We start from the raw sequence: 55,756 nt of genomic DNA, 5'->3' as shown, positions 1-55,756 counted from the left end.
CGCCTCACCCCACGGATTGCCGTCGCGCTTGCCGGTCGCGAAGTTGTGCAGGCTCGCGAGTCCGCAGAAGTTGCGCGAGGTGAGCTTCGCCTCGCGGGGCCGGTAGCGCCAGTTCCCGGGCAGCTGCGCGAACCATGCAGCGTCCGCTACCAGATCGACCAGCGCCGTCTGGAAACCCACGTCCGCGAGCTGCGTGCGCGCCTTCGCCACATGCCGCGCGACCTCGTCCGGCCGGTCGCCGAGCACCGCAAGCGAATAGTGATATTCACCGAGGACGAAATCGCCGTTGATCAGGTCGTCGAGCGCCTGATCCATTGCCTGCACCTGCGACACCGCCACGTCCTCGCCCGCGATCAGCTGGTTGCGCTGACGCTCGAGCGCTTCTTTCGCCGTGGGACGGTCGAGGATCGTGAAGCTCTGGGTCTCGATGTATTCGAAATCGCCATAGAGCAGACCGTCGAGCATCCCCGGCTCGGTTTCCTCGGGGTAGTCTTTCAGGTCGAGCAACGCCGCGTAGCGCGTCGAGCCGGGCATGCGGATCTCGACCTTCTCGGTCCGGAAGAACAGCCGCGAAGTGGGCAGCGCTTCCGCGATCCGGCCTGCCGGTACCGGTACCGGCTCCCATGCGGCATTGACGAGATAGGCCAGGAATTCCAGCGCCGCCGAGAAACGTACGGGTCGCTGCGTGTAACGGATCGGCTTCCTGTAGACGCCGAGCGGCACCGGATCCCAGGGCTTCAGGCCGGATTCGACCTGGGCAGCGAGCTCCGCCATCACCTTCAGGGCTTCGTGCTGGTCGCGCCGGATATCATCGGGCGTGCGCCGGGCCGCCTGACTGAAGATACGCCCCAGGCGCGTGCGGTGCGGCCGGTACACGAGCGTCAGGTACAGCTCATTGGCCATCATCCGGTAGCCGGCAAAGCTCGCGTAATAGCGCGTGGCGAGCTGCTGGCAGAACGGGTTGCCGTATGGCGTAGCGAAGTGGTCGGTCACGCGCCGGCGGATCCGGTGTGCCCACAGGCCGACGTGACCACCCGGCAGGCTGCGCACGAGCTGGTTGAACCCTTCGTGACGCACGAGGATGTCACCGGGGTCGGCCGCCTCGAAGGCGATGCCGGCGATTTTCCAGACCCGCAGGTAGTCACCTTCGCGCGTGCGGATGACGTGGTCAGTCACATGCGACGAGAACGGCACGAAGTCTGAGAGCCTGATCTCGCGTTCGGCCATGTCGATGAATTGCGGCGGCGCACCCATGTCAGCCCCTCCTCTTGAGACAGAGCGGCATATAGGCGTGCGCACCCCAGAAGCGACGGTTGCGCTGGCGAAACACCATGCGAGTGCGCAATGCGAACTGCGCGAGGCGCTGGTCGTCGTGGCGCGTGACCGAGCGCATCGTGACGAAGACGGGGATGAGGAGCAGCACGATGCCGACGCCTACCGGCGGGCTCGCAAGCAGCGCCCAGATAGCGGGAATCAGGATGCTGCTGCCCACCATGAGGAACGGCACGAGCGGCACACCCCAGAGCATCGCGGGTCGCGTGCAGCCCTTGAAGACGGGATCCCTGAGCGGATTCATGTGCGCCTCCGCATCAGCTCGTCGGGATCAGCATCGCCGCGATCACCGTGGCGCAGCCCACGAACAACCCGCCGATGAACACATTGGCGATATCGCCGAAGCGTGCGTGCTGGAACATCATCTTGAAACCCGCCCAGATGATCGAGATCGAGCACACCACCGCGCCCACGCTGAGCAGCGTGGTCTGGATCGTCGTGAGCAGCGTGTTGACCTGCGAGAGCTGGGCGTATGCCGGTGTCACCGTCAGTATCACCATGGGCACAACCGCGAGACTGCACCATGCATGTCGCGCCGATCCGGGCGTCCGCAACTGTCGAGGAATGCGACTCCATTTGATATGTACTCCTGATTTCATGGATTACTCCTGTTACGCACGTTGTCTCTGTTTTCTCAGAACACCACAGCACTTTCCTGCGTCATATCGTCTGCCTGACCGGCCTGGTGTCCCGCCCTGCCGCCCACGGGGTTCGGGAGACCGGGCGGACTACGGGATGGGGCGGATCGCGCGCCTGCCAACGAGGAGGGAATGAGGGGTACGGGTGAAACATCGCCTGCAATGGCCGGAACCACCGGATCCGGGTGAGTAGCCTGGGCGACCACTCGCTGCACATAGCCCGTACGAAAGCCGGTGGAAAAGTCGCCGCTTGCGTAGCACGACAGCCCCGCGCGCAAAGTGTCCTGGGTCTGCGCATGTGCTGGCTCATGTGCCCGGTCGTGTACCCGCGCGCGTGCTTCTTTTGCGCGCTCGAAACACTCCTGAAGAATGGCCGCGCCCGTGGCAAGATTCCGGCACGGATCGAAGACCGTCTCTGGTGTCAGGCCGAACCGTATCCAGTTCGAACGGTTCACCTGGGCGAGACCGGCGCTGTAATTCCACCCTGCGGCATCCAGCGCACGTGTGGTCGCGACGGCTTCATCGAGGGTCACCGGCTGTCGCTGAAGGCGGCCATGCACCACCCCGATCGCGTACGGGTTGAAACCGGATTCGACCTGTACGACCGCGGCCATCGTGGCAGGCGCCACGACAGGCGCGCACTGCTGTGCCAGGATCATGAATGCGGCGGGCAGCATCATTCGCCACCTCCCTGACCGCCTTCGTTTTCGTACTCCCGCTCGAGAAAGAGACGTGCCGACTGCGCTGGCTGATACGGGATCGCCGTACTGCCTGCCCCGCAGGACTCCGTGATCGTGCGGTCTGCGCCTCTCGCGTCCCACCACACCCGCGTGTACAGCGCACCGTCGATCTCGACGTTGATCGCACCGCGCGCATTGCACAGCAGCTCGCTCTGTTCGGGGCCGCCCCAGTACAGCAGATCCTCACGGCAGTACCCTGCACTCGCAAAGACGTTCACGACCGAGGTCCCCTGCGAGCCGCCCGCTCCGAAATCGCACGTCGGGAAAGAATCGCCGTGCCGCAGGGCTGCCCACAGTCTCTCGATTGGCGGAACACACTCACCGTACTGTTCAGGGCCGCCGGGATTGGACAGGCACAGGATCACCTGGCAGCCCCAGTCGTCAGCGCGGGCAGTGCCGGGCACCATGATCGATGTGCCGAGGACTGCGGAGGCCACGATCAACCAACGGCTCAGCGCCCGTAGCAGAGCACGGCCCACCAGGGCGACGTTGACGGTGGTAGTAGATACAGTGGTAGCGTCATGCATCGCACACCTCCGCATCGCGAAGGGCCGGCACGATACCGTCCTGGATCGCTTCCAGGCGATGTGCGAGCACATCGAGACAGGCGGCCCCCGCACGGATGTCTTCAGGCACGTCTGCATCCCGTGGAGCAGCGTCGCTATCCGCTGGCGTGAAAGGTTCGGTGCGGCCGACGGACCTCAGGTGGGGCAGCCAGGCGTATCCACGGGGAGACGCCGGGTCCGCGATCAACCACTCACGCAGCGTCGTCTCCATCACCTTCACCCACGCCTCTTTCATTGCCACAGGGATAGCCACAACCGGCAGAATTCCGGTGAAACGGAGTGCCGGATTCAGTCGAGCCCGGATGCTGCGGACGCCGTACGTGCCGTTGATGACCTCCGAGGCGCAGTTGATGCATTCAGGTGACACCGCGATGGGGCTCAGCACCGCGTCCACGAGAGCCTCTGCACAGACGGCCCTCAGATCGGGCAACGCGGGAGCGTCGACGAGGCAGACATCGAACCACGGTGCCACCGCAGACAGCAGGTGACGAAGATTCGCGTAATAGCGCGTGCAGGCGGGATCATCGTGCGAGAGCAGACCGTCGATCGCGTTCGCGTTGAGCACATGCACGCAGCCACCCGATGCGGATCGTGCGCTATCCACCGGCTCCACCACCCGGTTGCAGGACACGATCACGTCATACCGGTAGCGGGCAAGCAGGTGTGCGCAGCGCGGTGGCTCGGCCAGGTCCAGTACCAGCACCCGCCAGTGGCAGGTGCACTGCAGGTGGCGGGCCAGCAGACAGGTCAGCGTCGTCCTGCCCGAACTGCCCTTCGTTGAAACGATCAGAAGCGATTTCATGGTTCATCGTCCTCAGCTGCGCCCGCTGTCGATGAACCTGCGAAGAAAAAAGAACCCGCGGTGCCAGGGAGGCTGATCGCGGGCTCAACGGGGAATCATTGCATCAGCACCAGAATGCAAAAAGCCTGCAGATGCAGGCTTTTTGCGAATGCGTCACGGCACACCACGTCGTCGCACAGACATCGAAACTGCGGGGCCGCTAACGCGTACTCGGTCGTGCGTGGCACGTTGACCGGATCAGATTGTTGACTTCAATCTAGGCGAGTGAGCGGTGCAATGCAAGTGCCCTCAGGCGCCCCGCTATCTCTCCCATTACCCACGTGTTCCCAGGTGTTCCCACGACGTCCGAAAAAATTTTCACGTCCAGACGTTCATCCCAACGTTCCCTGCTACAGCGGCGTCGCTCACCGACACAAGGTGCCGGCGTGCAGCTGCACGAACCGGATCGGCGATGCGCCACTATCTGTCCCCCTCCGGGCGATCAACCGCCTTCACGATTCTGGTTCCCGCCATCCAGGGCCTGTGCGAGAGCCGCCCGTGCGGCGGCAAGTTCGAGTTCAAAGCATTGGGCCGGGAGCCGCGGAATACGCAGCCGACGGCAGACAACCTCCCGACGCGCATGCCAGAGATAGACCATGCGCAACATGTCACGATGCCGGACGTGGAGCGTCTGCCAGGCTCTCGTGATTCGTGCCGCATCGACCGGATCGTAGGCACCGCGCGATGCGTTACCCCAGTTCTCCAGCCGCCGGCGCAGGGGTGCAGAAGCGAGATCGCGACTCATGGAGCGCCTCCCACGTCATCTTCGCGCGCAGGCGCACGGTAACGCGCGGGATTCTCCAGAAACTGTTCTATGTCAGCCGCGCGCCATCCCACCAGACGGCCGCCCAGCGCGATCGCAGGCGGGAATGTTCCCGCCTGCATGCGACGGTAAATCGTTGAACGTGACAGCCCCGTTCTCTCTTCGACCTGACGGCGGCGCAGGATTCTCAGCGCCTCGCTATTCGCAATTGACATGATCTTCCCCCGGAACAGACACCGGCCTTGGGTTGCCGGTACATGGGGCATTCAAGCAGCGGTCGGGTCCTGCCTCCAAACCCGTCTTATCGACGGGAAACTCCCGTCGAAACGGGACGTATGGTGGTAGTCCGGCAGGAGTAGTACCCGTCGCGTCAACCAGAAGAGAAGGTCGTGCTGTCTTCCGATGAATGGCGAAAGCGTACCGTTGAGGCTGGCGTCGTGCGCTGCCCGGCATGCGACTCGCTGACCGTGACGATGGGAGCTTGTGCTGTAGGCACGTACACCATCTACCAGGAATATGTGTGCGAAGACTGCGGGTACGAATTTCAGGCCATGTTCGGCCTGATCGGGTGCGTGCCCGGAAGCAACAATGAGGGAAGCGCTACCCGAGACATTGTTCCGCCGGCAGGCGACTGAGCACATCGACCCCGAACCCGGGATAACGCTACCGGCATGTCGGCGTGGCGGCCCCGCAAGCCGTTGGAGCGCGCTCGCACGAGGCGATTCAACCGCGCCTCAGCGCAAATCGCCGGCGAAGCGGTGCGACGCGCGTCGCCGGCAACCGCAGCGCCATCTGCCGCCCCCCCGGAAGGACTCCGATGCGCCAACCCGACGAATGTCGTCGCCGACATATGACCTTGCAGCAAGCTGGCTCCTCCGATCATGCAAACTGATGGATCCGACCAGCTAGAACTTCATCCTGATACCCGCCCCCACGCTGTTGCGTGACGACACACTGGTCATCGTGTCGTACCGCCACGCGGCGTAGACGTCCGTGCGTTTCGAGAGCGGGTAATCATAACCGAGCACCACAGTCGACCAGCGGATATCCGTGCCCTGGGCAGGCCGCCGGAGCGTTCCCGCCCAGGACACCAGTATGCTGCCCGTGCCGACCTGGGCGCTCGCCCCCACCTGAACGGTATCGTCGGTAAGGTCATTGTTGTTGGTGACACGTTCGTACTGGAGATAGAGCTTCACTGCCTGCAGGCGATACGCGGCTCCGGCCAGCCACGCGGTCTGTTCCGTGGCGCCGTTCAGGAAAAGCGACGCAGTGTGAAGGCTCTGGACTGCGGCCGTCGCAGAGAACGGCCCTGCGAAGTAGAGCACGTTCGCACTATAGTTCGCCTGCCCGGCGTGGCCCGCGATGCCCGCATTGCTGTACAGCACACTTCCTGTCAGACCGCCAGCCTCGGGCGTCTGGTAGACGATCGAGTCGTCAATCGCCGTATCGCTTTGCACCGACGCAGCGCCCATCGCGGAACCCAGAAACGTGTGGACCACCATGGGCGAGAAGACGAACGAGTTACCGAACGGGTTGAAAAGCAGCGTGGAGACGAACAGCAGCGAGTCATTACGCCCCAGCGTCAGCTGACCAAATTGCCCACTCAGGCCGACGAACGCCCTGCGCCCGAAGAATGACTGCCCGTCGTATGCGCCTGACTGGCCACTGTTGATCCGGTAAAAGCTTTCGAGCGTGAAGATCGCCTTCATGCCATCGCCCAGATCCTCGGCGCCCGACATGCCCCAATACGATGTCGAGAGCCCGCCCGAGCCCACCTGCCAGGCGTTGCCCGCGGAGCCGGGCGTACGCACCACCCCGGCAAATGCATCGGCCAGCCCGTAGAGGGACACTGACGACTGCGCGTGCGCCGCGCCCACTGTGACGCACAACGACAGCGCCGCCAGCCCCTTGCTCCATCTTCCCCGCACATCCCTGCACATGTTTTTCTCCTTCATCGCTTGTGAGTGTTCGTTTGTTCGCCTGACGCGCGCCTGCCTGACGGCACGGATTGCCGCCGCACGTCACCCCGGCCTGACGCGTGCGAGCGGCCTTCCGCGCTCGGCCAGTGCAATGGCGATCAGCAATTCGTCCGGTGCCGGCGAGTCGGGTATGCAGAGCGACACCGTGTCGAAGTGATCGAAGCTCCACATGTCCGTGACGCTATGCAGGGGAATGTCGACGCAGGCACCAGCGGGCCCGCGCTTCGTAACAGACGGCATGATCGAAGACGCGCCAGGCAGGCAGTCGCGTACCGCCTTGCCGAGTCGTGGATGAAGCAGCGCCGCTCCCCATTCGAGCGGTACGCCCGTGCCTGCGAGCGCTGCCTTCCCGTAACCCTGGATGTCTTCCCCCGCACAACCGAGCGCAAGCAGCGCCCGTGCGGTGAGCATCTGGCCGAGATCGGCTCCCATCGCAAAGAGCGCCTCAAGCTCGCCGGCAACATCCTGGTCGGTCGGCTTCAGCACCGCAGCGGCCACTACCTGACGGTGCGGTGGGGTCACCGGCGTGCCGAGTTCCGCGCACCGTTCAACGAGATGGACCACGATCCGCGCAATCTGGACGTTCATGGCGCGATCTCCGTGTCGCCCGGGAGCTGCAATTCCGGTCCCGGTGCCGGGAAATATCCTCTCGCCAGTTCGTACGCACGCGCTGCCCGCAGCACCAGGGCATCGCTGCCCCGGCGCCCGATAATCTGCAGGCCGGTCGGCACGTCCCCCACGAATCCGCACGGCACGGATATCGCAGGCACGCCAGCCTGGTTACACCACGCTGTCAGAAGCGGTGCATTGCGCAGATGGCCGGGCAAGCCGGGAACCGGAGGCGGTCCGCAATGAAACGTCGGCGTGAGCAGCAGGTCATAACGCTCGAAGAACGTTTCCATCGATGCGCCGAGTGCGTGACGGGCAAGCAGTGCATCGACGAATGTCGCGGTGTCTATCCGTGCCCCTGCATCCGAAAGTGCTTTCAGGTCAGGGTCAAGCGCCGTCCTGTCGGCTAACTCCATATGCCGCACGCGCTGGGCAAAGAACACGGACCACTGGACCGAATGTATGCGGCCATTGCCGTAGTAGTCGACGATCGGCGCGACGTCGACCTGGATGACCGTCGCGCCGAGTGCCCCGAATGTGTCCACTGCCCTCTCGACACACTCCGCGATGCCCGGCGCCACCGACACACCGTCCGGGGCCAGGCACCAGGCAACCCGCAGACCCGCGACACCGTCGCCCAGCGCGGCGGAATAGCCGGACGGACTCCCTGCCCCCGGAGGCCTGTCGTTGTCCCCGCAGGTCATCGCATCCAGCATCAACGCTGCGTCGCGCACGGTTCGCGCGATCGGGCCGAGCGTGGACAGTGCAGTCCACGACGCCGCACTGCCCGCCGGCACCAGCGCGAACGTAGGCTTGAATCCAACCACACCGCTCCAGCAGGCCGGAATCCGGATGGACCCGCCCCCATCGGTCGCAAGCGACAGCGGACCCATGCCCAGCGCAACCGCGACCGCCGATCCGCCGCTGCTGCCTCCCGGCGAGAGCCGCGTATCCCACGGATTGCGCGTCGCGCCTGTCAACGGACAGTCGGTCACGATCTTGTTGCCGAACTCGGAAGTCGTGGTCTTGCCAAACGGTATGGCGCCCGCGTACCGCAACCTTGCGACGGCCGGTGCATCGGCGTTTTCGCGGTCCGGCGAAGTGGTCCATGACCCGTGCCGTGTCGGAAGACCGGCCACGACAACGAGATCCTTGACCGATACCGGTACGCCATCAAGCGGACCGCACGGCTTGCCCCGCATCCACCGGCGCTCAGCCTCGCCGGCAGCCGACATCGCCCCTTCCTCGTCGAGGGCGCAGAAGGCGTTGACAACCGGATCGAGCTTCGTGACCCGATCCAGTACCGCGCACATGACCTCCACAGGCGAGAGGCTGCGCTGCTGGAAACCGGCGACCAACTGAGCCGCACTCAGCATGAAAATTTCTTTCATTATGTAGTCCTTATCTCTTGATACGAGCTCTTCTGCAAAATGAAGGGATCGTGCCTATCCTTCACAGACCGGCGTCACCGGGCCCGTGGATTCCAAAATCGAAAAGCTGTTATCGGCGAGTGCCTGGCCGATCCGTGTCTGGCAAAGCACATGGCCTCCGTCGTGGCTCACGCCCGTCTTTCCACGTGGAAGTGCTAATGACACGCCCGGCAACGCGGCCTTGACACGAGCTGCGTCAACACTTTCCGCCGCCCGGACGGCTTCGGCGAAAAGACGAATACCCGCATAGGTGTTCTCGCCATGCGGGAGCACCACGGCATAGCGGCCGAGGCGAGGATCGCGTGTATCGGCGTAACGTCCCGTATAGCGCGTGAGGAACGCCTGGTTTTCCGGGTTATCGATGCTCATGAAGTACGACGACACGCCGATCGTTCCGGTCGATGCACCTGTGGTTGCGATCGACAGGGATTCGTGTGCGATGTCCGTCACCAGTTGCGGTTTCATCGCGAACGACCGGTACTGCTTAACGAACGTCACCGGGTCGTCCCCGATGCTGTGCCACACGATCTGTGGCCTGGCACTGGCGACCTGTTGCAGGACGGCCCCGTAGTCGCGCGTGCCGAAGGGCAGCCAGAAAACGTCGAGGAACTTCCCGCCATGGCGGGCTACCGCAGCCTGCAGCTGCGGGACCAGCACCTTCCGGTTGCTGCCGATGTCCGAGACGACTGCGCAGACGGACTGCCCACCGCCGCGCATGAGCCACGCAATGAGCGGCTCGATCCGCTGGCTCGCGGCGAGGCCTGTTGTGAGCAGTTGCGGGTCGCACCGCCCCTCGTCGAAGTTCGGATAGACGATGAGCTTTCGCGCTGCCCTCGCCGCCTGAAGGGCCGCCTCACGCTCGGATGGCAGCACCATGCCCGTGATCATCGCCACGTCGTCACGCATGAAAAGCTGCCGCGCCTTCTCCAGCGTAACGGCCGTCGACATCTGCGTGTCCTCGACGCTCAGTTGCAGTGGCCGTCCCAGCAGCCCACCCGCCGCATTGAGTTCCTCCACCGCCAGCGCGGCGCAGTTACGGTTGGTCTGTCCCACGCGCGTCAGGGGTCCGCTGAGCGGCGCGAGCAGGCCTATCTTCAACGGCCCAGCTGCGCGCGCAAACGGGGAGACGGCCGATGCGGCGAGGGATGCAGCTGCGCCAAGCAGCACGGTTCGGGAAAATTCACGTCGGTTCATGCTTTTTCTCACTGGAGATCACTGGATGTTTTCAGGGCAGAAGTCCGGCACGGCATCGGCGGCAGGAGAGAGATAGCGTGCGAGCGGGTGTTCACCCGTCCCGCCGCTTCGCGGCTCAACGGCGCCGGCATGCACGAGGCGCCCGTTGCTGAGCACGACGCAGCGGCACGCGCTCTGAAGGACGAGGTCGAGATTCTGTTCAACCAGGAGCACGGCCAGCTTCGAGCGGCGGCAGAGGTCGGGTATCACCTCGCCAATACGCTCGACGAGATTCGGCTGGACGCCGTCAGATGGCTCATCCAGCAGGAGCAGTTTTGGACGGCCGCACAAGGCGCGTGAGATGGCGAGGACCTGCTGCTCGCCACCCGAGAGCGTGCCGCCCTGCTGCGAGAGGCGCATTTTGAGCACCGGGAAATAATCGAATACCTCGTCAAGGATGTCGGCGCCACCGGCGGCCTGCGTACCCATCAGCAGGTTCTCGCGCACGGTCAGTTTCGGAAAGATCCACCGCCCCTGCGGCACCAGCCCGATACCCCGGCGCGCGATCTCGTGCGTGCGCAGGCCCGTCACCGGCTGATCCAGGAAAGCGACCTCTCCACTCACACGCGGCAGCAGCCCCATGACTGCCTTCACCAGCGTGGTCTTGCCGGCACCATTGCAGCCGAGCACACCGACCACCTCGTTCGGCAGTACGTCCAGCGTGACGTTGTGAACCACATCCGCGTCGCCGTATCCGGCGCACAGGTTTTCAATGTGCAGCATGTGTCGCCCCCCGGCCCAGATAAATGCGGCGGATCTCCTCGTCGTCCGCGATCTCCGCATACGATCCCCGTCGAACCACCTCTCCCCGGTGCATCACCCACGTCTCACACTCAAGGGCCCGCACGAAACCCAGGTCGTGTTCGATGGCCAGTACCGCGCACCGCTCCCGTAGCCGGTGGATGAGGCGCACCAGCCGCTGCGCGTCCTTCGCGGATAGACCGGCTGCGGGTTCATCGAGCAGCAGCAGTGCAGGCTGGCACATGATGGCCATGCCAATTTCCAGCCACTGCCGCTCACCATGCGGCAGATGCGAGGCGAGCTCGCGCGCTTGCCCGGACAGACCCACCTCCTCCAGCACCGCATCGGGATCTGGCATTGGCGTGGCCCGGTATGCCGCGACGCCAAGGCCTGCCACCACCAAGTTGTCGCGCACGGTCATCGTGAGGAAGGTGTTGGTCCCCTGGAACTTGCGCACCACGCCGCTCCGGCAGAATGCGTGCATCGGGCGGCCGGTCATCCGCTCACCGTCGAGATACAGTTCGCCGGAACCGGGGGCAATCGCGCCTGAGAGCAGGCCAACGAGCGTGCTCTTGCCCGCGCCGTTCGGGCCAATCACGCACAGCAGGTCGCGTGGTCTGATGTTGATGTCGACGCCCGCGACGGCGTTGATTCCACCGAACGCGCGCGACAGGTTGGTGCCCTGCAGAAACTGGCCGTCCATTACCGTTCCTCCCGTGCGTGTCCCGCGCGGTGAACCGGCGGCCTGCCCCATACCACTCGACCAGCCCGACGCGCAGCCTCCACGAATCCATCAAGGAGCAGGCCGTTCGGCATGAACAGCACGCAGGCGAGAAACAGGCCACCGAGAATCAGGGGCCATCCGTCCGTGCTGTAGCTGGAAACGGTCTGCCTGAGCAGCGTGAGAACGACCGCGGCGACGACGGGTCCACCAATTCTTCCCCTGCCGCCGATGGCCACCCAGAGGATGACTTCGGTCGCAAGGAGCGGCGAGAACACGTCCGGTGCCACCACCCCCGAGCAGGCCGCCATCAGCGCGCCGGCGATTGCGGCAAGCGCCGCCGAGGCGACGAAGACGAGCAGCAGGTGAACCGACGTGTGATAGCCGCAGGCCTTTGCGCGCCACTCGTTGGTCGCAATTGCACCGAGCACCTTGCCGTAGCGGCTGCGGCACACGAGCCATATCAGGCCGGTCGCGGCAAGTAATACAACGGCTACCGTGTACCAGGAGGCGCGAGGACCGCTCATGTCGAACGTGTGGCCGCCCACGCTGAATGACAGTCCCGGGATGCCCAGGATGCCAGTGTCGCCTCCGGTAATCGACTGCCAGCTGACAGCGAGCTGCTGGGCGACGATCAGCACGGCCAGGCTGATGATGGCGAAGAAGTGGAGCCTTACCCCCGCAAAGAGCAGAAAATAGCCAATCACGGCTGCGACAGCCGCAGCGCAGAACACACCGAACGCCAGTCCCGTCAGGGATGCCTGTCCGAACTGCACGGTCGTAATGGCAAATCCGTAAGCGCCGAGACCCAGGAACGTAGTGTGCCCGAGCGTGAGCACCCCGGCCCGTCCCCAGAGCAGGTCATAGCTCAATGCGAGGATCCCCATGACCAATGCATCGCGCACCGCCGACAGCAGCCAGGGACCGGCGAAGAAAGGCACGATCGCCACGGCGGCCGCGGCCACCGCCGACATCAGCAGCGGCAAGAGATCCCTGGCGCCGAGAGCGGGCTGTGAGAACCAGAGCCGCAGACAGCCTGCATGTTTTCCAGACATACGCTTTATCCTTTACCAAGAAGCTGATGGGCAGCGCTGAATCCCGGAATCAGCCCTTGCGGTCTGAACCGGATCACCACAATGGAGAGGACCAGCACCACCGCCGATGCGAGAGAGGGATCGACGCGATAGCTCAGTAACGTCTCGGCAGTACCGATGACTGCGCTGCCCAGGATGCTGCCCGCGATTGATCCGATACCGCCCAGCACGATCACGAAGAACGCCTTGGCGAGATAGGAGACGCCCAGATGCGACTCCACCGACACCATGGGCGCGACGAGCACGCCGGCGAGCGAGGCGAGCGCCGCACCGCCACAGAAGGCAATGCGATTCAGGCGCCGGGTGTCAATGCCAGTGGCCTCGGCCATCGCCGGATGCTGGATCACGGCACGCAACTGGGTACCAAAGCGCGTACGGGCGAAAAGTAGCCAGCACCCTGCCGTCACGGTCAGCGCGACGCCAATCACAAAGATCCGGTAGGCCGGATAGCTTCCGCCCGGGACCGGAACCGCCCCGCTGAACGGGGCGTACACGAGCATCGGCTGCGTGCCGAAGATGAGCTCCAGCACCTTCTGCAGGATCAGGCTGACCGCATAGGTCGCGAGGAGCGTGTCCAGTGGACGGTCATAGAGCAGCCGGATGATGAAACGTTCGAGGCACCATCCGAGGACGGCCCCGACAGCGGGCGCCACGAACAAGGCAAGCCAGAAAGCCTCCTTCCCGCCAACCGCCTGTGCGACGGCTAACGCGTATGCGCCGATCGTGACCCACTCGGCATGTGCAAGGCTCACGATGTCCATCATGCCGAAGACGATCGCGAGCCCAAGCGCCACCAGCATCAGAATGCTCACGTAACCCAGAATGTTAAGAATCGTCGTCATATAAGTAAGTCCCTCTCTCCATGTCTCCGGAGCTGTCGCCCCTTGCGTGCAATCGGCAAACGAGCAGCTTTTCGGCACCGCCGCTCCTCAAAGCCAAGAATTCCTTAGGAAATGCACTAAGAAACTCTTAGTAAAAACGCCAAGCAATTGCCTGAGACTCCAAGGATGCCGAGTAAGCACACGACATCCTCCGTTTTTGCCAAACGCCTGAAAGAGGCACGGGTACGCTCGGGCCTGACCCAGGAACAGCTCGGCATTAACGCGGGAATCGACGAATTCTCGGCCAGTGCCCGCATCAACCAGTACGAAAGAGGCAAGCACCTACCCCATCTCGTGATGGGGCAACGTCTGGCGCGAGCGCTGCACGTGCCGACGTCTTTCCTCTACGAGGAGGACGATCTGCTCGCAGCTCTTCTCGTAACTGCAGCCCGGCTTACACGGGCAAAGAAGAAGATCCTCCTCGCGAATGCCGAGACGCTGAGACAATCAGCGCCTTCCCGGGCTGCAAAACCAAGCAATGTTTAGTCTTTCGACTAAGAATTACTTAGTAAAATCTCTGAGCGAATCCGAGACACTCACCGGATGCCGCACGATACACCCACTTCTGATGCTGTCTTCCCTCGACGCCTGAAACAGGCGCGACTGCGCTCGGGATTGACCCAGGAGCAGCTTGGCATCCACGCGGGTATCGACGAATTCTCAGCCAGCACCCGCGTCAACCAGTACGAAAAGGGCAAGCACACCCCTGCCATACAGACCAGCCAGCGTCTGGCGCGGGCACTCCTTGTCCCCACGGGCTTCCTCTATGAGGACGACGATCTGCTGGCGAACCTGCTGGCAATCGCCGGCAGGTTCAGCAAGGAAAAGAAGAGAGCCCTCCTCGCCGGCGCAGAGAAACTGGCCCAGGAATAAACTAAGATTTCCTGAGTCTCCGGACCAGCCGCGAACGATGCCGTACCTGACGCCTTGGCCGGATCGCAGCATTAGCCTCAATTAACCAACAACCCGTGCGAACTGCTTCATGCCGCCGCACCACGACACCCGTCAAACGTGCGTCATGTCTTGAGCCGACACTACCCGTTCATTGGCGCAGCTCGTTTACCTATTTGTGATCATAAACTTACGTCCACAGAATTTGAATGTCAATGTCGCAGAATCACTCGTTTACCCCGATTTTCTTCGTTTCTTGATCACTTGACATAGGTGCACGTCGCACCTATTGTGTATTTATGATGATTAATTAGGAGACGGCATGAATGGTGACATCTGTGATCTGACGGCACAGGAGCTTCATACGCTTTATAAGATGGGCAGTGCCTCCCCCGTCGAGGTGATGCAGGCCGTGCTGGCGCGCATAGAACAACTCGACCCCACCGTGAATGCCTTCTGTCAGATTGCAGCGGATGCACTCGACATGGCGCGCGCATCGGAAACACGGTGGCAACGCAAGCGCCCTCTTGGCCCTCTCGACGGGGTGCCGATCAGCATCAAGGACAACGTCGCTGTCGCTGGCCTCTCTACACGATATGGCTCGCGCGTCACGGACGAAACGCCAGCGCCCCACGACAGCCCTTGTGTAGCCCGGCTTCGCGAGTCCGGCGCGATCTGCTTCGCCAAGACCACCCTGCCTGATTTCGCTCACAAGATCGTCACCGACAGCCCGTTGACCGGCGTCACACGCAACCCATGGGACACGGAACGTACGCCCGGCGGCAGCAGCGGCGGCGCAGCAGCGGCCGTCTGCCTCGGTATGGCACCGGCCGCGATTGGAACTGACGGCGGAGGGTCGATCCGGATTCCAGCCGCCTTCACCGGCACGTTCGGCTTCAAGCCAAGCTTCGGGCGTGTGCCGCATGCACCGCGCGGCCCGTTCGGGCTGTTAAGTCATATTGGCCCGATGACCCGCTGCGTCGCCGATGCTGCCAGAATCCTGACCGTCATCAGCCGCCCCGACAGCCGCGACTGGTACGCGTTGCCATTCGATGGCAGCGACTATGAGCTGGGTCTGGAGTGCAAGCCAACACCGGGCGGCGTACGCATAGCGTACAGTCCGTCCCTGGGCCTCGCTGTTACGCCCGAAACCGCCGTCCTCGAAGCCGTCATGCGTGCGGCCGACACCTTCCGTGATCTTGGCTCCAGGGTCAAGCCGGAAGATCCGCCGAGTATCGCTCACTGTAACTCGATCCACGCCACCCTCTGGCCGGCCTGCTGTCGCCAGCTCACCGAAGGCATGGCTGACGGCGGCGCGGCACTCGATCCGTCATTGCAGGCCTACTCTGACGCTGGCGCCGGGGTATCGCGCCAGGCACTGCTTGGTGCACTGATCGAGAGGGGCGAACTGGGCGCCACCGTCAACGCATTCTTCGAGCGGTACGATCTCGTCATCTGCCCTGTGTATCCCCGCGTGGCCATGCCGCTTACCGAACTCCCAAGCAGTAAGGAACTGTTTCCCCACTTCACCGCATGGTGCAACCAGCTGGGGCTCCCGGCAGCAAGTATCTATGCGGGCACCACGTCGGAAGGTCTCCCTGTCGGTGTGCAGATAGTTGGGGGGCGTCATGCAGATGCGCTTGTGCTCTGGGCGAGCCACATCCTAGAACTGACGTTCGGACGCGCTCCATTGGCTGAGTTGGCGCGCACGCTTTCCTCGTCCATTGCTGGACGCAAAACGCATTGACGTTACCTGTCAGGATAGACGTCTGGACCTGCAGAACGCGGGACCGGACGCCATATCACGAATCGCCCCTCCTTCCTGTGCGCAGGCCAAGGTCCGAATCCAGTACCAGCTTCTGCCGCAAGGCCGCATGCACCTTGCGAAGCTGCGCCTCCGCTTCTGCCATGTGAGCCGCCATGAGCTTCTCGACCGCCCCTGCGTCGCGGCGTCTTGCCGCATCCAGGATCGCGCGATGAGCAGCGACGGTCTGCCGACCAAACGCCTGGTAGTCCTCTTGCGTCACATTGCCCGCCACGATCACCAGGCTATGCAGCATCTGGTTGATGATCTGACACGCGAATCGAAGGAACGCGTTCGGATTGGCGCCAGCCAGCACGTCATGAAAACGGATGTCCTCCTGGCGCTGATCGAGGGCACGTTCGTGACTCGCGGCAAATGGCTCGCACACCTCCACGCTGCGCTCGAGCGCCTCCAGATCCGCGTCCGTCAGATGGTCCACCGCTCCCGCTGCAAGTAGCGGCTCCAGCACGCGCCGCACGGCGTAAATGTCCTCGAGACTGATGCTCTCAAAAAACAGGTAGTTCTGCAGCGACTGGAATGCGCGAGCGAGCGGCACGCGTGTAATCGTCGCTCCTCCATCCGGGCCCGTACTCAGACGCACAAGCCCCTGTACCTCGAGGGCCTTGAGAGCCTCCCGCATGGAACCTCGACTGACGTTGAATATTTCCTGAAGCTCCGCTTCCTTGTTCAATCGCATGCCGGGGCGCAGCTTACCATCGGTAATCCAGCTCTTGATGAGCTCGGCCACCTGATCTCCCCGCTTGGTCGTGCGCGGTCCCTTGTTGCCTGGCTGAAGCAACGGTTGTTTCTCTGTCGTCTGTTTTCGCGCTGCCATACGTCACACCCGTAGTTAGCCATCGTCGTTTGGTCTGGACGTCATTATCGGTCATCCGCTGCCGCGTGACCGCCACGACGTCCCTACGAACGCCCCCGATACAACACCCTCCTAATGTTCGGAGGTGACGACCCCGCGCCCGGTTGCCTACGCTCATTGCCATACACGCAAACCTCCGTGGGTTCGCGTGAATATCGTTCCTGGGCGCAGATGCGCCCACCTGGGAGAACACGTCATGGCGCGACACGAACAGACGTCGCAACAGGTTCACATCATCGACGGCATCGCTGAAGCGCTCGCAGATCGCGGGCTCGATCTCGGCCTGCTTGCCAGGCGTATACGTACCCTTAGCCTCCAATCGGACGTAACCGGTGAGATCGCCGGCCCTCCCTGGCGTGCGGATGACGTGAGCGCCCTGAACATGAATCTTGTGCCCACCCGGTACGGTGGCTGCCCGGCGCTGCAGTGCCTCGTGGAACAGGCGACGTTGATGGCCTACCTCGGGGAGGCCGACGCAAGCCTCGCGCTGGCGTTGCCGGGCCCGGGGCTCGCCATGCCGCCTGTCGTTGCCCTCGCCTCGACGCAACAGCAGGTCCGATTCTTCCAGCGGTTCCAATCCGGCACGCCACGCTGGGGCGCTTTCGCCATCACCGAGCCGGACTGCGGTTCCGATGCGACCGCCATGCGCACCAGCGCACGAAAGACCGGTCGCGGCTGGGTCCTGAATGGCACCAAGTGCTTTATCACGAACGGCGCGCGCGCCGACTGCGTGATCACGTTTGCAACGATCAACCGGCGGATGGGCCGCTACGGGATTCGCGCATTCCTGGTGGATTGCAATACACCGGGATTCACGGTGTCGCGCATCGAACGGATGGCAGGCCTGCGCGCGACCCAACTCGCCGTGTTGTCCTACGCCGACTGCGAGGTCACCGATGATGCGCTGCTTGTCCGCGGCGACGAAAAACCGCTCGATGACGCCTTCTCGGGTGCGCAGCGGTCGTGGGACTATTTCAGGCCACTGCTTTCCGCCGTCATGGTCGGTACCTGCCGGCGGGTGCGCGCGGACCTTGTGGCCTGGCTCGATGCGGGCAGCACGCCCGCGGACAGGCATCAAGGCGTGGCGAGCGTTAAAGCGTCCCTGCTCGACATCGACCGCCAGATCGCGGCCGCATGGTTGCTCTGTCATTGCACGGCCTGGAAGACGGATCGCGGCGTCGCCACGTCAATGGATTCATCCGTGACCAAGGCGTTTGCCTCTCGCGTGGCCGCGCGGGTGACGCGCGCTGCGATGGACCTCGCCGGTATCGACGGCATCGCCGCCTGTCCGTCACTTGAGCAGGCTTACCGGGACGCCAGGGCATTCGACATCATGGAAGGTACCGGCGACCTGCAGCGCCTCATGATCGCGCGGGCAGCACAGCGATCGACGTCACGTCCGTGGGACATCACGGCACCGCCCGGCGACTGCCCCACCACACCTGCCTCATCACCTGACATCGCCAATGCCCACATCCGGGCAGGAGACATCCCATGACGCATGACACGCACGGTCCCGGACGCGAGGAAATCGCAGCCACCATCAGGTCATGCCTGGTGTCGGCCATTGGTAGCACCCTGGCTGCGGACCTGATCGCGGACGACACGAACCTGTTCGACGTCGGCGTCGACTCCATGAACATGACAGACCTGCTTCTTCAACTGGAGCAGCGTTTCGGCTTAACGCTCGCGCCGGAGGATCTCTCGGCCGATCTGTTCATGCGTTTCGGCAACCTCGTCGCCTTCGTAGAATCCCATGTCTGCCGCAACTGACGCCGTTCGCCACCGCCCATGCATCATGGCCACGGCCCGGTATGTTCCGCAGGCGCGCGTGCGGGCCGACGTTGCGTTACAGGACCCGGCGGCCACACCATCATCCGCACGGGAAGCCGTCATGCGATCAGTCTACGCCGATACGCTGCGCTGGCGCCGTGAGGTGAATCCTGGCCCCGTCAATCATTCGTCGAGCCCGGTGAGTGCCACGATACCGGAGTATGTCGCCTGCGAGCCACGCCTCCTTCTCTCGGAAATGGCATCAACGGTCGCCAGGGAAGCCATGCGGCGGTGCCCCGGGGAGGGCAACCTCACGCCGGATCAGGTGGTCGTCTGTGCGACAAGTTTCGAGGGCGACCTCGCGCTCTCGTGCGCGGGTCGGCTGCACAGTGAGCTGGGATCGACAGGTGTGCCGTTCGCGATTGGACAGTTGCAGGGCGCGTCTTTCTTTCTTGCGCTGCAGGTGGTGTCCGAGATGATGGCCAGCGACGACCGCATGCGCAGTGCACTGATCGTCGGCGCTGAGCGCTGGCTGCCGCCGTTCTCCCGGCAGGTCGGGACGCTCACCGCATTGGGCGACGGTGCAGCTGCCGCGCTGGTGAGGCGGCAGGCGGGACCCGGATGGCGTGTGGTCATTGTCAACGTCCGCACGCCTTGCCTCACATTCGCGTGCCCCGATGTGCGTGTCGACGAAACGATCGTAGTCGAAGTCATCGGGCAGACGTGTGTGCAGGCCGGATTCAAACCCGGGGCAATCGACTGGATCGTCCCTCCGCGCATCAACACCACCCTGGCGTGCGACGTCACCGCGCAGGCCCGACTGCTTGCATGGCGAATATGGTACCCGGAGCCGGGTGACATCGGCTATCTATGTGCCGCAGATGCGCTAGCGCAGCTCCACGTGTTGCTGCAGTCGGTTGCTCCGACGGACGGACAACGCATCCTGCTGTGGGCGACCGGCTTCCAGGGGCAGGCCGCCTGCGCCATCCTCCAATACTGCGGGAGCTAGCGATGCCTGCGCCCCCAAACAGTTCCATGCTGTCGCTGTCCGGTATCGCCCTCAGCCTACCGGTACGAACGGTCGATGCGAACACCTGGGCCCGTCGCTGCGGATTTCCGGAGGCTCGAAGCAGCGCACTGCTGCGCAACGGTGTACAGCGGTTCCACGATGCGGCAGCGGCGTCACCCGTCACGTTCGCATGCGAAGCGGTTTCCGCCCTGCTTGAGGATACCGGCACGGCACCGGCAAGCATCGATGCCCTCATCTACACGCACACTATCCAGAGCAGTGTCATGGCGCCGCCTGCCGGTACTGCAGCGTTCATCCAGTCCCGTATGGGCCTGGAGCGCGCACTCGCGTTCTCGGTGATGCAGCAGAACTGCGTCTCGCCGATGGCCGCCATCCGCTTGCTGCGCGTGCTCACCGCCGCAGGTCACCCCATCCAGCGGGCGATTGTCGTGTGTGCGGATGTGATGGGCTCGGGCTGCGACCATCTGCGCGCCATCCAGGACCTCGCGCTGCACAGCGACGGCGCATGCGCGCTCCTGCTGGAGCGCGGCGTGGGCCGCAACAGCATCGTGGGGCTGCACCTTTATACGGACGGTCGCTACTTCCGTGGCACCGACGACGACCTGCAGCCCGTGCCGGATGACCGTTACTACTGGTCGGCATTCACGACGATGCGTGCAGCACTTCGACAGGCAGGCATCACGGGTAATGAACTCGTCCATGTCCTGCCTCACCACGTCAACCTGGCCGGCTGGCAGCGCCTCATGGCCATGCTGTCCGTACCACGGGAGCGTCTTTTCACCGCGAATTTCGGCCGCCTCGGCCACGTGTTCGGCGCCGACCCCTTCATCAACTTCCACGCCGCACCACGCGGGCAACCGGGCTCCTGTTCCCTGCTGTTCTCCAGCGGACTTGCCGGCTGCTTTGGCGCGATGGTGATCCGCCACTGATCCCGAACCTGATCGCTATCCAGCCATGAGAAACCTCCTTGATCTTGTCCAGTCGGCAGCGCGCCGCACACCCGACGCGGAATCGCTCGTCTGCGGCGATGTCCGCATCACCTACTGCCAACTGCTGCAATGCAGCCGTGCGTTCGGACAGGCATTGTCTTCCCTCGGTGTGGCTACGGGCGAACGCGTTGCGATCTTTCTCGACAAACGTATCGAGACCGTCGTCTCGATGCTCGGCGCCTGCGCTGCGGGTTGTGTGTTCGTCCCCGTCAATCCGCTCCTCAAACCGGACCAGGTGGCTCACGTGCTTCGTGACAGCGGCGCCCGGTGCCTCGTGACCACCGCATTGCGCGCCCGCTCCCTGGCCGCAGACGGGGTTGCGCCGGTGACCGATGTGATCCTCGTAGATGAACCCGACCCGGCCCTTTCTGATCCGGCAACCACGGTCAGGGTTCACCGCTGGCCAGACTCCATCACCGGCCCCGACGACGCCCCGGTCCCGGCCTCGGCTGCAACATGCATCGACACAGACCTTGCCGCCCTTCTCTATACATCCGGCTCGACGGGATTGCCCAAGGGCGTGATGCTCAGCCACCGGAACCTGCTCGAAGGTGCCTGGAGCGTCGCCGAGTATCTGCGGCACGATCCGTCTGACCGCATCCTTGCCGTCCTGCCCCTGAGCTTCGATGCAGGCCTCAGCCAGCTGACTTCGGCGTGGTCGGCCGGCGCGACGGCCGTGCTGCTGAACTACCTCACGGCGCACGATGCAGTCCTCGCGTGCGAGCGCGAACACATCACTGCGATCACGGGTGTCCCGCCATTGTGGATGCAACTCACGGGCGCAACCTGGCCAGACGCGACGCGCAATAATCTGCGCTACTTCGCGAACACAGGAGGGCGTCTTCCGCTGCCTGTCCTGCAGAAGCTGAGGGCGCTGTTTCCGCGGGCCACGCCGTTCCTGATGTACGGGCTGACGGAGGCGTTCCGCTCCACATTCCTCGACCCCGCCGAGGTTGACAGGCGCCCCGACTCGATCGGCAAGGCCGTGCCCAATGCGCGGGTGCTCGTCGTCCGCGAAGATAGAACACCGTGCGCACCGGACGAAGCCGGCGAGCTCGTGCATGTCGGCGCATGCGTCACCCTCGGCTACTGGAACGACCCCGCGCGCACCGCACAACGCTACCGCCCTTCGCCTGAAGCAAAGCCGGGTGGCGTGGCGCGTGATATGGCGGTGTGGTCGGGTGATCTCGTACGTTGCGACAGCAAAGGTTTTCTCTATTTCATCGCCCGCAACGACACCCAGATCAAGAGTTCCGGCTACCGGATCAGTCCGGAGGAGATCGAGGAAACGGTCCACGCAAGTGGACTCGTCGTGGAAGCCGTTGCACTGGGCATCCCGGATGACGCGCTTGGTGAAGCAGTGGCGCTACTCGTCGTCCTGACCGGTGATTCAGATGTCGACGACCTGCGCGACTGGTGCATGCAGCGCCTGCCGCGTTACATGGTTCCCCGACATATCGTTAGTTATCCGGATATTCCACGCAACCCCAACGGAAAATTCGACCGGGCGGCACTGCGCAGCGAGGTTGCGTCATCCGGGCTTGCATCGCTCGCGCGCGATTCAGGGGAGAAAGCATCATGAGCCTCACCTTCATCAGGCGGCCCCCCGGACTGCAGTTCGGCGGCATCGACGTGCACCAGTTGGCTGACCGCGCCGGGCGTACGCCGTTCTTCGCCTACGACCGTGCAGCGATCGACACCCGCGTGCGGGAACTGCGCAGCCTGCTGCCCTCCGGCATGCACCTTCACTACTCGATCAAGGCCAATCCGATGCCCGCCGTGATCCACTACCTGGCCGAACGGGTCGACGGGTTCGACGTTGCCTCCGCGCAGGAGATGGCGCTGGCGCTCGATGCCGGCACCGCTCCGGGCGCGATCGGCTTCGCCGGGCCAGGCAAGTCTCACGACGACCTGCGCCGCGCAGTGGCCTGCGGCATCAATGTTCACGTCGAGTCGGAAACCCAGTTGCGGCTTGTCACCGCGCTTGGCTGGGAACTCGGCGTCCGACCCAACGTGGCGATCCGCGTCAATCCCGATTTTCAGGTCGGACACAGCGGCATGCGCATGGGCGGCGGCGCGGCGCCGTTCGGCGTGGATGTCGATCAGGTGCCGGCGTTGCTGCGCGAACTCGAGGTGCGGGAAGTCGCCCTCGCCGGCTTCCACGTCTTCTGGGGCTCGCAGAGCCTGCATGCGGCAACCATCATCGAGGCCCAACGCCAGAGTGCTGAACTCATCCTTCGACTCGCCAGCGGTCTGCCGCAACCGCTGCGGTTCGTGAATCTCGGCGGCGGCTTTGGGATCCCCTACTTTCTGGCCGAAACACCGCTCGATGTAAAAGCGGTCTGCGGGGCGATGCACGACTGGCTGCCACAGCTTTGCGAACGTCTGCCCGGAACGACGCCGATCCTGGAACTTGGGCGTTACCTCGTGGGCGAGGCCGGCATCTATGTGTGCCGTGTCATCGACCGGAAGGTGTCGCGCGGCAGGACATTCGTCATCACGGACGGCGGACTGCATCATCACCTGGCGGCCTCCGGCAACTTTGGGCAGGTCCTGCGCCGGAACTTTCCGGTCGTGATCGGCAACCGTCCAGATGGCGAGCCACGCGAGCGGTGTCACGTAGTCGGGTGCCTCTGCACGCCGCTCGACCGTCTCGCGGACGACGTTGAACTTCCCGAAGCGCATATCGGGGATTTCGTGGTGGTGAAGCAGTCGGGTGCCTATGGCCGTTCGGCGAGTCCGGTGCATTTTCTCAGCCACCCCGAGCCCGTCGAAATGCTCGTGTGACACCGCAACATCCGGAGAAACGTCATGCCATTCCGTGAATCCGTCATAGCAGGCCTCACGCCAGTATCCTGGGCACTCGAAGACGACCAGCACGGGCTGGTCGCAGCTGCAGGACAGTTTGCGCGTGAGCGCCTAGAGCCACTACTGGGTGGTGAGCCAGATCCCGCCCAGTGGGGCGAAACGGTCCGGCTCGCCGCAACGCTGGACCTCGCGACCATGATCCTGCCGGAACAGATGGGCGGCATGGGCATCAGCCGGCACGACCTTGCACTTGTCGTTGAACAGTTCGCAGCGGGCCCGCTCGAGCGGGCCGCCGAGCTGACACTCAGCAGCGCCGCGCTGATGACGCTGCGCGACTACGATGCACTCGGCCTGCTACCTGATCAGAATATCCAGCATTACCTCGATGGCACAACATCAATCGCACCGGGTATCCCCGACGTCGATGCTTCAGGTTTCTGGGTGTTGCGCCGGCACGCATGCTCGCAGGCAATGATGGTCCGGATGGACGGTGAACGTCCGCAGCTCGTGCTCGCCTCGCTGCCTGCAAGGCGGGACGCTCAGGGTTCCGCTGTCCTTGCCCTGCCGGGCGCACTCTCCATCGAGCGGTACACGGTCGAGCCAGCAGGCGATGCGCCGCTTCTGGTTGTCCCCGACGGCGCGAATCCGGACGGCAATCCCGTACAGCAGTGGCTTGTCGACGCAGCAACCTATCTCGCTGCGCTGCTCTCGGGCGCCGTCCAGCAGGGCGTCAACTTCGCCGTTGCCTACAGCGCCTCCCGGCAGACGTTTCGCAAACCAATTGCCGCGCATCAGCTCGTCGCCGTACGGCTCGCCGACATGCTCATATCGGCCCACACCATCCACCTTTTTCTCCGGTCCGTCGCAGCACAGGGTACGCAGGCGCAGATCGAACCCGTACGGTTGATGGCCCGTCACGTTACCACCGAGGCCTTGGACGTTGCGCGGGAGCTTGTGCTGCTTTGCGGCGGCCATGGCTACGTCCAGGGGCTGCCGCCAGCCGCACGCTTCCAGACGGTGCACTGGTTTGCGATGCTGTTGATGAAGCTCGAAGCCGGGCTATGCGCGCTCACTGCGCCCGGCGCTCACCGGCAGGAGAGCTGAAGTGAGCAGTCAGGGCCCGGTGGTAGAACCCGCACACCACACTGACGGATCCCACCAGACAGGCGAAGAATCCGGTTCATGCTGGCTTCGTGAGCCCGACTGTAACGATGTCAATGACATCGCTGCCTGGCTCGCCGAGCCGGACATCCATCGGTGGTTCGACTTCGGGCAGGGTCGCCAGACACTTCCCGTGCTCGCCGTGCAGCTCATGATGCAAAGCGGTCGACATCGCCTCCGCGTTTTCGGACCCGCTGGCCACAGGCTCGCCAGCGGACTTGTGGCCGTCAGTGATCTGACGCACGCTTTTGGCACCGGCTCGTTCTGGGTACTGCGCGACAGCCGGCGCCCCGCCTGCAGGGACATGACGCTTCTCGCTTCCACGGAAATCCTCCGCGAGGCGTTCGAAACCGGCCGACTGCACAGCATCACTGCGTGGGCGGTGGACAGCAACGTACGCTCCCGGCGTCTGCTCGAACGGATCGGCTTTCGCCTCATTGGGCTGCAGCGCGATTGCCACGTCATGCATGGATCGCGGTTTGGGCGCGTCCTCTACGATCTGCTGCCCCCCGATCTCTCCAACGGCTCCGGTTCAGCCGGGGATCGCGCATGAACCTGCCCGTCATCACCGCAGTGACGGCCTGGGTGCCAGACGCCATACCGCTGTCCCGATGGACGGCGATTAAGTCCACACTGCGCACGACCGGGCATTCCGGCTGGGATGCGTGGGTGAAGTCATGGCATCCCGACTACGGGCACTGGCTCGAGGCGTGGCCAGGTGGAGAAACCGGTGGTTCGCCGCCTGTGCATCCTGATCTTCCACCACCCGACCTGGCCTGCGCGGTACCAGTCGAAACCGGTACAGATCTATCAGGACTCGCCGCAAAAGTGGCAAACGCGATCTGCGCCACACGCCCGCCGGATGCGCGCCCGATCGATGTCATCGTCTTCTGTCACAGCAGCCTCGAAGAGCACGTTTCGACCACGATTGCCGGACGGCTTTGTGCAGAAGTCGGCACACCATGCTTTCCTTTTTCGCTCTCCCAGCAGCATGGTGCGTCGCTATTCACCGCATTGCGGCTTGCGTCCGATCTGTTCATCGCTGAACCGGACGTCCACACGATGCTGATTGTCGCAGCGGAGAAGTGGTGTCCACCGTTTTCCAGAATATGCGGACCTGACATCGTGCACGGCGATGCCGCCGGTGCGCTGCTCGTTGAAAGAACCGACAACGGAACAGGTGGCATGCAGCTGCTCGATGTGGCAGCCCGGCACGTTGCCGTTGACATCTGTCGCCATGCAACCGGAATCCCCAACGCCCGGACATTCACCTTGCTATCGATGATCGACTCTCTCCTCGCGCGACACGGCCTTCGTCCGGACGATATTGACGAGGTGGTGGGGCACCCTGGCATCCCGTCGCTCAGCGGTGCAGTATGCAGACTCCTCGGCAGGCCAGACGCCGTGGTACAGCATCAGGTTTGCGTTCATCTTGGCGCAGCCGAATCCATCGTACGACTTGCACAGGCGCTCAGCGCTGCCGCCTGTCGTCGGCGCCATCGCGTACTGCTGTGGGGCTACGGGTTCGGCGGTTTTATTGGCACTGCGCTGCTGGAGACGCGCGGCGCCCCCTTCCTCTATCGGCAGAACGATGTCCGGTCCGTCTCATGATCCCTGATCTCGGTATACCGCACATCGCCTTCCATCTTCCCCAACACATCGACGACGTCCGGAGCTGGGGAAAGCGAACCCAGCAGAACATCGCCACAGTACTAAATTTGGAGCGGGCCGGGATGCGTTACTACCGCAGTGCGAATGGGCAGACCGCAATCGGGCTCGCTGCCAGCGCGATCCGGCGTCTTCTCGTTGCGTCCGGTGTCGCACCTGGTGCAGTTGACTGCCTCGTCTACGTGCATACGCTCCAGGGCAGTGTCGCGCCGCCTCCGCAGTCGCTACCCGGCCTGCTCTGTGACCGGTTCGGCTTCACCAACGCGGAAGCTTTCTCGTTCGCGCAGCAGCATTGTGCATCCGCTCTTGGTGCGCTGCGCGTGATTCGCGCGATGTTCGCCGTGCGGCCCCATATGAAACGGGTACTGCTTGTCGGCGCCGACGTGATGCCGCTCGAATCAGAAAGGTTAATGCAAGCTGAAGGAATTCTAGGTGATGGTGCATTCGCCGCATTCATCGAACGTGGGGCAGCCGTGAACCGCCTGCTCGCGATCGCCACGCATGCCAGCGGCCTGGGCTGGCGCGGGGTACTGGCAAATGAGGAATCACGCCTGGCAGCACAGTACTTCTTCGCGGCACGCAGCCTGATCAGGCAGACGGTCCAGCAAGCGAACTTCACACTGGCTGATATCCAGCGCATCCTGCCCCACCATCTGGATCTGCCTGCGTGGCACCGCCTGCTCGACTCGCTCCAGGTTCCGCAGGACCGGCTGTTCACGGAGAATTTTGCCCGTATTGGCCACGTCACCGTCAGCGACGCGTTCATCAATCTTGCCCAATGTTATGGCCTCGTGCCGGGCAAGCCGCTCCTGCTCTTTGCACGGGGCGTCGGAGGGTTTTCAGCAGCAGCCTTGCTGGTCCGTTAGCCTGCCGACCCAGCCCCCGCCTCGCCCGCTTACCCAGCCGCGCAGTGGATATGTTTCAATCTCTTACATGAATGGTCGGGCGGCAATCGGCAGACTATAGTAAATGTCTAATGCACTCGGGCGGGTGCATTGTCCGCGTCCAGTTGGCCATTGCCGGTGCCGCCGCGTATGGCAATCGTATGCGGGCCTCTGACTGGCCCCTCACTCCCGGAAACGGGTGTCGCATGAACCCGTACCGTCGTTGCGCACGGGGCCTCGTTCTCATGTGGCACCTGGCGTTCCAGACTCTGTGAGGTAGCGCTGCGGTAGCGAACATGAAGCATGTCTCCCGACGCCGTTCAAACGAGGGCCAGCACAGGCCGTCACCGATATCCGATCGCTTGCAACCTGGCGCGCCGGTCATGCGTCTTGCATATGCCACGGATATTCCTTCCCTCGTCGAGTCTTTCGGCCATGCGGCAGGGAAACTCGGCTTCCCGCATTACGTGATCAGCCGCGTTACGCGGAGCCGTTCGACCTGCGCCCGGCGAACAGCGCTCGAGATGATCGGTTCACACTATCCGCAGGACTGGGTGCGGCACTACCAGCACCGGGACTACGCGTCCATCGACCCCGTTCATCGGGCTGCGTTCCTTCAGTCGGCTCCCTATCGGTGGCACGACATCATCGGCTTGAACAAAGCCGAGCGTCGTCTGCTCGACGAAGCAAGAGAGGCCGGACTACCCGCGGGACTCAGTATCCCGGTCCACCAGTCCGACGGCAGTATCCTGCTGTTCAACCTGTCTGGCCCTCTGCGGTCCGTCAACGACGCCATCAATTCCCGGATGGCATACCTGATCAGCGCACAGTTTCACTTCGAACTGCATCGCCTCGCGTTGATACATTCAAGAAGAGCGGCACACCTGCTCACACCGCGTCAGCTCGAATGCCTGACCTGGGTCGCCCGCGGGAAAACCTCGGGCGAGATTGGCGAGATCCTCGGACGCTCTCACTATACCGTCGACTACCACATCAAGGAAGCGATGGACGCGCTCAACATCCGCAGCCGGACGGCCGCTGCCGTCCACGCGACCGTACAGGGCATCATAAAACCCTGAATCCGTTTTTCCTGCAGTTCTATCGCACATCCTGGCCGTCGCCGTACAGGCGACCGGGTCAGTGCGCGCTCGCGCGTGCTGACTGACACCCTCCCAGAGCTCCGAGTTTCTGGGCCACCGCCACGCTGATAGCGTCGCTTCAACGGCTGATACCAGGAGGAGCCCATGTCATACATCGTTGCCGGCAGGCTTGACGACCTGCCATCGGATATTCATCACCATCTCGGAACCTTTCGTCACAAGGTCTTTGTCCAGCGCCTGCACTGGGAAATACCCGGCGTGTCTCACGATGCCGCAAGCGAGTGGGACGAGTTCGACGGAGGCAGTACCGTCCATCTGGTTGCTCTGTCCGAACACGACGAGGTGTGCGGATGTGCGCGGCTTATGCCCACTACAGGACCGTATCTGCTCCGTGACATCTTTCCGGAACTTGCAGGCCCCGGTTCTCTGCCGTCATCACCTTCGATATGGGAGATGTCGCGATTCGCAGGATCTGGGCTACCGGACCATCGAACGGGCTCAACGTCAGGCATGTCATTGTTCCCTTACACGATGGCTCTCGCCCTCTCATTCGGCGCGACTCGCGTGATTGGCGTGGTCTCGCGCTCCGTTGCACGTCTGTACCGACGCTTCGGACTCGATCTGCGCAATATGGGCGTTGGCACGGCGCCGGTCCCCATCGATATCGTTGCGTGCTCAATCGATTTGGGTCCTGCGACGTTCCACAAACTCCAGTGTGATCCCCTCATGCTGCTGGACTCGGTCACGCGCTTCGGGCAGCTCCCGCGCCCGGAAGCTGGCGTGCCGGATCACGCGCATCCCCCTGAAGCGGGCGCGCGTTCCGAACACGCGTACAGCGAAGCGCCTCTCGCAGTTAGCGACAACGGGACGACGCGCGCGCAAACGACAGTCTAGACGACCGGCCCCTTGCATCAGCGCGCGCCTGCAGATCGGCCATGGTGCCGGTTGTCAGCCGCCTTCACCCAATCCGGCCTGATCGCCGATGCATAGGCCTGACCGCTGCGCGAAGCCTCTCCATTCTGCTGCGAACTCAAACCCAGGCGCTCATCGATCGCGTGCGCGACGGTCGCAGACTTCGGAGGATGATCGGGATCGCAGTCCGCCCAGAAGGTACACATCGCATCGAACAGAACGGAGAGTATCGACGTCATGTAGGGCAGTTTCACCACGACGCCCTTACCAGGTCGGTCGCTAGCGGGCATGCCCCAATGCTCCTGGGACTCATTCACGAGCATCATAATCCGCAGGGAATCGAGTTCACGCTGCAGGCGATCTTCAAATGAATAGTGAACGGCCGCCGAATGCGCAAGCGCCTTGCGTAGCTCGCAGAACTGCCGGTCCTTCATCTCCACGCATCGGGTTAACCGACGGACTTCGGCTTCCGCCCGCTGCAAACGCTGATCGGGAGCACCCTTTGCCGATAGCATCAGCGGGGCACTCTCCATGCCAGTGACTGTCCATGCATTGAGTTCTTTCATGATGTTCCCTGCCTCAAATGCCCATGCTTGTACCGTGCCGGCTGCGCCCCTTCCCGCGATCCAGCGCGAATGGAATAACCCCTGGAGTCTTCGCCACCGGTCAATCGTGACGGTTAGCCACGGCGGAGTTATCGGGCTTCACCCACGTATCTTTTTTCGGTTTTCTCAGACGAAATATCAACTGCGAAAAACGGCAGGATGTGCCATATCTGAATCCGCATGGCGTTGAAGCAAGTACCGACAGGTTTGCTGAACACCGCTCATCAGACCGACGGAGCCATCGGCAGGCAGCGTACACGCCTGTCGTGCACGCCGCGAACACGCAGCACCCGCTGTCTGCCGCGGGGTTAGCGCCGCGGCTTAGATGGTCGAACCCGAGGGCAGGTGTCAAACAGAATATCGTCCAGCGAACCGTGACGCTGACGAGCGGCCAAAAACGGAAAGCTTTCAGACGCTCACCGAAGCGTGGTTTGACATGTCTTTCGCAAACGGCCGTACCGCAAATATTTGCGGTCGTATGTTTGCGGCGGCAACTCCGACGCCAGCCGCCCTTCGTCTCGTAGTCGCCAAACGACCGTCAGGCTCCGCGGCGCGCGGTAGCCCCAAGACTCATTCCAGCGAGCCAATGCCCGACCGCTGATAATTTCCTGTTCCAACTTTGCCGATGAGTCCGAGCTGGTTTTCGAGCCGGTCGATATGGTCTTCGATGTCGTCCAAAATGTTCACAAGCATCTCGCTCGACGCGAAATCCGTGCGGATTCACAATAGATGATCGCGTCCTTGCACGTCGCCTCGGATGTGTGTTCGAGCTTGAGATCGCACTCGATGACTTCTCTCGCGTGTTCGCCCACGAGGAGCCTGTTCAGGACCGCCAGGTTCGGCAATTCTTCCAGCATGAAGATCCGCTGGATCAGCTTGTCTGCATGCTTCATCTCCTCAATCGACTCCTCATATTCGTGCTTGCCAAGACCCTCCAGTCCCCGCGTCCATACAGCCGCGCATGCAGGAAATACAGGTTGATGGCCGTCAGTTCATTCCTCAGGAAAGAAACTGCGGGCCATCCACTTCGTCCAGAACGCCATCCTGCATACAGAAGAGAAGGACAAGCTCTCGAAGCTCGGCAACCCCGAGCATCTGCGGCGCAGCCAGTGGTTCAGCCTCGCGGCCATCGTCGTCATGCCGCTTCTTCTGGGTCATGTATCCGGCCAGCTTCTGGACGCAGCCATGCGCTTCGGCAAGATACGGATCGAGCATCCCACGATCTACGTCAAGTCGCCGTACGCACTGATGTTGCCGAAAAACCTGGTGCCCGCGGAGCACGCGAGTCTCGCCGACTACACGAGGTTTGACGGCACTGTCGTGCTGTTCAACGGATTCGGCAAAAACACGGTCATATCATTTCCCGATGCCGGGGCAGTCAGGACAGTACGGATTCCCAACGAATATATAATCGTCGAATAGCTCATGAGACCTTCGGGCCGCGCCTGCGTCACCACCTAGTCCCGGGGCCGCATGGACCATCAACGGCAGTGCCCTACTGCATGTCCAGACCGGATGTCGGCCCACGCTTCACCGCCCGACTCGACAGCGCGTGGAGCCAGCCATGACGCGTGACGTAGCGAGCGTGCGTCGGACGGATCATCTTGACATGCGCGTGCCCGCCACCTTGCGGCTTGTGATCCACGCGTCAATCTCGCTTTCGTACCACGCTACCCTTCCGCCGCCAATCTCGACCGGCCTTGGAAACTTGCCTGCTGCCAGATACCGGTAGACTGTGCTCGCCCCAAGGCTCACTCGCATGCGCACTTCAGGAAGGCGAATAAGGCGCGGCTTCGCACTTTCGTGGCCGCCAATATGCTCGTCGTTCATCACGCTGGTCCTCCTGACGACGTCCGGATGTCACCGGACAGCCCCCAGACTAGCGTGATGCCGTAATCACATCAAACATACGGTCAGGAGAAACGTTGCCACAGTGCAGGCCGGCCCACGGTCGCGAACGTCCCATGGTTACCCAGCAGTTCCCACCCGCCAGCGACCACCGGTCGATTCTTGCTCCAGCATTCGGCTCCCGGGAAAAACCTCTCTATTTCAGGCAGAGTAGCTCCGACGCAACCGGATCCAACGCGACCGTGAATCACCGACACCGCCCGTCACATCCGGCATGGAGTCGGCCCCGCGCGCAGGCATTCGAGCGGTCCCAGGTCAGCTACCCTTTCACCGCACAGTAAGCCGCCCAATCGTCCATCATCTGCTTGCGGCGCTGGAACATGTCACCGCGACGGTAGGCGGCCTCGACCTTGTCGTCCACGGTGTGCGCCAATGCCATCTCCGCCATCTCGTTGGGATAGGTCGTGCATTCCGCTGCCCAGTCACGGAAGGTCGAGCGAAAACCGTGCACTGTCAGGCCCGTGCGTTTCATCCGGCGCAGAACCGTGAGCATGGCCATGTTGGACAGCGGCCTGCCCTTCTTCGCCCCCGGGAACACCAGGTCACCGTCCGTCTCTTCAAGCAGCCGGCGCACCAGTGCAAGCGCAGGATCAGACAACGGAATCCGGTGTGCCCGTTCGGCCTTCATCCGCTCCGCCGGTACGGTCCATGTAGCCGCCTCCAGATCGAACTCGTTGCGCGCAGCACCGATGACTTCGTTGGTCCTGGCTGCAGTCAGGATGAGCAGTTCGAGCGCGCGGGCCGCGAGGCCATCCTGCGCCCGCAGTGCCTTCATGAACACGGCCGACTCCTTGTACGGCAGGGCGGCATGGTGCTGGACCTTCCGCACCTTTGTGCGCGCAGGCAGGATCTTGTCGAGGTGGCCCTTCCATCGTGCCGGATTCTCACCTTCACGGTACCGGTGCACCGTCGCCCAGTCGAGCACTGACTCGATGCGTCCGCGAACGCGACTGGCCGTCTCGGGCTTTGTCTGCCAGATCGGCTCGAGCACACTCACGACGAGCGCCGTGTCGATATCGCGTGCGGCAAGCGCTCCGATAATGGGTGAAGCATAGGTGGCCAGCGTGTTCTCCCACTGCGCGACGTGCTTTTCGTTTTTCCAGCCTGCGCGGTTGGCCTTGATAAATGCCTTGGTACACTCATCAAAGGTCCGGCTGCGTGCGGACATCGCAAGCTGCTGCGCGCGCTCGGCCCGGCGTGCCTCGATCGGATCAACGCCTTCGAAAAGCATCCTGCGGCAGCGCGCTGCAAGTTCGCGTGCATCGGCAAGCGAGACGACATGCAGGGGCCCCAGCCCCATTTCACGCAACCGGCCTTTGCGCCGGAAGCGGTAGACCCATGAGTGTGTACGCGCCACCGACACCTGAAGGTACAGACCACCGCCATCGCAATAATGGCCAGGCTTCTTCAGGCGCGCGACGCCGAGCGCGGAAAGACGGTGGATGGAACGCGGATTTGTGCTCATGGCGACCTCCTTTCTACCCATACTACTACCCATACTTCTGGTTGCGATTGAGGGGTATGAAGCGGGAAGGTCCGGCAAAAGAAAAAACCCCGGAAGGCCCATGTGGCGGCCTTCCGGGGTTCGTTCTGGGACGATGCGGCTTGTCCCGGGAAGATCTCCTGGCGGAGACGGAGGGATTCGAACCCTCGATCCAGGTTTTGGCCCAGATGCTCCCTTAGCAGGGGAGTGCCTTCGACCTCTCGGCCACGTCTCCCAAACTTTCGGTTGCGCAGGGAGTCAGCGCAACGAAGCCAAGATAATAGCGGGCCGAACCGCGAAGGTCAATGTCTACTGGACATTTTTTGTGCCAGTTTTGTCATCGCCGACGCAATTTATTCACATTGGCGGGGCACACAGTCGAGCATTCAGAGATGAAACGCTCCTGCACCTCCCGCCTCCTGCAACAAATTACGCTTGATCCAGTTCGAACGCTTTATGCAGCGCGCGCACGGCGAGCTCCATGTACTTCTCGTCGATCAGCACCGAGATCTTGATTTCGGAGGTGGAGATCATCTGGATATTGATGCCCTCTTCCGACAGCGTGCGGAACATCGTGCTCGCGATACCCACGTGCGAGCGCATGCCGACGCCGACCACCGACACCTTCGACACCTTCGGATCGCCCAGCACTTGCTCAGCCTGCACGTGGCCCTTCACCTGGCTCGTAAGGATGTCCATGGCGCGCTGATAGTCGCCGCGGCCAACCGTGAACGTGAAAGCGGTTTTGCCTTCGACGCTCTGGTTCTGAATAATCATGTCGACGTCGATATTCGCGTCCGCCACCGGGCCGAGAATCTGATACGCGATGCCCGGCTTGTCGGGCACACCCATCACGGCGATACGAGCTTCGTCGCGCTGGAACGCGATGCCCGAGATGACTGCTTTTTCCATGGTCTCGTCTTCTTCAAAAGTAATCAGGGTGCCCGACTTCATTTCAGCGTCGAGCGGGATGAGCGGATCGGTCAGGCTCGACAGCACGCGCGTCTTCACCTGATATTTGCCGGCGAATTCCACCGAGCGGATCTGCAGCACCTTGGAACCCAGGCTTGCCATTTCCAGCATCTCTTCGAACGTCACGCGATCGAGGCGACGCGCACCATCCACCACGCGCGGATCGGTCGTGTAGACGCCGTCGACGTCCGTATAAATCAGGCACTCGTCGGCTTTCAATGCGGCAGCGACTGCGACTGCGGACGTATCCGAACCGCCACGGCCGAGCGTGGTGATGTTGCCTTCAGGATCGATACCCTGGAAGCCCGTGATCACCACCACTTTGCCGGCGTCGAGATCGCGCAGCACGCGCTCGCCGTCGATTTCGCTGATGCGCGCTTTCGTGAACGCGCTATCCGTTTTGACCGGCACTTGCCAGCCCGCATAGCTGACCGCGTCGACGCCGGCTTCCTGCAGCGCGATGGCGAGCAGCCCTGAGCTCACCTGCTCGCCGGTGGCTGCAATCATGTCGAGTTCGCGCGGGCTCGGCTGGCCCGTGATTTCTTTCGCGAGACCGAGCAAGCGGTTGGTTTCGCCGGACATTGCCGACGGCACGACGACCATCTTGTGGCCGGCCTTGTGCCATTTCGCGACGCGCTTGGCGACGTTCTTGATGCGCTCGACCGAGCCCATCGAGGTGCCGCCGTATTTATGTACGATGAGTGCCATTGTCGTTCTGAACTGGAGGATAAACCGCGCTGGCGCGCTGGAGACGACCGCACAAAAGCACAGGGAGCGCAACGTCTTGTGAACGACGGCAAAGTGTGTGGCGGCGTAAATGCAGCACGCGTGCAGCACGCGCGGATTTGCCCGGGAATGATCGCTAGTGGCTTACCGGATACGACGGATCACGCTCGCAAACCGGCTTTGGCGACGACAGCGAAGGCGAAATCGGGTCGGGCAAACGAGTTAAATTACCCGATCGAGCGCAAAAAGACAAGCCAAAATGCCCGTCGAATGGTCCGTATTTTGGGCTGAAAAGGCGTATCCGGCGTGGTTTTGCACCCTTTGGCATCCTCCTGCCGAAACTCACCGGATAGATAGCCGGCCCGTCCGACTGGCCGGTCAGGCGATCAGCAAATCCTCGCGCCAGATGATCCTGACGCGTTGTTCCGTCGCGTCGACCTGCGCCGGCAACGCCGTGTGATTCAAGCCGAGCAAGGGGACGAACAGCAGATCTTCGCCCACGTAAAGCAGCGGCACGTCGCGCTTCCATGCGGGAATACCACGCTCCTGGAACAGGTTCTTCAGCGTGCGGCTCGGGCTGCCTGGTGCGGCACGGGTGCGCATCCGTTCGCCGCCGCTGCGCGCGCGCGCACTCAACAATGCGCGGCGTAAAACGCTGACGGGAAGCGTATCGGGATCGTTCGGTGTCGGGTCGACATTGGCATCGATCGCGTCGGAAGCAATGCTGGAAGCAACGCCGGCACCGTCGCCCAGATCCGCTTCGACAGCGGCAAACACAAACGTGCCCCGCCATTGCGGCAGACGCCAGATCGTTTCACCCTGCCACGCGAATTCGCTGACTGCGCGCGCGGTGAGCGCGGTTTCATCGGCGGATTCGCTGCTATCCCCCGCTTCCCAATAGACGAGGCCGCGATAACTGCGCAACGCCTGCCCTGCGTGATCGATACGCAGACTATGGCCCTCGCCTGCTGCGCCGACTTCGCGCAGCTGGCGCAAAGCGTCGGTAAGTCGCGCGGTCGATGCCGCGACGAGACCCCGGGTGCGCATCCAGTAGCGCAGCAGGTTGAGCGCACGATCGTCGTCCAGCGCGAGCAGCGCGTCATGCGACAACGCATGGCCTTCATCACGCCCTGCCGCATCCAGATCGATGCGCGCCAGATCGTCGAGCAGACGTTGCGCCGATGCTGCATGCGCGGCCGTGCGCGCAAGGGCGTCGCGAAAACCAGGAAAGTGGACGGCCAGCGCCGGCGTCACCTCGTGGCGCAATGCGTTGCGCGCGTAGCGAGTGTCCGCATTCGATTCGTCGTCGATCCAGTGCAGCGCGCGCGCGTTTGCATACTGCTCGAGTTGGGCGCGCAACAGATGCAGCAAAGGCCTCCTGCGCACCGCGGCCGCACCAGCCGGCAAGTATTCGGGTGCCATCGCGGCAAGACCCGCAAGGCCGGCGCCGCGCAGCAACTGCAACAGCACGGTCTCCGCCTGATCGTCTGCATGTTGCGCGAGCCATAGCGAGTGGACGGCGCGTGTTGCGCACATGCCGTCCAGCGCGCGATAACGCGCATCGCGCGCCGCAGCCTCGACGCTCACGCCCGCGTCTTGCGGCACCTCGACGCGCTGCGCCGCGAATTCGACACCTCGTTCCCGCGCGAACGCTTCGCAGTGCGTGAGCCACTCGTCGGCATGAGCGCTCAAGCCGTGATGCACATGCAGCGCGACACAACGCGAGGCCCCCGCGACACGCACCGCCGCATCGAGCAGCACAGTCGAATCGACGCCGCCACTGAACGCTACCGCGATGCGCCCGTCCGCAGGCAACGCGGACAGCGCCCCGCCGACCGCCTCGAGAACGAGGCGGTCGGCGGGGGAATCTGAGGTGGGAGTCACGTCGCTAGCGCGTGAAGCGCCGAAGGACGAAAGAAAACGTGCGCGGAGCTAAGGGCTTAAGCACCCGGCGTCGTTTCCTTGAACTTGCCGTACGCCATCAACCGTTCGAAACGGCGTTGACGCAGGTCGTTGATGCTCATGCCCTGGAATTGACGCAGCGAATCGGCAAGCGCACGGCGCAACATGGCGGCCATGCCCTTCGGATCGCGATGCGCGCCGCCGAGCGGCTCGTTGACGATCTTGTCGATCAGGCCAAGCGCTTTCAGACGATGCGCGGTCAGGCCGAGCGCTTCCGCGGCTTCCGGCGCTTTCGCGGCGCTCTTCCACAGGATCGATGCGCAACCTTCCGGCGAAATCACCGAGTAGGTCGAGAACTGCAGCATCAGCACGCTGTCGCCGACTGCAATCGCGAGCGCGCCGCCCGAGCCGCCTTCGCCGATGATCGTGGCGATCAGCGGCGTCTTCAGTTCAGCCATCACGTACAGATTGCGGCCGATCGCTTCGGACTGGCCGCGCTCTTCCGCGCCGATCCCAGGATACGCGCCCGGCGTATCGATGAACGTGAAAATCGGCAAGCTGAACTTCTCGGCGAGGCGCATCAGGCGTTCGGCCTTGCGATAGCCTTCCGGGCGCGGCATGCCGAAATTACGCAGCGCGCGCTCCTTGGTGTCGCGGCCCTTCTGATGACCGATCACCATGCAGGCCTGGCCGTTGAAACGCGCGAGGCCGCCGACGATCGACAGGTCGTCCGCATAGTTGCGGTCGCCGTGCAGCTCGTGGAAATCGGTGAACAGCTCGTTCACGTAATCGAACGTGTACGGGCGCTGGGGATGTCGGGCAATTTGCGAAACCTGCCATGGCGTAAGGTTCGCGTACAGATCTTTGGTGAGCTGTTGACTCTTCTTGGACAGCCGCTCGATCTCTTCCGAAATATCGACGGCCGAATCGTCCTGCACGAAGCGCAATTCTTCGATCTTCGCTTCGAGTTCAGCGATCGGCTGTTCGAAATCCAGAAAGGTGGTCTTCATTGGTTGTAATCCTTGGACTTACCGGCAGCGCGTATTCTAACCGCGCTCGCCGATGTCAAAACCATCTCTCAACTATCGATTTTTAACAATTGATAGTTTTTTGAAACGGCATCGTGTCTTGTTCTTCAGTTTCAGTAGTCGACCGGCAACGGATCGAGACTACGCCACATATACCAGGTCGCAACGGTGCGCCACGGCTCCCAGTTTGCCGCAACCTCACGCGCCTCGCTGCGCGTAACCGGCTCGCCGCTAAAATAATTGACGCTGATCGCGCGGATCAGACCGAGGTCGTCGAGCGGCAGCACGTCCGGACGCGACAGATTGAAGATCAGGAACATTTCCGCGGTCCAGCGGCCGATGCCACGGATCTGCGTGAGTTCGGCGATCACCGCCTCGTCGTCCATCGAGGTCCACTTGCCGACGTGCAAGGCGCCCGACACGAAGTGCTGCGCGAGATCGAGCACGTACTCGGCCTTACGCCTGGAGAGCCCGCACGCGGTCAATTTGTCCTGACCGAGCTTGATGAACTGCTGCGGCACGAGCTTCGGGCAGGCGGCCTCGACTTTCGCCCAGACGGCCTGCGCGGACGCCACCGAAATCTGCTGCCCGACCACCGAGCGCGCGAGCGTGACGAACGGATCGCCACGGCTCAACAGATGCACCGGGCCGAACTTCGGAATCAGCTTCTTCAGAATGCGGTCACGCTTGACGAGGTCAGCGCATGCCTTGTCCCAATACGCCGGACGGCTGACCTCAGGCGTGAGGCCGGCGATCTGCACCGGCACCGCGACTTCAGCCGCACCCGCAGCTTCGCCGCCCGCGCCCGATGACGCCCGCGTCTTGCGCACAACTTCGCCTTCATGCCCTTCCTGCGCCGTGCGCGCGAGCTGCTGCACGTCGCCGGCGAGTTCGGCAGGCAACGCGCCATTGCTTTTCGCCCGCGGTGCTTTGGCGCGCTTCGAAGCGGGCGCCGACGCGCCGTTCAGCGCGCGTTTGACCGCGGGTTTCTTCGCTGCGCCTGCCGTGACACGCGCGCCTGTCTTCGCCGCCACCCCGGCGGGTTTCGGCGATGCTTTCTTTACCGCGCCGCTGTCCGCACGAGCCGACGTTCTTGTCGACTTTGCTGCGGCTGCCGCGTTTGTTTGAGACGTGGCTCGTTTAGCCGGCGTCTTCGTGGCCGTTGCCATCCTGCCTCCTGCCTGGCGAGTCGATCAGAGGGAAGTACGAGGTGCGCTCACACGCGCCGCCACTCGGTCAACCCGCCGGGTTTGTCTTCAAGTGCAACGCCGGCCTCGAGCAATTCGGCCCGGATCCGGTCTGCTGCCGCATAGTCTTTTGCCTGCTTGGCGGCCACGCGCGCCGCGATCTTCGCTTCGATCGCGGCGGGCTCGAGCGCACCTTCTGCGGCGGCGCCCGCAGCCTGCTGCAGGTATGCACGCGGCTCCCGGCCGAGCAATCCGAGCAAAGCGCCAAGCAGGCGCAATTGACGGGCCAGCGCGGGGTCGCGCGTGCGGTTCACTTCAGTTGCCAACTCGAACAACACCGACACTGCGACCGGCGTGTTGAAGTCGTCGTTCATTGCTGCCTTGAAACGCTGCGCATGCGCTTCGTTCCAGTCGAGATCCGCGCTATCCGGCGTAACGTCTTTCAGCGCGGTGTACAACCGCGCGAGCGCATTACGGGCGTCGTCGATATGGACGTCGCTGTAGTTCAACGGCGAACGGTAATGCGCACGCGCGATGAAAAATCGGACCACCTCGGCATCGTACTGCGCCAACACTTCGCGGATCGTAAAGAAGTTGTTCAACGACTTCGACATCTTCTCATTGTCGATCTGCACGTAGCCGTTGTGCATCCAGTAATTGACGAAGGTTTGTCCGGTCGCAGCTTCGCTTTGTGCAATCTCGTTCTCGTGGTGCGGAAACTGCAGGTCCTGACCGCCGCCATGAATGTCGAAATGTTCGCCGAGCAAGGTGCAGCCCATAGCCGAGCATTCGATATGCCAACCCGGACGGCCGCGCCCGTACTTCGATTCCCAGCCGGTGTCCGCCGGCTCTTCCGGCTTCGACTGCTTCCACAGCACGAAATCGAGCGGGTCCTGCTTCGCGTCGTTCGCGGCGACGCGCTCACCGGCGCGCAGATCCTCGAGCGACTTGCCCGACAGCTTGCCGTAGCCCGCGAACTTGCGCACCGCGTAGTTCACGTCGCCGTCGGCCGCCTGATACGCGTAACCGTTCGCCTCGAGCTTCTCGATCATGCCCAGCATCTGCGGGATGAAATCGGTGGCGCGCGGCTCCAGATCGGGACGCTCGATGCCGAGCGCATCCGCGTCTTCATGCAACGCGTTGATGAAGCGATCGGTCAGCGACTTGATCGTTTCGCCGTTCTCGACCGCGCGCCGGATGATCTTGTCGTCGATATCCGTGATGTTGCGCACGTAGGTCACGTCGTAACCGAGCGTGCGCAACCACCGCTGCACGATGTCGAACACGACCATCACGCGCGCGTGGCCGACGTGACAATAGTCGTATACGGTCATCCCGCAGACGTACATCCGCACGACGCCATCTTGCAGCGGCACGAAAGTTTGCTTGTCACGCGCGAGCGTGTTGTAGATGCGCAGTGATTCCATAGAGAACGGTGCGTGGGCCGAAAGAAATCCGCAATGTGTTCGTGCTGTTTCGTGCATGAGGCGCCCCGCGGGAAGACGGCGGGTGCGTTCTGTACTGCAACAGACAGAGCAGCGAACCGGTGCACCTGGTGCGGCGCTCAGGCTGCGCTCAGGTTGCAATCAAGGCGGAGACGACCACGAGTGGCGAAAAGACAGTTTGCGGTTCGACGGAACGCGCAGACCTTTTGTTAGAATGGGTCGGAGTATAACATCCAGACCTGAGCCTATGAAACCTTCCAGCGGCCGCGCGCGCAGCGCTGCGACCCTCGCCGCGACGGCATTCTGCGCCGTCGCCCTCACGGTCTTGCCGGGTGCCGCCGCGTACGCGCAGAAGGCCTCCACGCTGCCGCAGGGCCCGGCCGTGCGCGACAATACGCCGGAGATCGACGCGTCGATTGCGCAGAAAAACTGGCAGGCCGCGCTCACCCAGCTCGACGCGCGCATCGCCTCGAATCCACGCGACGCGCAAGCAAAATTCAAGCGCGGCACGGTGCTGGCCCATCTGAATCGCGACGACGAAGCGATCACCGCGTTCACCGAACTCACGCAGCTGTATCCCGAGCTGCCCGAGCCGTATAACAACCTCGCGGCGCTCTATGCGAAGCACGGCCGTTATACCGAAGCACGCGCCGCGCTCGAAACGGCGACCAAGGTGAATCCAGGCTACGGCCTCGCGTATGAGAATCTCGGCGACCTGTATCTGCGCATGGCCAACGAGGCCTATCGCCGCGCACAGAGCCTCGGCAAAGCAAGCGCCACGACCACGCAACGCCTCGCGGATATCCAGAACGTCATTTCGCCGCCCAAGGGCAAAACACCGGTGAAGAAAGCTGCCGTGCCCGTCGAGGCCAGCGCCCCGTCCGCGACCTCAGACATGACGCAAACGCCAAGCTTCCAGTACGGCGGCGCAAATGGCTCGCTCGCCATGCCGCCTTACATGGCGCCGTCGCAGTAATACGGTCATCGTTTTCGGCAACACGTTTTTTCCAACCCTGAGGATCTTCATGAAATGGTTGATGTTGGCGCTCGGCAGCGCCGCCCTGATCGCAAATGCCCCCGCTTTTGCCCAGTCCGGTTCGCAGGCCGCGCATCCGTCCGTCCTCTTCAAGACCACGGAAGGCGACATCCGTGTCGAGTTGTATCCTGAGAAGGCGCCGAAAACCGTCGCCAACTTCCTCGACTACGTGAAATCCGGCCAGTACAGCGGCACGATCTTCCATCGCGTGATTCGCGGCTTCATGATCCAGGGCGGCGGCTATACCCAGAGCTTCGCTGAGAAGCCCACGCGCGCGCCGATTCCGCTCGAAAGCCGTAACGGTCTGAAGAACAGCGCCGGCACGCTCGCCATGGCGCGCACGAGCGATCCGAATTCGGCCACCGCGCAATTCTTCATCAACACGGTGGACAACGCCGGCCTCGACTATCCGAATCCGGACGGCAACGGCTACGCGGTGTTCGGCAAGGTCACGGCCGGCATGGACGTCGTGAAGAAGATCGAAGGCACGCCTACCACCACGCGTGGCCCGATGAGCGACGTGCCGCAAAAGCCGATCGTGATCGAATCGGCCACGGTTGTCGGCAAGTAACAGAACAACGCAGAACAAGAAAGCAGCACCCGGCACGCTGCATACGAAGTCAACGATAACTCTACGCACCCGGCGCGGCCCGTCGTCATCGCATTTCACGTGACGGGCGGCCACGCCTTTTACTCACTCCGATCATCAAAGGATTCCATCATGGTTGAACTGCACACGAACCACGGCGTCATCAAACTCGAACTGGACGCTGAAAAGGCACCGAAGTCGGTTGAGAACTTCCTCAACTACGTGAAGGCCGGCCACTACAACAACACGGTGTTCCACCGCGTGATCGACGGCTTCATGATCCAGGGCGGCGGCTTCGAACCCGGCATGAAGCAGAAGCCGACGGCTGAGCCGATCACCAACGAAGCGAACAACGGTCTGAAGAACGTCAACGGCTCGATCGCGATGGCTCGTACGAACGACCCGCACTCGGCGACCGCACAATTCTTCATCAACGTGAACGACAACGACTTCCTGAACCACTCGTCGCCGACGCCGCAGGGCTGGGGCTACGCCGTGTTCGGCAAGGTCGTCGAGGGCCTCGACATCGTCGAGAAGATCAAGAAGGTCAAGACGGGTTCGAAGGGCTTCCATCAGGACGTGCCGGCCGAAGACGTCGTGATCGAAAAAGCAGTGATCGTCGACTAAGCGTGCGATAGGCACGAACCCGTTCGAACTGAAATCAGGCACCTTCAATGCTGCAAGAAACGCCGCTGCGAAGCGTCGCCGCGGGCGTGCCTGGCGAGGGCAAACGCCCGCACGCCGCACGCCCGTTTTTTTTCCTCTCCGATATTCATCTGAGCGAGGCGATTCCGCGCACGGTCGCCGCGTTCGAGCACTTCATTCGCGTCACGGCCGAGCAGGCGGATTCGGTTTTCATTCTCGGCGATCTGTTCGAGTACTGGGTTGGCGACGACATGCTCGTCGAGCCCTTCGTCGCACGCATGGCGGCATTGCTGCACACCTTGTCGGAGCGCGGCATCGCGCTCTACATCATGCACGGCAATCGCGATTTTCTGCTCGGCAAGCGCTTCATGAAAGCGGCCGGCGCGATCTGGCTGCCCGATCCGTTCGTGATCACCGCATTCGGCACACGTATTGCCCTCGCCCACGGCGACGGCCTTTGCACCGCGGATCGCGGCTATCAATATTTCCGGCGCCTTGCGCGCTGCCGTTCGGCGCAGATGCTGTTTCTCGCGTGGCCGTTTCGCTGGCGCCAGGCGCTTGCGGAAAACATGCGTTCGAAAAGTGAACAGGGCCGTTCGCGCCCGGCTTCGCCGAAGTACGACGTGACGCGCAAGGCCGTCGCCGCGTTATTCAGGGCCTCGAAAACGGCTACCATGATTCACGGGCACACGCATCGGCCGGCGCGGCATCGCGAACCGGACGGCACACGCTGGGTTTTACCGGATTGGGATCTCGACCACGGCGAGCGCCGTGGCGGTTATCTGCGAATCGATGCAGAAGGAATTCGGGCGTTGCCGCTGGCGTGATCAGCGCTGCGTCGCCACGCCTTCCTCCTTTCCTGCAATCGCGGCCGACAAACGCCGCAGGTCAAGCAGCGCCGCATCCGCGCCTTGCAGCCCTTCCAGGCTCGTTCCCAGCCGCTCCAGCGCGTCGACGATTTCGTCGATACGCTTCGACTGCGTGGCGGCGTGATCGATCAGGCCATGGATCGCCAGCGAGACTGGATCGTCCGCATTCGGCGTGATGCCGTAGGCACAGAATCCGCTGCTTCCGGATGCGCGTTTGGCACCAGGCGCGGCACCGCCCGACTGCGCAGCGGACACAGCGGCTGAAGCCACGGCAACAGCAGCCGGGACGATGATGCGGGCCGGATTGCCGACCGCCGTACCGCCTGCCGGCACCGGCTTCGTGACCACCGCATTCGAGCCGATCTTCGCGTCCGCGCCGATCGTAAAGCCGCCGAGCACCTTCGCGCCCGCCCCGACGATCACGCCGCGCTCGAGCGTCGGATGGCGCTTCGCACCGCGCGTGAGCGACGTGCCGCCGAGCGTCACACCCTGGTAGATCGTGCAGTCGTCGCCGATCTGCGCCGTCTCGCCAATCACGACGCCCATGCCGTGATCGATGAACACGCGGCGGCCCAGCGTCGCGCCAGGATGGATTTCGATGCCGGTCATGAAACGCGCCATCTGCGAGATGAAACGCGCGAGCCAGCGGCGTTTGGCCTGCCAGCAAGCGTGCGCGAGCCGGTGCAGCACGAGCGCGTGCAGACCCGGATAACACGTGAGGACTTCCCATGCACTGCGGGCGGCGGGATCGCGCTCGCGGATCGTGGCAATGTCTTCGCGAAGTCTCGTGAACATGGCAGGGATTGTGTCGTGGGAGAAAGGACCGCCTGGGCGAAAAACCTCGCATGGCGGATGCTTGCCGCATAGCAGATCGGCAGCTTTGCTTAGAACGTTTCGAGCAATTGTAGGGCGATTGCGCGAAACCTGCCGGAAGCCCACGCTGCCGGCAAGGTCGTCGATTGCGGGCAGACGCCTTCAGGAAGCGTCGGTGCCCGGTGGCCTGGTCTTCAGCAGGATATGTTTGGCGATGCCGCGCACGATATTGACTTCCTCGCGCTCCAGGCCGGAGCGCGCGAACAGGCGCCGCAAACGCGACATCAGCTTTTTCGGATTGGCCGGATCGAGAAACTCGAGCGCAATGAGCGCGCTTTCCAGATGCGCGTACATGCTTTCGATTTCATCGCTCGCCGCCCGTGCGCCGGCCGCCTCGCCCTGCCCCACAGCCGCTTGAGCGGCTCCAGATGCGGCGGGCGCGGCCTCGCCGGCGGACAGATACGTCGTGCGTAATTCATACGCCAGCACCTGCACCGCCTGCGCAAGATTGAGCGAACTGTAGGCCGGATTGGCCGGAATATGGGCGAGCGCGCTGCAACGCTCGACGTCCTCATTGGATAAACCCGTGCGCTCGTTGCCGAACACCAGCGCGATCTCGCCGTGTATCGCCTGCTCACGCGCGGCGTCGGCGGCCGCACGCGGCGTCCATTGCGGCGGCCCATATTCGCGCAGCCGCGCGGTCAGTGCGAGCGACCAATGCACGCCGCTCAACGCGTCGGCAAGCGTCGGCACGACGTGCGCGGATGCCAGCACGTCGTCGGCGCCGCTCGCCATGGCAATGGCTTCCGGGTCGCTCTGCACGTGCGGCACGCGCGGCGACACCAGCACGAGGCGCGAAAAACCCATGGTTTTCAGCGCGCGCGCCGCAGCGCCGACGTTGCCGGGATGACTGGGCTCGACGAGCACGAAGCGCGTCGACGTAAAACCGCCGCGCAGGTCCGCCACGGCGGGATCGGATGAATGGTGGGTGTGGTCCACGATGAAACTCGGCAAGCTAAAGAACGCGTATGGTAGCGCCAACCCCGCACCGGCTCCGAATTACGCGTGAATTGCACCTGAATCGCTCGCGATTTGGGCATGACGGCCGCACAAAACACTTGCCAGGCGCGCGTCACGCCGGCTCCCGGGCAGTTGCCGCTGCCGCACCGCCCGGACTCAGGTAAAATAGCGCGATTCGCGTCCGGCTTATTGTCTACCGAAAGGTCTACGAAAAGTGTCCGGCGCCTCGTTCTTATTCAATTCGTCTCCGTCGGCGGAATCTGCATGGATCCTTTATTGGACGTGCGTTCCGTGCTGTTTCCGCGCCCCTTGATGGCGCTCAGTCAGCGCTCATCCCGCGCTCATTTACCGGCAAGCAGCCGTGCTGCCCCGGCACAAGGATCCAGTCTCATGCATCCCATGCTCAATATCGCTGTGAAGGCCGCGCGCCGCGCAGCCCAGATCATCAACCGCGCGTCGCTCGACCTCGATCTCATCCAGGTCAGCAAGAAACAGCACAACGATTTCGTCACGGAGGTCGACAAAGCGTCTGAAGCGGCGATCATCGATACGCTCAAGACCGCCTACCCCGATCACGCCATTCTCGCTGAAGAATCCGGCAAGTCGCAAAACGAGTCCGAATATCAGTGGATCATCGATCCGCTCGACGGCACCACCAATTTCATCCACGGCTTCCCGTATTACTGCGTGTCGATCGCGCTCGCCCACAAGGGCATCGTGACGCAATCCGTGGTCTACGATCCGACCCGCAACGACCTGTTTACCGCCTCGCGCGGCCGCGGTGCGTTCCTGAACGACCGCCGCATCCGTGTCGCCAAACGCGACCGCCTCGCCGACGGCCTGATCGGCACCGGCTTCCCGTTCCGCGAAACGGACGGTCTGGAAGCCTACGGCCGCCAGTTCGCTGAAATGACCGAAGCCTGCGCCGGCCTGCGCCGTCCGGGCGCCGCCGCGCTCGACCTGGCCAACGTCGCCGCCGGCCGCATGGACGGTTTCTTCGAGCAAGGCCTGAATCCGTGGGACGTCGCCGCGGGCAGCCTGCTGATCACGGAAGCCGGCGGTCTGGTCGGCAATTACACGGGCGACTCGGACTTCCTGCACGTCGGCGAAATCGTGGCGGGCAATCCGAAGGTCTACGCGCAGATGATCCCGATCCTGTCGCGCTACAGCCGCACGCGCCAGCAATCGGCTTAAGACCTCGGGCCTCGGGCATCCGATCCGAGGCTTAAGCCCGCTGTTCGCGCGGCTGCGCGCCGGCCCCGGCAATACAGAAAAGCGGCTTCGGCCGCTTTTTCGTTGGCGCGCCTGCATCCGGCAGGCGTTCGTGCTACAAAGCGGAAGGCCGCGCCGGCACGCTCAATCGCCGGCTGCGTTTCGCGCGTCTTTCACAGCGCCCTGCTGCGCGCCGGACTTGCGCGCAGCTTCCAACCCGCTTCATGAAAAAAGGCTTCTACACAATTATCGCGGCGCAGTTCATTTCGTCGCTCGCGGACAATGCACTGCTGATCGCCGCCATCGCCTTGCTATCGGTGATCCGTTCGGCCGCCTGGGTCACGCCGCTGCTGCAGATTTTCTTCACCGTCTCGTACGTGTTGCTCGCTCCGTTTGTCGGTGCGTTCGCCGACGCGCTGCAAAAGCGGCACGTCATGTTCATCTCCAACGCGCTCAAGGCGAGCGGGTGCCTGATGATGATTGCCGGCGTTCATCCGATGATCGCGTACGGCGTGGTGGGCTTTGGCGCAGCCGCGTATTCACCGGCCAAATACGGCATTCTCACCGAACTCCTGCCCGCGGAAAAACTCGTCAAGGCAAACGCGTGGCTCGAATCGGCCACGGTTCTGTCGACCATTGTCGGCACGATGGTCGGCGGCGCGCTGATCAGCACCTTCGCCGATAAATTCGTCGCCCATGCGCATCTGCCGCTGATCCGCTCCTCCGCCGATCTGGCCATGTTCGCGGTGATGCTCACGTATGCCGTCGCCGCGGGGATCAACATCTTCATTCCCGACACCGGGGCGCGTTACCCGAACCATTTGACCGAACCGAAGAAACTGGTCGGCGACTTCTATCATTGCTTCAACGTGCTGTGGGCCGACAAGCTCGCGCAGATCGCGCTGTGGGTCACGACGCTGATGTGGGGCGGCGCGGTCACGCTGCAACTGCTGGTGCTCAAATGGGCGAACGTGAACCTCGGCCTGTCGCTGTCGAAGGCCGCCGTGATGCAAGGCGTCACGGGTCTAGGCATTGCCGCCGGCGCGGCTGCCGCGGCCGCGCTGATTCCATTGCGCCGCTCGTTGCGCGTGCTGCCGATCGGCATCCTCACCGGCGCGGTGGCGATCGCCATGGCGTTCTACAACAAGGACCTGTTTCCGGCGGGCGCGGGCATCCGCATCGGCTCGTACGTCCTGCCGTTCTATATCCTGCTCGCCTATCCTTTGATGATTCTGCTCGGCGCGCTGTCCGGCTTTTTTATCGTACCGATGAACGCGATCCTCCAGCATCGCGGCGCGACGCTGCTTTCCGCCGGCCATTCAATCGCGGTGCAGAATTTCAACCAGAATCTGGCCGTGCTGCTGATGCTCGGCGCCTACGCGATACTGCTCACCGCGAAGATGCCGGCGCAATGGATCATCGTGGTATTCGGCAGTTTCATCACCTTCATGATGTGGCTCGCAAAACGGCGCAGCGCGGTGAATGAGCGCACGGTGGATATGCGGGCGCTGGTGGAGGAGTGATCGTATCGCGGGGTGCGAACAGTGTGGCGATCTGGCCATCCAATTGGCCGTCCGGCCAGGGTCCGCTCGCCACGCCGGCAGGTTAAACTCACGCCCTGAACAGCTAACGCAAGAAGACACCACGGATGGGCATTCAAACCGCAGCGGCCAATGACGTCGCACAACACACGCCGATGATGCAGCAGTATCTACGCATCAAAGCGGATCATCCGGGCACGCTGGTGTTCTACCGGATGGGCGACTTCTACGAACTCTTTTTCGAAGATGCGGAAAAAGCCGCGCGCCTGCTGGATTTAACACTTACGCAGCGCGGCGCCTCGGCGGGCAATCCGATCAAGATGGCGGGTGTGCCGCATCACGCGGTCGAACAGTATCTGGCCAAGCTGGTGAAGCTCGGCGAATCCGTCGCGATTTGCGAGCAGATCGGCGATCCGGCTACGTCGAAAGGCCCTGTCGAGCGTAAAGTCGTGCGCGTCGTCACGCCGGGCACGCTGACGGACGCAGCACTTCTGTCCGACAAGAGCGACGTCTACCTGATGGCGCTGTGCGTTGCGCATAACCGTCGCGGCGTCGCGACGAGCGTCGGGCTCGCGTGGCTGAATCTGGCGAGCGGCGCCTTGCGCCTCGCCGAGGTTGCGCCCGACCAGGTGGCCGCCGCGCTCGAACGGATTCGCCCCGCGGAAATTCTGGTGGCCGATACGTCCGCCGACTCCGCGAGCTGGACGCCGCCCGTCAACGCCGGCGCCCTCACCCGCGTGCCGGTCTGGCACTTCGATATCGCCTCGGGTACCCAACGTCTATGCGACCAGCTGGAAGTGGCCGGTCTCGACGGCTTCGGCGCGCATTCGCTGACCGCGGCATGCGGCGCGGCCGGTGCGCTGCTGCTGTATGCGGCGGCCACGCAAGGCCAGCAACTGCGCCACGTGCGCAGCCTCAAGGTCGAGTACGAGTCCGAATATATCGGGCTCGACCCCGCCACGCGCCGCAATCTTGAACTCACGGAAACGCTGCGCGGCACCGAATCGCCCACGCTGTGCTCGCTGCTCGACACCTGCTGCACGACGATGGGCAGCCGTCTGCTGCGTCACTGGCTGCACCATCCGCCGCGCGAAGCCGCCGTGGCACAAGCGCGCCAGCAAGCCATCGGTGCATTGCTCGACGCGCCGCCGGGCGCAAGCGTCGACTCCCTGCGCGGCGCGTTGCGGCAGATCTCGGACATCGAACGGATTACCGGGCGTCTCGCGCTGCTCTCGGCGCGGCCTCGCGACCTGTCGAGCCTGCGCGACACGTTCATTGCCTTGCCTGAGCTGCGCACGCAACTCGCGGCCGTTTCGTCCAATGCCGATTCGCTGGCGCGTATCGACGCGTCACTGGAACCGCCGCAAGCATGCGTCGAGCTGCTCAAGCGCGCGGTCGCGCAGGAGCCCTCCGCCATGGTGCGCGACGGCGGCGTGATCGCTCGCGGTTACGATGCGGAACTCGACGAACTGCGAGATATTTCGGAGAACTGCGGGCAGTTCCTGATCGACCTCGAAACGCGCGAACGCGCCCGCACCGGCATCGGCAATCTGCGCGTCGAGTACAACAAGGTGCACGGCTTCTATATCGAAGTCACGCGCGGCCAGACCGACAAGGTGCCGGATGACTACCGCCGCCGTCAGACGCTGAAAAACGCCGAGCGTTACATCACGCCGGAACTGAAAACCTTCGAAGACAAAGCGCTCTCCGCGCAGGAACGCGCGCTGGCCCGTGAACGCTCGCTGTACGACGCATTGCTGCAAGCGCTGCTGCCGTTTATCCCCGACTGCCAGCGGGTCGCGGCGGCACTCGCCGAACTCGATCTGCTGGCAGCCTTCGCAGAACGCGCCCGGGCACTCGATTGGGTCGCGCCGACGTTTTCTCCGGATACCGGCATCGAAATCGAGCAGGGCCGGCATCCGGTTGTCGAGGCGCAGGTTGAGCAGTTCATCGCCAACGACTGCACGCTTACGCCAGAGCGCAAACTGCTGCTGATCACCGGCCCGAACATGGGCGGTAAGTCGACCTTCATGCGCCAGACGGCGCTGATCGCGTTGCTGGCTTACGTCGGCAGCTATGTGCCGGCACGGCGCGCCGCATTTGGCCCGATCGATCGCATCTTCACGCGAATCGGCGCCGCGGACGACCTGGCTGGCGGCCGTTCAACCTTCATGGTGGAAATGACCGAAGCGGCGGCGATCCTGAACGACGCGACGCCGCAAAGTCTCGTGCTGATGGACGAGATCGGGCGCGGCACGTCGACGTTCGACGGCCTCGCGCTGGCGTGGGCCATCGCGCGGCATCTGCTCTCGCACAACGGCTGTCATACGCTGTTCGCCACGCACTACTTCGAACTGACGCAGTTGCCGGCCGAGTTTCCGCACGCGGCCAATGTGCATCTGTCGGCGGTCGAGCATGGGCATGGCATCGTGTTCCTGCATGCGGTCAGCGAAGGTCCGGCCAATCAGAGCTACGGTTTGCAGGTCGCTCAGTTGGCCGGGGTGCCGAACGCCGTGATCCGCGCAGCCCGCAAGCATCTCGCGCATCTGGAACAGCAATCGGCGGCGCAACCCGCACCGCAACTCGATCTGTTCGCCACCCCGGTGCCCATGCTGCTCGAGGACGCTGAACGCGACGCCGAGCCGCAATCAGCGGCAGCATCGCCGGCCATGCAGGCACTCGTCGAGCGTCTGCGCGGCATCGATCCGAATGATCTGCGGCCGCGCGAAGCGCTCGATCTGCTGTATGAACTGCACGAACTGGCCGCCGCGCCGGATGCAGATCATTGACGCACACAGGCCTTCACAGCACCCGCGCAAACTTTGCGCGGCGCTGAGCGTCGCCCTTACGTTCACGGGTGGCCTTGCGTCGCTTACGGGTCTTGTTTCGCTACTGGCATTTGCCCCGCTCGCGCACGCCGAAACCTCCCGCTATGCGTTCGCGGTCATCGCCAACACGATGCAAAGCCCCGACGATGAAGCGCCCACGCAACGCCTGATCGAAGCGATCAGCCGCGAGCGTGATATATCGTTCATTGTCTACGACGGTAATCTGAAGGGCGCGAAAGAAGCCTGCCGCGATGCGTTATACGAGCGGCGCCATGCGCTGCTCGAAACGGCGCGCCCCGCCCTGTTCTTCATTCCGGGCCAGCACGACTGGACTGACTGCGGCACAGCGCAGGCCGGTGGCTTTGACCCGGTCGAGCGGCTCGATCAATTGCGCCAGACCCTGTTTACCGACTCCACGTCGATGGGTCAGAATCCGATCGCATTGACGCGCGAAAGTGAAGTATCCCGCTTTCGTCCGTTCCGTGAGAACGTACGCTGGCAAGTCGGCGATACCGTGTTTATCGGCCTGAACGCGCCGGGTCCGAACAATCACTACCTGACTGCGGGCGGCCGCAATGGCGAGTTCGAAGACCGCGTGATCGCCAATGCATTCTGGCTCGAGCATGCTGCCGAATACGCCAAACGCCGCGACGCGCGCGCAATTGTCGTTTTCATTCAAGGCGACCCCGATCCGGAACGCTACGAACGGCCCGACCGTTTTGCGTGGTTGCGCTTTGCGCGCAACACGCGCCGCGACGGTTTTCTGGAATTCAAACGCAGCCTCGTCAAACTCGCCCAGATTTTTCGCGGACCCGTGCTGGTGATTCATTGCGACGATGAACACACGAACACCGGCTTCGTGATCGATCAGCCGCTACGCAATGACAAGGGAATGCTGGTGACGAATCTCACGCGTATCGCGATTGCGCCGCATGATCGCCTTAACCAGTGGATTCAGATTGATGCGGATCTCGGCAAGAAGCCGCCGTTCCGCGTGAGTGTGCGCGATGTGCCGAGGCAAATGCCGATACCCGCCGCGCCACCCGTGCCGCAGCGCGACGAGCCGCCCGCTTCGATGCCGGCAGTGCCTGCATTGGGTCTGGCTTCCGAGTTGCCGCCATTGTTGCCGACGCCCGGGCAACCACAACCGCTCCAGCAGCAACCCGGCCAGCCACAATACAAACCGGCGGACGACGGCAACGGCCAGTATCAGCAATACGGGCCCGCCATGTCCGCCCCGCCAGCTTCAGCCGTCTTGCCGCACACGCCGGGTACGCCTTCAGGCGTTCCCGGCTTGCCCGCGAGCTCAGTGCAGCGTGGGCCCTGACTTTTCGTCATCGGCTTCGTCGTCATCTTCGTCGAGAACTTCGAGGCCGTCGGCGCCATGCGCGTGTTCGTGCTGGATTTCGTCTTCGGTAGCCGGACGCACGTCCTTGACGGTCAACGCGAAACGCAGCGCCATGCCGGCGAGCGGATGGTTGCCGTCGAGCACGACTTTGTCTTCCGCCACGTCGGTCACCACGTAGACGAGCGAATCGAGATCCTCATCGCCTTCTTCCGGCGTGCCTTCGAATTGCATGCCGACTTCAAGCGGTTCCGGGAAGCGATCGCGCGGCTCGATCTTCACGAGATCGGGATCGTACTCGCCGAACGCGTCTTGCGGCTCGAGCTGGATCTGAGTCTCGAAACCGGCCTCGTGGCCGTCGAGCTCTTCCTCGATCTTGGGGAACGTGCCATCATAGCCGCCGTGCAGATAGACCATCGGCTCGTCGCTTTCTTCAATCAGATTGCCCTGCGCATCCGACAGCTTGTAAGCGACCGACACGACGGTGTTCTTTGCGATTTTCATTCGATTCTCCAGAATACAACTCACATTATACGATGCCCAAGCGGCCCACTGACCACCCGGCCGATGCAGCTTCGGCACGGAAATCTTCGCCGGCTTCGCAGCCGGCTCTCCCTCACCTGCCACCGTCTCCCGACACGCCCACACCGCTGCTCGGCAATCTGACGCCGTCGCAATTCATGCGCCGGTACTGGCAGAAGAAACCGCTGCTGATCCGTCAGGCAATTCGTGATGTGGAAGCGCCGCTGTCGCGCGATGAGTTTTTCGAGCTGGCCGATCAGGACGAAGTCGAAGCGCGTCTGATCACGCACTTTCGCAACAAGTGGCAAATGGAGCACGGCCCGTTCGCGCCTGATGAACTGCCGTCGCTGAAACAGCGCGCCTGGACCCTGCTCGTGCAAGGCGTGGACCTCTACGACGATCGCGCGCGCGCTTTGCTCGACCGCTTCCGCTTCGTGCCGGACGCCCGTCTGGACGACCTGATGATTTCGTATGCGAGCGATGGCGGCGGCGTGGGCCCCCATTTCGATTCCTACGATGTGTTTCTTTTGCAAGTAAAAGGCAAGCGCCGGTGGCGGATCAGTGCGCAGAAAGATCTGACGCTCCAGTCGGGTTTGCCTTTGAAAGTTTTACAGCATTTCGAGCCGGAACAGGAATGGGTGCTCGAACCGGGTGACATGTTGTACCTGCCGCCGCATATCGCGCATGACGGTGTTGCCGAAGGGGAATGCATGACCTGCTCGATCGGTTTTCGCGCTCCGTCAGCGGGCGAGTTGACCTCGCAGTTCCTCTACCATCTGGCCGAGCGCGGCGAGTCGGCGGGGCGACCCGGTGCGCTCTATCGCGACCCGCAACAACCGGCCGTCGACCGTCCGGCGGAACTGCCCGCGGCCTTGATCGAACGGGTTGGCGCGATCCTTGCGGGTGTCAAGTGGAATGAGCAGGACATTGCGTCGTTCCTTGGCACGTACCTTAGCGAACCGAAGCCGAGCGTCGTCTTTGATCCGCCGCAACGACCGCTCAACGAGGCCCGTTTCATCAGTCATGCATCGAAGTCCGGCATCCGGCTCGATCGCAAGACTAATTTGTTGTACAACCGTCGTTTTTTCTTCGTAAATGGAGAGAAAACACCACTTGACGGTGCAAAAAAGTGGTTGTTTGACCTCGCTGACCACAGGCGTATGAGTGCGAAACGCTTTGTAACACTCTCACACGATTCGTCGGTGACAGCACTACTGCACGAGTGGTATTGTGCGGGCTGGATACAAGTGGGCGAGCTTGCGTAACTCTGCCCGCGTGTTATACCGTACTGTGAAATTTTGTATGAGAAAGACAACGTATTGACCCCGGATTTATGGATTGTCAGTACGAAAGTGCATATAATTTCCGCCCAAGCCGTAGGGAAGATTCTAGCTCGTCAAAAGAGCGTCTCCACCAGCGGCCCAGGTCGGTGTTGGAGCACATTACCGGTATTATTTTGCGCTGTTGCTTACCTTTAACCATAAAAGGACGTGATCATGAAGAAATCCCTCCTCGTAGCATCCCTGTTGGCAGCTGTGGCACTGGCTGCATGCAACAAGAGCAGCGATCAGGCAGCTACGACCGCAGCTAGCGACGCATCGGCTGCTGCCTCGGCACCGGCTGCTGCAGCTTCGGACGCAGCAGCTGCTGCTTCGGGTGCGGCTGCTGCTGCGAGCGATGCTGCTGCTTCGGCTACGGCCGCTGCTTCGGACGCAGGTGCTGCAGCTTCGGCTGCTGCTCCGGCTTCGGGCGCAAGCCAGTAAGCTGTCGCATAGGGTTCGCCTCTGGGCGAAAACTGCATCGGGAAATCACCTCGATTTCCCGGGCAGTAAAGCAAAACGCCACGGATTCACTTCCGTGGCGTTTTGTCATTTAAGCGCCGCTTTTACAACGGCATGCATTTAATTGCCTATTGAACCGGCGTTCCGTTCTCTTCGAAGAACTCGCGCACAACTTCGATTTCACGTGTGCGTTTGAATGGCGGCAGGCTCTGCCATATACGGCGCCCATACGGCTTGTCGACAAGACGCGTGTCGCAGATCATCAGCACGCCACGATCGGTTTCCGCGCGGATCAGACGGCCCGCGCCCTGCTTGAGCGTAATCACCGCCTGTGGCAGCTGATGAACCGCAAACGGGCTCAGTCCCTTCTTCGTCAGCGCCTCCAGACGCGCCGACAACACCGGGTCATCGGGCGGTGCAAACGGCAGCTTGTCGATCACGACCAGCGAGAGCGCATCGCCACGCACGTCCACGCCTTCCCAGAAGCTCTGGCTCCCCACCAGAATCGCATTGCCGTATGCACGGAAGCGCTCGAGCAACTCGGTGCGGCTCGCGTCGCCCTGCACGAGCAGTGGATAGTCCCACCCTCGCGCTTCAATGGTGTCGCGCAACTTGGTCGAGATGCGGTCCACCGCGCGCAAGGTCGTGCACAACATGAATACGCCACCGCCCGAGGCTTCGATCGCCGGCAATGCGGCGTCGAATACGGCGTCGGTAAACGTAGGCGACGAAGGCTGCGGCAAGTTGCGCGGCACGTACAGAAGCCCTTGCGTCGGATAGTCGAAAGGGCTCGGCAGCGTCATGGAACGTTTGGCGTTCAGGCCCATCTGCGCCGCA

General features: G+C 62.9%; 56 protein-coding genes, 1 tRNA gene and 1 pseudogene (2 of these 58 only partly in view). 26 read left to right on the top strand and 32 right to left on the bottom strand.

All coding sequences use genetic code 11. The annotated features are described in order from the left end of the window. From BCY88_RS08030 to BCY88_RS07955, 16 genes are all read right to left on the bottom strand, one after another. Positions 1-1,254, bottom strand: the 5' portion of a protein-coding gene (locus BCY88_RS08030) for a VirB4 family type IV secretion/conjugal transfer ATPase (protein WP_120343731.1). 1,218 nt of this gene lie to the left of the window's left edge; only the first 1,254 of its 2,472 coding nucleotides appear in the window; the start codon lies at positions 1,252-1,254; the stop codon falls past the left edge of the window. 1 nt (position 1,255) lies between these two features. Then, positions 1,256-1,576 carry a VirB3 family type IV secretion system protein gene (locus BCY88_RS08025; protein WP_120343730.1) on the bottom strand — a complete coding sequence of 107 codons (321 nt, stop codon included), beginning with the start codon at positions 1,574-1,576 and terminating at the stop codon, positions 1,256-1,258. A 13-nt stretch (positions 1,577-1,589) separates the two neighbouring features. Then, positions 1,590-1,931: a TrbC/VirB2 family protein gene (locus BCY88_RS08020; RefSeq protein WP_120343729.1), complete on the bottom strand. Its 342-nt coding sequence runs from the start codon at positions 1,929-1,931 to the stop codon at positions 1,590-1,592. A gap of 35 nt (positions 1,932-1,966) precedes the next feature. Next, positions 1,967-2,647: a lytic transglycosylase domain-containing protein gene (locus BCY88_RS08015; protein WP_120343780.1), complete on the bottom strand. Its 681-nt coding sequence runs from the start codon at positions 2,645-2,647 to the stop codon at positions 1,967-1,969. Further along, entirely contained in the window at positions 2,647-3,237 is a 591-nt protein-coding gene (locus BCY88_RS08010) for a hypothetical protein (protein ID WP_120343728.1), read from the bottom strand. The genes BCY88_RS08015 and BCY88_RS08010 overlap by 1 nt, the downstream gene beginning before the upstream one ends. Further along, positions 3,230-4,078, bottom strand: coding sequence for a ParA family protein (locus BCY88_RS08005; protein ID WP_120343727.1), 849 nt, complete (start codon positions 4,076-4,078; stop codon positions 3,230-3,232). Before BCY88_RS08005 ends, BCY88_RS08010 begins: the two co-directional genes overlap by 8 nt. 481 nt (positions 4,079-4,559) lie before the next feature. After that, positions 4,560-4,862: a hypothetical protein gene (locus BCY88_RS08000; RefSeq protein ID WP_120343726.1), complete on the bottom strand. Its 303-nt coding sequence runs from the start codon at positions 4,860-4,862 to the stop codon at positions 4,560-4,562. Further along, entirely contained in the window at positions 4,859-5,095 is a 237-nt protein-coding gene (locus BCY88_RS07995) for a helix-turn-helix transcriptional regulator (protein WP_120343725.1), read from the bottom strand. Before BCY88_RS07995 ends, BCY88_RS08000 begins: the two co-directional genes overlap by 4 nt. A gap of 690 nt (positions 5,096-5,785) precedes the next feature. Continuing rightward, the gene (locus BCY88_RS07990; RefSeq protein WP_120343724.1) at positions 5,786-6,820 is read right to left on the bottom strand and encodes a porin; all 1,035 of its coding nucleotides are present in this window, start codon (positions 6,818-6,820) and stop codon (positions 5,786-5,788) included. 81 nt (positions 6,821-6,901) lie between these two features. After that, the gene (locus BCY88_RS07985) at positions 6,902-7,447 is read right to left on the bottom strand and encodes an amino acid synthesis family protein (RefSeq protein WP_120343723.1); all 546 of its coding nucleotides are present in this window, start codon (positions 7,445-7,447) and stop codon (positions 6,902-6,904) included. Further along, on the bottom strand, positions 7,444-8,859 hold the full coding sequence (locus tag BCY88_RS07980) for an amidase family protein (RefSeq protein ID WP_120343722.1): 1,416 nt from the start codon (positions 8,857-8,859) through the stop codon (positions 7,444-7,446). The genes BCY88_RS07985 and BCY88_RS07980 overlap by 4 nt, the downstream gene beginning before the upstream one ends. 54 nt (positions 8,860-8,913) lie before the next feature. Continuing rightward, on the bottom strand, positions 8,914-10,092 hold the full coding sequence (locus BCY88_RS07975; RefSeq protein ID WP_120343721.1) for an ABC transporter substrate-binding protein: 1,179 nt from the start codon (positions 10,090-10,092) through the stop codon (positions 8,914-8,916). Positions 10,093-10,110: 18 nt separating this feature from the next. After that, positions 10,111-10,854 (bottom strand): ABC transporter ATP-binding protein, encoded by a 744-nt coding sequence (locus tag BCY88_RS07970; protein WP_120343720.1) that lies wholly within the window; start codon positions 10,852-10,854, stop codon positions 10,111-10,113. After that, entirely contained in the window at positions 10,841-11,575 is a 735-nt protein-coding gene (locus BCY88_RS07965; RefSeq protein ID WP_120343719.1) for an ABC transporter ATP-binding protein, read from the bottom strand. The genes BCY88_RS07970 and BCY88_RS07965 overlap by 14 nt, the downstream gene beginning before the upstream one ends. Beyond that, positions 11,575-12,648 carry a branched-chain amino acid ABC transporter permease gene (locus BCY88_RS07960; protein WP_120343718.1) on the bottom strand — a complete coding sequence of 358 codons (1,074 nt, stop codon included), beginning with the start codon at positions 12,646-12,648 and terminating at the stop codon, positions 11,575-11,577. The genes BCY88_RS07965 and BCY88_RS07960 overlap by 1 nt, the downstream gene beginning before the upstream one ends. 5 nt (positions 12,649-12,653) lie before the next feature. Next, the gene (locus BCY88_RS07955; protein WP_120343717.1) at positions 12,654-13,529 is read right to left on the bottom strand and encodes a branched-chain amino acid ABC transporter permease; all 876 of its coding nucleotides are present in this window, start codon (positions 13,527-13,529) and stop codon (positions 12,654-12,656) included. A gap of 165 nt (positions 13,530-13,694) precedes the next feature. Here BCY88_RS07955 and BCY88_RS07950 point away from each other — a divergent pair, with 165 nt between their 5' ends. The 3 genes from BCY88_RS07950 (at position 13,695) to BCY88_RS07940 (ending at position 16,206) form a co-directional block, all read left to right on the top strand. Beyond that, positions 13,695-14,054 carry a helix-turn-helix transcriptional regulator gene (locus BCY88_RS07950; protein ID WP_120343716.1) on the top strand — a complete coding sequence of 120 codons (360 nt, stop codon included), beginning with the start codon at positions 13,695-13,697 and terminating at the stop codon, positions 14,052-14,054. Between the two features lie 57 nt (positions 14,055-14,111). Continuing rightward, entirely contained in the window at positions 14,112-14,441 is a 330-nt protein-coding gene (locus tag BCY88_RS07945) for a helix-turn-helix domain-containing protein (RefSeq protein WP_120343715.1), read from the top strand. Positions 14,442-14,781: 340 nt separating this feature from the next. Further along, positions 14,782-16,206: an amidase family protein gene (locus tag BCY88_RS07940; RefSeq protein ID WP_120343714.1), complete on the top strand. Its 1,425-nt coding sequence runs from the start codon at positions 14,782-14,784 to the stop codon at positions 16,204-16,206. A 55-nt stretch (positions 16,207-16,261) separates the two neighbouring features. On the opposite strand, the gene BCY88_RS07935 is transcribed toward BCY88_RS07940, so the two are convergent. Next, the gene (locus BCY88_RS07935) at positions 16,262-17,098 is read right to left on the bottom strand and encodes a FadR/GntR family transcriptional regulator (protein ID WP_120343713.1); all 837 of its coding nucleotides are present in this window, start codon (positions 17,096-17,098) and stop codon (positions 16,262-16,264) included. A 235-nt stretch (positions 17,099-17,333) separates the two neighbouring features. Between BCY88_RS07935 and BCY88_RS07930 the strand changes: the two genes are divergently transcribed. The 12 genes from BCY88_RS07930 (at position 17,334) to BCY88_RS07875 (ending at position 29,444) form a co-directional block, all read left to right on the top strand. Continuing rightward, positions 17,334-18,635, top strand: a complete 1,302-nt coding sequence (locus BCY88_RS07930) for an acyl-CoA dehydrogenase family protein (protein ID WP_120343712.1) — start codon at positions 17,334-17,336, stop codon at positions 18,633-18,635. Next, entirely contained in the window at positions 18,632-18,910 is a 279-nt protein-coding gene (locus BCY88_RS07925; protein ID WP_120343711.1) for an acyl carrier protein, read from the top strand. The genes BCY88_RS07930 and BCY88_RS07925 overlap by 4 nt, the downstream gene beginning before the upstream one ends. Positions 18,911-19,031: 121 nt before the next feature. Continuing rightward, complete coding sequence (locus tag BCY88_RS07920) at positions 19,032-19,919, top strand: beta-ketoacyl-[acyl-carrier-protein] synthase family protein (RefSeq protein ID WP_259461277.1); 888 nt, start codon at positions 19,032-19,034, stop codon at positions 19,917-19,919. 2 nt (positions 19,920-19,921) lie between these two features. Continuing rightward, positions 19,922-20,869 (top strand): ketoacyl-ACP synthase III family protein, encoded by a 948-nt coding sequence (locus BCY88_RS07915; protein WP_120343709.1) that lies wholly within the window; start codon positions 19,922-19,924, stop codon positions 20,867-20,869. Positions 20,870-20,894: 25 nt separating this feature from the next. Then, on the top strand, positions 20,895-22,511 hold the full coding sequence (locus BCY88_RS07910; protein ID WP_120343708.1) for an acyl-CoA ligase (AMP-forming), exosortase A system-associated: 1,617 nt from the start codon (positions 20,895-20,897) through the stop codon (positions 22,509-22,511). Further along, entirely contained in the window at positions 22,508-23,716 is a 1,209-nt protein-coding gene (locus BCY88_RS07905) for a pyridoxal-dependent decarboxylase, exosortase A system-associated (protein WP_120343707.1), read from the top strand. Before BCY88_RS07910 ends, BCY88_RS07905 begins: the two co-directional genes overlap by 4 nt. A gap of 24 nt (positions 23,717-23,740) precedes the next feature. Beyond that, positions 23,741-24,841, top strand: coding sequence for an acyl-CoA dehydrogenase family protein (locus BCY88_RS07900; RefSeq protein ID WP_120343706.1), 1,101 nt, complete (start codon positions 23,741-23,743; stop codon positions 24,839-24,841). A gap of 1 nt (position 24,842) precedes the next feature. After that, entirely contained in the window at positions 24,843-25,451 is a 609-nt protein-coding gene (locus BCY88_RS07895; protein ID WP_120343705.1) for a GNAT family N-acetyltransferase, read from the top strand. Further along, positions 25,448-26,509 (top strand): 3-oxoacyl-[acyl-carrier-protein] synthase III C-terminal domain-containing protein, encoded by a 1,062-nt coding sequence (locus BCY88_RS07890; RefSeq protein WP_120343704.1) that lies wholly within the window; start codon positions 25,448-25,450, stop codon positions 26,507-26,509. The genes BCY88_RS07895 and BCY88_RS07890 overlap by 4 nt, the downstream gene beginning before the upstream one ends. After that, positions 26,506-27,432, top strand: coding sequence for a 3-oxoacyl-[acyl-carrier-protein] synthase III C-terminal domain-containing protein (locus BCY88_RS07885; RefSeq protein WP_120343703.1), 927 nt, complete (start codon positions 26,506-26,508; stop codon positions 27,430-27,432). The genes BCY88_RS07890 and BCY88_RS07885 overlap by 4 nt, the downstream gene beginning before the upstream one ends. A gap of 401 nt (positions 27,433-27,833) precedes the next feature. Next, on the top strand, positions 27,834-28,529 hold the full coding sequence (locus tag BCY88_RS07880; RefSeq protein WP_259461276.1) for a LuxR family transcriptional regulator: 696 nt from the start codon (positions 27,834-27,836) through the stop codon (positions 28,527-28,529). Between the two features lie 165 nt (positions 28,530-28,694). Beyond that, entirely contained in the window at positions 28,695-29,444 is a 750-nt protein-coding gene (locus BCY88_RS07875) for an acyl-homoserine-lactone synthase (protein ID WP_120343701.1), read from the top strand. 17 nt (positions 29,445-29,461) lie between these two features. Here the strand turns inward: BCY88_RS07875 and BCY88_RS07870 are convergent, their stop codons facing one another. From BCY88_RS07870 to BCY88_RS39805, 3 genes and pseudogenes are all read right to left on the bottom strand, one after another. Next, on the bottom strand, positions 29,462-30,028 hold the full coding sequence (locus BCY88_RS07870; RefSeq protein WP_120343700.1) for a hypothetical protein: 567 nt from the start codon (positions 30,026-30,028) through the stop codon (positions 29,462-29,464). Positions 30,029-30,637: 609 nt separating this feature from the next. Then, positions 30,638-31,070: pseudogene (gene bfr / locus BCY88_RS07865) on the bottom strand (bacterioferritin). After that, positions 31,067-31,225 (bottom strand): hypothetical protein, encoded by a 159-nt coding sequence (locus BCY88_RS39805; RefSeq protein ID WP_183081310.1) that lies wholly within the window; start codon positions 31,223-31,225, stop codon positions 31,067-31,069. Before BCY88_RS39805 ends, bfr begins: the two are co-directional and overlap by 4 nt. 27 nt (positions 31,226-31,252) lie before the next feature. Here BCY88_RS39805 and BCY88_RS07860 point away from each other — a divergent pair, with 27 nt between their 5' ends. Further along, positions 31,253-31,489, top strand: a complete 237-nt coding sequence (locus tag BCY88_RS07860) for a hypothetical protein (protein ID WP_147408507.1) — start codon at positions 31,253-31,255, stop codon at positions 31,487-31,489. A gap of 177 nt (positions 31,490-31,666) precedes the next feature. On the opposite strand, the gene BCY88_RS07855 is transcribed toward BCY88_RS07860, so the two are convergent. From BCY88_RS07855 to cysS, 8 genes are all read right to left on the bottom strand, one after another. Then, the gene (locus BCY88_RS07855) at positions 31,667-31,897 is read right to left on the bottom strand and encodes a helix-turn-helix transcriptional regulator (protein WP_120343698.1); all 231 of its coding nucleotides are present in this window, start codon (positions 31,895-31,897) and stop codon (positions 31,667-31,669) included. A gap of 337 nt (positions 31,898-32,234) precedes the next feature. Then, positions 32,235-33,440: a tyrosine-type recombinase/integrase gene (locus BCY88_RS07850; protein WP_120343697.1), complete on the bottom strand. Its 1,206-nt coding sequence runs from the start codon at positions 33,438-33,440 to the stop codon at positions 32,235-32,237. 159 nt (positions 33,441-33,599) lie between these two features. Then, a tRNA-Ser gene (locus BCY88_RS07845) sits at positions 33,600-33,693 on the bottom strand. Positions 33,694-33,887: 194 nt separating this feature from the next. Next, positions 33,888-35,138 (bottom strand): aspartate kinase, encoded by a 1,251-nt coding sequence (locus BCY88_RS07840; protein WP_120343696.1) that lies wholly within the window; start codon positions 35,136-35,138, stop codon positions 33,888-33,890. A gap of 396 nt (positions 35,139-35,534) precedes the next feature. After that, positions 35,535-37,040, bottom strand: coding sequence for a tRNA lysidine(34) synthetase TilS (tilS, locus tag BCY88_RS07835; RefSeq protein ID WP_120343695.1), 1,506 nt, complete (start codon positions 37,038-37,040; stop codon positions 35,535-35,537). 56 nt (positions 37,041-37,096) lie between these two features. After that, on the bottom strand, positions 37,097-38,068 hold the full coding sequence (locus tag BCY88_RS07830) for an acetyl-CoA carboxylase carboxyltransferase subunit alpha (protein ID WP_120343694.1): 972 nt from the start codon (positions 38,066-38,068) through the stop codon (positions 37,097-37,099). A 131-nt stretch (positions 38,069-38,199) separates the two neighbouring features. Then, the gene (locus tag BCY88_RS07825) at positions 38,200-39,255 is read right to left on the bottom strand and encodes an endonuclease III domain-containing protein (protein ID WP_120343693.1); all 1,056 of its coding nucleotides are present in this window, start codon (positions 39,253-39,255) and stop codon (positions 38,200-38,202) included. Positions 39,256-39,302: 47 nt separating this feature from the next. After that, positions 39,303-40,700: a cysteine--tRNA ligase gene (cysS, locus tag BCY88_RS07820; protein ID WP_120343692.1), complete on the bottom strand. Its 1,398-nt coding sequence runs from the start codon at positions 40,698-40,700 to the stop codon at positions 39,303-39,305. A gap of 265 nt (positions 40,701-40,965) precedes the next feature. Here cysS and BCY88_RS07815 point away from each other — a divergent pair, with 265 nt between their 5' ends. The 4 genes from BCY88_RS07815 (at position 40,966) to BCY88_RS07800 (ending at position 43,815) form a co-directional block, all read left to right on the top strand. Then, entirely contained in the window at positions 40,966-41,694 is a 729-nt protein-coding gene (locus BCY88_RS07815; RefSeq protein WP_120343691.1) for a tetratricopeptide repeat protein, read from the top strand. Positions 41,695-41,743: 49 nt separating this feature from the next. Further along, positions 41,744-42,325 carry a peptidylprolyl isomerase gene (locus BCY88_RS07810; protein ID WP_120343690.1) on the top strand — a complete coding sequence of 194 codons (582 nt, stop codon included), beginning with the start codon at positions 41,744-41,746 and terminating at the stop codon, positions 42,323-42,325. Between the two features lie 150 nt (positions 42,326-42,475). Then, the gene (locus tag BCY88_RS07805) at positions 42,476-42,970 is read left to right on the top strand and encodes a peptidylprolyl isomerase (RefSeq protein ID WP_120343689.1); all 495 of its coding nucleotides are present in this window, start codon (positions 42,476-42,478) and stop codon (positions 42,968-42,970) included. A gap of 47 nt (positions 42,971-43,017) precedes the next feature. Beyond that, entirely contained in the window at positions 43,018-43,815 is a 798-nt protein-coding gene (locus BCY88_RS07800) for a UDP-2,3-diacylglucosamine diphosphatase (protein WP_120343688.1), read from the top strand. Here BCY88_RS07800 and cysE read toward each other — a convergent pair whose 3' ends face one another. Continuing rightward, positions 43,816-44,652 (bottom strand): serine O-acetyltransferase, encoded by an 837-nt coding sequence (gene cysE / locus BCY88_RS07795; protein ID WP_120343687.1) that lies wholly within the window; start codon positions 44,650-44,652, stop codon positions 43,816-43,818. It abuts the gene before it with no gap. A 180-nt stretch (positions 44,653-44,832) separates the two neighbouring features. After that, a complete protein-coding gene (locus BCY88_RS07790; RefSeq protein WP_120343779.1) occupies positions 44,833-45,669 on the bottom strand; it encodes an RNA methyltransferase in 837 nt (278 codons plus the stop codon). Positions 45,670-46,080: 411 nt separating this feature from the next. Here BCY88_RS07790 and BCY88_RS07785 point away from each other — a divergent pair, with 411 nt between their 5' ends. From BCY88_RS07785 to BCY88_RS07770, 4 genes are all read left to right on the top strand, one after another. After that, positions 46,081-46,884 carry an inositol monophosphatase family protein gene (locus BCY88_RS07785; protein WP_028199552.1) on the top strand — a complete coding sequence of 268 codons (804 nt, stop codon included), beginning with the start codon at positions 46,081-46,083 and terminating at the stop codon, positions 46,882-46,884. A gap of 242 nt (positions 46,885-47,126) precedes the next feature. Then, on the top strand, positions 47,127-48,425 hold the full coding sequence (gene lplT / locus BCY88_RS07780) for a lysophospholipid transporter LplT (protein ID WP_120343686.1): 1,299 nt from the start codon (positions 47,127-47,129) through the stop codon (positions 48,423-48,425). Between the two features lie 125 nt (positions 48,426-48,550). After that, a complete protein-coding gene (mutS, locus tag BCY88_RS07775) occupies positions 48,551-51,232 on the top strand; it encodes a DNA mismatch repair protein MutS (protein ID WP_120343685.1) in 2,682 nt (893 codons plus the stop codon). Further along, entirely contained in the window at positions 51,219-52,598 is a 1,380-nt protein-coding gene (locus BCY88_RS07770) for a hypothetical protein (RefSeq protein WP_120343778.1), read from the top strand. Before mutS ends, BCY88_RS07770 begins: the two co-directional genes overlap by 14 nt. Here BCY88_RS07770 and BCY88_RS07765 read toward each other — a convergent pair. Next, positions 52,578-53,120, bottom strand: coding sequence for an FKBP-type peptidyl-prolyl cis-trans isomerase (locus BCY88_RS07765; RefSeq protein WP_120343684.1), 543 nt, complete (start codon positions 53,118-53,120; stop codon positions 52,578-52,580). The genes BCY88_RS07770 and BCY88_RS07765 overlap by 21 nt on opposite strands. A gap of 32 nt (positions 53,121-53,152) precedes the next feature. On the opposite strand from BCY88_RS07765, the gene BCY88_RS07760 reads away from it, so the two are divergent. Further along, the gene (locus tag BCY88_RS07760) at positions 53,153-54,403 is read left to right on the top strand and encodes a cupin domain-containing protein (RefSeq protein ID WP_120343683.1); all 1,251 of its coding nucleotides are present in this window, start codon (positions 53,153-53,155) and stop codon (positions 54,401-54,403) included. Positions 54,404-54,634: 231 nt separating this feature from the next. Next, on the top strand, positions 54,635-54,901 hold the full coding sequence (locus BCY88_RS07750; protein ID WP_120343682.1) for a hypothetical protein: 267 nt from the start codon (positions 54,635-54,637) through the stop codon (positions 54,899-54,901). Positions 54,902-55,047: 146 nt separating this feature from the next. Here the strand turns inward: BCY88_RS07750 and BCY88_RS07745 are convergent, their stop codons facing one another. Further along, on the bottom strand, positions 55,048-55,756 hold the final stretch of the coding sequence (locus tag BCY88_RS07745; RefSeq protein WP_183081309.1) for a DNA repair helicase YoaA. It continues 1,562 nt past the right edge of the window; only the last 709 of its 2,271 coding nucleotides appear in the window; its start codon lies beyond the right edge, outside the window; it ends in the stop codon at positions 55,048-55,050.

The organism is Paraburkholderia fungorum, from assembly GCF_003610895.1.
GTDB classification, from domain to species: Bacteria; Pseudomonadota; Gammaproteobacteria; order Burkholderiales; family Burkholderiaceae; genus Paraburkholderia; species Paraburkholderia fungorum_B.
The sequence above is the reverse complement of the archived record's forward strand: the minus strand, read 5'-3'. Positions and strand labels throughout refer to the sequence as shown.

What these genes read in the sequence shown, in the direction of transcription:
- BCY88_RS07850 (WP_120343697.1), bottom strand. Translation starts at nt 33,440, where the DNA reads ATGAGCACAAATCCGCGTTCCATCCACCGTCTTTCCGCGCTCGGCGTC.
- BCY88_RS39805 (WP_183081310.1), bottom strand. Translation starts at nt 31,225, where the DNA reads ATGACCCAGAAGAAGCGGCATGACGACGATGGCCGCGAGGCTGAACCA.
- BCY88_RS07860 (WP_147408507.1), top strand. Translation starts at nt 31,253, where the DNA reads ATGCGCTTCGGCAAGATACGGATCGAGCATCCCACGATCTACGTCAAG.
- BCY88_RS07995 (WP_120343725.1), bottom strand. Translation starts at nt 5,095, where the DNA reads ATGTCAATTGCGAATAGCGAGGCGCTGAGAATCCTGCGCCGCCGTCAG.
- cysS (WP_120343692.1), bottom strand. Translation starts at nt 40,700, where the DNA reads ATGGAATCACTGCGCATCTACAACACGCTCGCGCGTGACAAGCAAACT.
- BCY88_RS07990 (WP_120343724.1), bottom strand. Translation starts at nt 6,820, where the DNA reads ATGTGCAGGGATGTGCGGGGAAGATGGAGCAAGGGGCTGGCGGCGCTG.
- BCY88_RS07765 (WP_120343684.1), bottom strand. Translation starts at nt 53,120, where the DNA reads ATGAAAATCGCAAAGAACACCGTCGTGTCGGTCGCTTACAAGCTGTCG.
- BCY88_RS07970 (WP_120343720.1), bottom strand. Translation starts at nt 10,854, where the DNA reads ATGCTGCACATTGAAAACCTGTGCGCCGGATACGGCGACGCGGATGTG.
- BCY88_RS07980 (WP_120343722.1), bottom strand. Translation starts at nt 8,859, where the DNA reads ATGAAAGAAATTTTCATGCTGAGTGCGGCTCAGTTGGTCGCCGGTTTC.
- BCY88_RS07785 (WP_028199552.1), top strand. Translation starts at nt 46,081, where the DNA reads ATGCATCCCATGCTCAATATCGCTGTGAAGGCCGCGCGCCGCGCAGCC.
- BCY88_RS07910 (WP_120343708.1), top strand. Translation starts at nt 20,895, where the DNA reads ATGAGAAACCTCCTTGATCTTGTCCAGTCGGCAGCGCGCCGCACACCC.
- BCY88_RS07815 (WP_120343691.1), top strand. Translation starts at nt 40,966, where the DNA reads ATGAAACCTTCCAGCGGCCGCGCGCGCAGCGCTGCGACCCTCGCCGCG.
- BCY88_RS08020 (WP_120343729.1), bottom strand. Translation starts at nt 1,931, where the DNA reads ATGAAATCAGGAGTACATATCAAATGGAGTCGCATTCCTCGACAGTTG.
- BCY88_RS07825 (WP_120343693.1), bottom strand. Translation starts at nt 39,255, where the DNA reads ATGGCAACGGCCACGAAGACGCCGGCTAAACGAGCCACGTCTCAAACA.
- BCY88_RS07975 (WP_120343721.1), bottom strand. Translation starts at nt 10,092, where the DNA reads ATGAACCGACGTGAATTTTCCCGAACCGTGCTGCTTGGCGCAGCTGCA.
- BCY88_RS07925 (WP_120343711.1), top strand. Translation starts at nt 18,632, where the DNA reads ATGACGCATGACACGCACGGTCCCGGACGCGAGGAAATCGCAGCCACC.
- BCY88_RS07945 (WP_120343715.1), top strand. Translation starts at nt 14,112, where the DNA reads ATGCCGCACGATACACCCACTTCTGATGCTGTCTTCCCTCGACGCCTG.
- BCY88_RS08015 (WP_120343780.1), bottom strand. Translation starts at nt 2,647, where the DNA reads ATGCTGCCCGCCGCATTCATGATCCTGGCACAGCAGTGCGCGCCTGTC.
- BCY88_RS07870 (WP_120343700.1), bottom strand. Translation starts at nt 30,028, where the DNA reads ATGAAAGAACTCAATGCATGGACAGTCACTGGCATGGAGAGTGCCCCG.
- BCY88_RS07810 (WP_120343690.1), top strand. Translation starts at nt 41,744, where the DNA reads ATGAAATGGTTGATGTTGGCGCTCGGCAGCGCCGCCCTGATCGCAAAT.
- BCY88_RS07855 (WP_120343698.1), bottom strand. Translation starts at nt 31,897, where the DNA reads ATGAACGACGAGCATATTGGCGGCCACGAAAGTGCGAAGCCGCGCCTT.
- BCY88_RS08010 (WP_120343728.1), bottom strand. Translation starts at nt 3,237, where the DNA reads ATGCATGACGCTACCACTGTATCTACTACCACCGTCAACGTCGCCCTG.
- BCY88_RS07960 (WP_120343718.1), bottom strand. Translation starts at nt 12,648, where the DNA reads ATGTCTGGAAAACATGCAGGCTGTCTGCGGCTCTGGTTCTCACAGCCC.
- BCY88_RS07800 (WP_120343688.1), top strand. Translation starts at nt 43,018, where the DNA reads ATGCTGCAAGAAACGCCGCTGCGAAGCGTCGCCGCGGGCGTGCCTGGC.
- BCY88_RS07915 (WP_120343709.1), top strand. Translation starts at nt 19,922, where the DNA reads ATGCCTGCGCCCCCAAACAGTTCCATGCTGTCGCTGTCCGGTATCGCC.
- BCY88_RS07935 (WP_120343713.1), bottom strand. Translation starts at nt 17,098, where the DNA reads ATGGCAGCGCGAAAACAGACGACAGAGAAACAACCGTTGCTTCAGCCA.
- BCY88_RS07930 (WP_120343712.1), top strand. Translation starts at nt 17,334, where the DNA reads ATGGCGCGACACGAACAGACGTCGCAACAGGTTCACATCATCGACGGC.
- BCY88_RS07830 (WP_120343694.1), bottom strand. Translation starts at nt 38,068, where the DNA reads ATGAAGACCACCTTTCTGGATTTCGAACAGCCGATCGCTGAACTCGAA.
- BCY88_RS07750 (WP_120343682.1), top strand. Translation starts at nt 54,635, where the DNA reads ATGAAGAAATCCCTCCTCGTAGCATCCCTGTTGGCAGCTGTGGCACTG.
- BCY88_RS07965 (WP_120343719.1), bottom strand. Translation starts at nt 11,575, where the DNA reads ATGGACGGCCAGTTTCTGCAGGGCACCAACCTGTCGCGCGCGTTCGGT.
- lplT (WP_120343686.1), top strand. Translation starts at nt 47,127, where the DNA reads ATGAAAAAAGGCTTCTACACAATTATCGCGGCGCAGTTCATTTCGTCG.
- BCY88_RS07840 (WP_120343696.1), bottom strand. Translation starts at nt 35,138, where the DNA reads ATGGCACTCATCGTACATAAATACGGCGGCACCTCGATGGGCTCGGTC.
- BCY88_RS07900 (WP_120343706.1), top strand. Translation starts at nt 23,741, where the DNA reads ATGCCATTCCGTGAATCCGTCATAGCAGGCCTCACGCCAGTATCCTGG.
- BCY88_RS07985 (WP_120343723.1), bottom strand. Translation starts at nt 7,447, where the DNA reads ATGAACGTCCAGATTGCGCGGATCGTGGTCCATCTCGTTGAACGGTGC.
- cysE (WP_120343687.1), bottom strand. Translation starts at nt 44,652, where the DNA reads ATGTTCACGAGACTTCGCGAAGACATTGCCACGATCCGCGAGCGCGAT.
- BCY88_RS07920 (WP_259461277.1), top strand. Translation starts at nt 19,032, where the DNA reads ATGCGATCAGTCTACGCCGATACGCTGCGCTGGCGCCGTGAGGTGAAT.
- BCY88_RS07770 (WP_120343778.1), top strand. Translation starts at nt 51,219, where the DNA reads ATGCAGATCATTGACGCACACAGGCCTTCACAGCACCCGCGCAAACTT.
- BCY88_RS07760 (WP_120343683.1), top strand. Translation starts at nt 53,153, where the DNA reads ATGCCCAAGCGGCCCACTGACCACCCGGCCGATGCAGCTTCGGCACGG.
- BCY88_RS07905 (WP_120343707.1), top strand. Translation starts at nt 22,508, where the DNA reads ATGAGCCTCACCTTCATCAGGCGGCCCCCCGGACTGCAGTTCGGCGGC.
- BCY88_RS08005 (WP_120343727.1), bottom strand. Translation starts at nt 4,078, where the DNA reads ATGAAATCGCTTCTGATCGTTTCAACGAAGGGCAGTTCGGGCAGGACG.
- BCY88_RS08025 (WP_120343730.1), bottom strand. Translation starts at nt 1,576, where the DNA reads ATGAATCCGCTCAGGGATCCCGTCTTCAAGGGCTGCACGCGACCCGCG.
- BCY88_RS07880 (WP_259461276.1), top strand. Translation starts at nt 27,834, where the DNA reads ATGCGTCTTGCATATGCCACGGATATTCCTTCCCTCGTCGAGTCTTTC.
- BCY88_RS08000 (WP_120343726.1), bottom strand. Translation starts at nt 4,862, where the DNA reads ATGAGTCGCGATCTCGCTTCTGCACCCCTGCGCCGGCGGCTGGAGAAC.
- BCY88_RS07875 (WP_120343701.1), top strand. Translation starts at nt 28,695, where the DNA reads ATGTCATACATCGTTGCCGGCAGGCTTGACGACCTGCCATCGGATATT.
- BCY88_RS07885 (WP_120343703.1), top strand. Translation starts at nt 26,506, where the DNA reads ATGATCCCTGATCTCGGTATACCGCACATCGCCTTCCATCTTCCCCAA.
- BCY88_RS07890 (WP_120343704.1), top strand. Translation starts at nt 25,448, where the DNA reads ATGAACCTGCCCGTCATCACCGCAGTGACGGCCTGGGTGCCAGACGCC.
- BCY88_RS07940 (WP_120343714.1), top strand. Translation starts at nt 14,782, where the DNA reads ATGAATGGTGACATCTGTGATCTGACGGCACAGGAGCTTCATACGCTT.
- mutS (WP_120343685.1), top strand. Translation starts at nt 48,551, where the DNA reads ATGGGCATTCAAACCGCAGCGGCCAATGACGTCGCACAACACACGCCG.
- BCY88_RS07805 (WP_120343689.1), top strand. Translation starts at nt 42,476, where the DNA reads ATGGTTGAACTGCACACGAACCACGGCGTCATCAAACTCGAACTGGAC.
- BCY88_RS07955 (WP_120343717.1), bottom strand. Translation starts at nt 13,529, where the DNA reads ATGACGACGATTCTTAACATTCTGGGTTACGTGAGCATTCTGATGCTG.
- BCY88_RS07950 (WP_120343716.1), top strand. Translation starts at nt 13,695, where the DNA reads ATGCCGAGTAAGCACACGACATCCTCCGTTTTTGCCAAACGCCTGAAA.